At 38.7% G+C, this 57,671-nt stretch carries 55 protein-coding genes and 2 pseudogenes (1 of these 57 running past the window's edge); 22 read left to right on the top strand and 35 right to left on the bottom strand.

Features of this window, described 5'->3' with window-relative positions:
* The 3 genes from FY048_RS18085 to FY048_RS18075 form a co-directional block, all read left to right on the top strand.
* Nucleotides 1–271: the 3' portion of a DUF4951 domain-containing protein gene (locus FY048_RS18085; protein WP_446092048.1), read on the top strand. Its footprint begins 104 nt before the window's first position; only the last 271 of its 375 coding nucleotides appear in the window; the start codon falls outside the window, past its left edge; the stop codon is at nt 269–271.
* A 165-nt stretch (nt 272–436) separates the two neighbouring features.
* Nucleotides 437–874, top strand: a complete 438-nt coding sequence (locus FY048_RS18080) for a MarR family winged helix-turn-helix transcriptional regulator (RefSeq protein WP_446092047.1) — start codon at nt 437–439, stop codon at nt 872–874.
* 88 nt (nt 875–962) lie between these two features.
* Complete coding sequence (locus tag FY048_RS18075; protein WP_104074951.1) at nt 963–1,394, top strand: organic hydroperoxide resistance protein; 432 nt, start codon at nt 963–965, stop codon at nt 1,392–1,394.
* Nucleotides 1,395–1,451: 57 nt separating this feature from the next.
* On the opposite strand, the gene gspE is transcribed toward FY048_RS18075, so the two are convergent.
* Nucleotides 1,452–2,942, bottom strand: coding sequence for a type II secretion system ATPase GspE (gene gspE / locus FY048_RS18070; RefSeq protein WP_446092046.1), 1,491 nt, complete (start codon nt 2,940–2,942; stop codon nt 1,452–1,454).
* Nucleotides 2,943–3,038: 96 nt separating this feature from the next.
* On the opposite strand from gspE, the gene FY048_RS18065 reads away from it, so the two are divergent.
* Entirely contained in the window at nt 3,039–3,860 is an 822-nt protein-coding gene (locus tag FY048_RS18065) for a hypothetical protein (RefSeq protein ID WP_016139202.1), read from the top strand.
* A gap of 9 nt (nt 3,861–3,869) precedes the next feature.
* Entirely contained in the window at nt 3,870–4,787 is a 918-nt protein-coding gene (locus FY048_RS18060; RefSeq protein ID WP_174743639.1) for a mechanosensitive ion channel family protein, read from the top strand.
* Here the strand turns inward: FY048_RS18060 and FY048_RS18055 are convergent.
* Complete coding sequence (locus FY048_RS18055; protein WP_446092045.1) at nt 4,777–7,581, bottom strand: DUF2339 domain-containing protein; 2,805 nt, start codon at nt 7,579–7,581, stop codon at nt 4,777–4,779. The two genes, FY048_RS18060 and FY048_RS18055, sit on opposite strands and share 11 nt — an antisense overlap.
* 154 nt (nt 7,582–7,735) lie before the next feature.
* Here FY048_RS18055 and polA point away from each other — a divergent pair, with 154 nt between their 5' ends.
* Nucleotides 7,736–10,507 carry a DNA polymerase I gene (gene polA / locus FY048_RS18050; RefSeq protein WP_446092044.1) on the top strand — a complete coding sequence of 924 codons (2,772 nt, stop codon included), beginning with the start codon at nt 7,736–7,738 and terminating at the stop codon, nt 10,505–10,507.
* A gap of 54 nt (nt 10,508–10,561) precedes the next feature.
* Here polA and FY048_RS18045 read toward each other — a convergent pair whose 3' ends face one another.
* The 5 genes from FY048_RS18045 to ppx are packed head-to-tail and all read right to left on the bottom strand — an operon-like array spanning nt 10,562 to nt 15,661.
* The gene (locus FY048_RS18045; RefSeq protein WP_003655065.1) at nt 10,562–11,131 is read right to left on the bottom strand and encodes a YggT family protein; all 570 of its coding nucleotides are present in this window, start codon (nt 11,129–11,131) and stop codon (nt 10,562–10,564) included.
* Between the two features lie 21 nt (nt 11,132–11,152).
* The gene (gene proC, locus FY048_RS18040; RefSeq protein WP_446092053.1) at nt 11,153–11,989 is read right to left on the bottom strand and encodes a pyrroline-5-carboxylate reductase; all 837 of its coding nucleotides are present in this window, start codon (nt 11,987–11,989) and stop codon (nt 11,153–11,155) included.
* Nucleotides 11,961–13,364: a tRNA lysidine(34) synthetase TilS gene (gene tilS / locus FY048_RS18035; RefSeq protein ID WP_446092043.1), complete on the bottom strand. Its 1,404-nt coding sequence runs from the start codon at nt 13,362–13,364 to the stop codon at nt 11,961–11,963. Before tilS ends, proC begins: the two co-directional genes overlap by 29 nt.
* Nucleotides 13,301–14,122, bottom strand: coding sequence for an acetyl-CoA carboxylase carboxyltransferase subunit alpha (locus tag FY048_RS18030; protein WP_446092042.1), 822 nt, complete (start codon nt 14,120–14,122; stop codon nt 13,301–13,303). Before FY048_RS18030 ends, tilS begins: the two co-directional genes overlap by 64 nt.
* 18 nt (nt 14,123–14,140) lie before the next feature.
* Nucleotides 14,141–15,661, bottom strand: coding sequence for an exopolyphosphatase (gene ppx / locus FY048_RS18025; RefSeq protein WP_016139208.1), 1,521 nt, complete (start codon nt 15,659–15,661; stop codon nt 14,141–14,143).
* A 277-nt stretch (nt 15,662–15,938) separates the two neighbouring features.
* On the opposite strand from ppx, the gene trxA reads away from it, so the two are divergent.
* Together trxA and rho are read left to right on the top strand one after the other, a co-directional pair.
* Nucleotides 15,939–16,265, top strand: coding sequence for a thioredoxin (trxA, locus tag FY048_RS18020; RefSeq protein ID WP_003655060.1), 327 nt, complete (start codon nt 15,939–15,941; stop codon nt 16,263–16,265).
* Between the two features lie 322 nt (nt 16,266–16,587).
* The gene (gene rho, locus FY048_RS18015) at nt 16,588–17,856 is read left to right on the top strand and encodes a transcription termination factor Rho (RefSeq protein WP_016139209.1); all 1,269 of its coding nucleotides are present in this window, start codon (nt 16,588–16,590) and stop codon (nt 17,854–17,856) included.
* A gap of 193 nt (nt 17,857–18,049) precedes the next feature.
* On the opposite strand, the pseudogene FY048_RS18010 reads toward rho, so the two are convergent.
* A pseudogene (locus tag FY048_RS18010) lies at nt 18,050–18,172 on the bottom strand (hypothetical protein); the annotation flags it as partial.
* A gap of 94 nt (nt 18,173–18,266) precedes the next feature.
* On the opposite strand from FY048_RS18010, the pseudogene FY048_RS18005 reads away from it, so the two are divergent.
* Nucleotides 18,267–18,461, top strand: a pseudogene (locus FY048_RS18005) (hypothetical protein); the annotation flags it as partial.
* 215 nt (nt 18,462–18,676) lie between these two features.
* On the opposite strand, the gene FY048_RS18000 reads toward FY048_RS18005, so the two are convergent.
* The 3 genes from FY048_RS18000 to pheS are packed head-to-tail and all read right to left on the bottom strand — an operon-like array spanning nt 18,677 to nt 22,364.
* On the bottom strand, nt 18,677–18,973 hold the full coding sequence (locus FY048_RS18000; RefSeq protein WP_000126166.1) for an integration host factor subunit alpha: 297 nt from the start codon (nt 18,971–18,973) through the stop codon (nt 18,677–18,679).
* Nucleotides 18,970–21,351, bottom strand: a complete 2,382-nt coding sequence (pheT, locus tag FY048_RS17995) for a phenylalanine--tRNA ligase subunit beta (protein WP_446092041.1) — start codon at nt 21,349–21,351, stop codon at nt 18,970–18,972. Before pheT ends, FY048_RS18000 begins: the two co-directional genes overlap by 4 nt.
* A gap of 32 nt (nt 21,352–21,383) precedes the next feature.
* Complete coding sequence (pheS, locus tag FY048_RS17990) at nt 21,384–22,364, bottom strand: phenylalanine--tRNA ligase subunit alpha (protein ID WP_016139213.1); 981 nt, start codon at nt 22,362–22,364, stop codon at nt 21,384–21,386.
* 158 nt (nt 22,365–22,522) lie between these two features.
* On the opposite strand from pheS, the gene FY048_RS17985 reads away from it, so the two are divergent.
* A complete protein-coding gene (locus FY048_RS17985) occupies nt 22,523–23,515 on the top strand; it encodes a hypothetical protein (RefSeq protein ID WP_446092040.1) in 993 nt (330 codons plus the stop codon).
* A 6-nt stretch (nt 23,516–23,521) separates the two neighbouring features.
* Here FY048_RS17985 and FY048_RS17980 read toward each other — a convergent pair whose 3' ends face one another.
* From FY048_RS17980 to rpmI, 4 genes are all read right to left on the bottom strand, one after another.
* Nucleotides 23,522–24,025 (bottom strand): N-acetyltransferase family protein, encoded by a 504-nt coding sequence (locus FY048_RS17980; protein ID WP_446092039.1) that lies wholly within the window; start codon nt 24,023–24,025, stop codon nt 23,522–23,524.
* A 57-nt stretch (nt 24,026–24,082) separates the two neighbouring features.
* On the bottom strand, nt 24,083–24,640 hold the full coding sequence (locus FY048_RS17975) for an NADAR family protein (RefSeq protein WP_446092052.1): 558 nt from the start codon (nt 24,638–24,640) through the stop codon (nt 24,083–24,085).
* A gap of 91 nt (nt 24,641–24,731) precedes the next feature.
* Nucleotides 24,732–25,091 carry a 50S ribosomal protein L20 gene (rplT, locus tag FY048_RS17970; RefSeq protein ID WP_000124858.1) on the bottom strand — a complete coding sequence of 120 codons (360 nt, stop codon included), beginning with the start codon at nt 25,089–25,091 and terminating at the stop codon, nt 24,732–24,734.
* Nucleotides 25,092–25,102: 11 nt separating this feature from the next.
* Nucleotides 25,103–25,297 carry a 50S ribosomal protein L35 gene (gene rpmI / locus FY048_RS17965; protein ID WP_003655048.1) on the bottom strand — a complete coding sequence of 65 codons (195 nt, stop codon included), beginning with the start codon at nt 25,295–25,297 and terminating at the stop codon, nt 25,103–25,105.
* A gap of 236 nt (nt 25,298–25,533) precedes the next feature.
* Between rpmI and nreB the strand changes: the two genes are divergently transcribed.
* On the top strand, nt 25,534–26,787 hold the full coding sequence (gene nreB, locus FY048_RS17960) for a nickel resistance MFS transporter NreB (protein WP_446092038.1): 1,254 nt from the start codon (nt 25,534–25,536) through the stop codon (nt 26,785–26,787).
* Nucleotides 26,788–26,831: 44 nt separating this feature from the next.
* On the opposite strand, the gene FY048_RS17955 is transcribed toward nreB, so the two are convergent.
* From FY048_RS17955 to thrS, 4 genes are all read right to left on the bottom strand, one after another.
* Nucleotides 26,832–27,260 (bottom strand): YqaA family protein, encoded by a 429-nt coding sequence (locus tag FY048_RS17955; RefSeq protein ID WP_446092037.1) that lies wholly within the window; start codon nt 27,258–27,260, stop codon nt 26,832–26,834.
* A 57-nt stretch (nt 27,261–27,317) separates the two neighbouring features.
* Complete coding sequence (locus tag FY048_RS17950; RefSeq protein WP_446092036.1) at nt 27,318–27,938, bottom strand: glutathione S-transferase N-terminal domain-containing protein; 621 nt, start codon at nt 27,936–27,938, stop codon at nt 27,318–27,320.
* A 227-nt stretch (nt 27,939–28,165) separates the two neighbouring features.
* Nucleotides 28,166–28,717, bottom strand: a complete 552-nt coding sequence (infC, locus tag FY048_RS17945; RefSeq protein ID WP_080592984.1) for a translation initiation factor IF-3 — start codon at nt 28,715–28,717, stop codon at nt 28,166–28,168.
* A gap of 5 nt (nt 28,718–28,722) precedes the next feature.
* Nucleotides 28,723–30,645 carry a threonine--tRNA ligase gene (gene thrS / locus FY048_RS17940; protein ID WP_446092035.1) on the bottom strand — a complete coding sequence of 641 codons (1,923 nt, stop codon included), beginning with the start codon at nt 30,643–30,645 and terminating at the stop codon, nt 28,723–28,725.
* Between the two features lie 394 nt (nt 30,646–31,039).
* On the opposite strand from thrS, the gene FY048_RS17935 reads away from it, so the two are divergent.
* Nucleotides 31,040–32,677: an acyl-CoA synthetase gene (locus FY048_RS17935; protein WP_446092034.1), complete on the top strand. Its 1,638-nt coding sequence runs from the start codon at nt 31,040–31,042 to the stop codon at nt 32,675–32,677.
* A gap of 48 nt (nt 32,678–32,725) precedes the next feature.
* Here the strand turns inward: FY048_RS17935 and yjgA are convergent, their stop codons facing one another.
* From yjgA to mazG, 9 genes are all read right to left on the bottom strand, one after another.
* On the bottom strand, nt 32,726–33,262 hold the full coding sequence (yjgA, locus tag FY048_RS17930) for a ribosome biogenesis factor YjgA (protein ID WP_016139223.1): 537 nt from the start codon (nt 33,260–33,262) through the stop codon (nt 32,726–32,728).
* 2 nt (nt 33,263–33,264) lie between these two features.
* Nucleotides 33,265–33,534 carry an HPr family phosphocarrier protein gene (locus FY048_RS17925; RefSeq protein ID WP_013198928.1) on the bottom strand — a complete coding sequence of 90 codons (270 nt, stop codon included), beginning with the start codon at nt 33,532–33,534 and terminating at the stop codon, nt 33,265–33,267.
* The gene (gene rapZ, locus FY048_RS17920; RefSeq protein ID WP_004794551.1) at nt 33,531–34,382 is read right to left on the bottom strand and encodes an RNase adapter RapZ; all 852 of its coding nucleotides are present in this window, start codon (nt 34,380–34,382) and stop codon (nt 33,531–33,533) included. Before rapZ ends, FY048_RS17925 begins: the two co-directional genes overlap by 4 nt.
* A gap of 24 nt (nt 34,383–34,406) precedes the next feature.
* Entirely contained in the window at nt 34,407–35,255 is an 849-nt protein-coding gene (gene panC, locus FY048_RS17915) for a pantoate--beta-alanine ligase (protein ID WP_446092033.1), read from the bottom strand.
* A gap of 3 nt (nt 35,256–35,258) precedes the next feature.
* Nucleotides 35,259–36,068: a 3-methyl-2-oxobutanoate hydroxymethyltransferase gene (panB, locus tag FY048_RS17910; protein WP_151744297.1), complete on the bottom strand. Its 810-nt coding sequence runs from the start codon at nt 36,066–36,068 to the stop codon at nt 35,259–35,261.
* A gap of 46 nt (nt 36,069–36,114) precedes the next feature.
* On the bottom strand, nt 36,115–36,597 hold the full coding sequence (folK, locus tag FY048_RS17905) for a 2-amino-4-hydroxy-6-hydroxymethyldihydropteridine diphosphokinase (RefSeq protein ID WP_446092032.1): 483 nt from the start codon (nt 36,595–36,597) through the stop codon (nt 36,115–36,117).
* The gene (gene pcnB / locus FY048_RS17900) at nt 36,594–38,057 is read right to left on the bottom strand and encodes a polynucleotide adenylyltransferase PcnB (RefSeq protein ID WP_446092031.1); all 1,464 of its coding nucleotides are present in this window, start codon (nt 38,055–38,057) and stop codon (nt 36,594–36,596) included. The genes folK and pcnB overlap by 4 nt, the downstream gene beginning before the upstream one ends.
* 125 nt (nt 38,058–38,182) lie before the next feature.
* Complete coding sequence (locus FY048_RS17895) at nt 38,183–38,587, bottom strand: ComEA family DNA-binding protein (protein ID WP_446092030.1); 405 nt, start codon at nt 38,585–38,587, stop codon at nt 38,183–38,185.
* Nucleotides 38,556–39,362 carry a nucleoside triphosphate pyrophosphohydrolase gene (mazG, locus tag FY048_RS17890; RefSeq protein WP_446092029.1) on the bottom strand — a complete coding sequence of 269 codons (807 nt, stop codon included), beginning with the start codon at nt 39,360–39,362 and terminating at the stop codon, nt 38,556–38,558. The genes FY048_RS17895 and mazG overlap by 32 nt, the downstream gene beginning before the upstream one ends.
* Nucleotides 39,363–39,474: 112 nt before the next feature.
* Here mazG and FY048_RS17885 point away from each other — a divergent pair, with 112 nt between their 5' ends.
* The 5 genes from FY048_RS17885 to FY048_RS17865 all read left to right on the top strand — a co-directional run bounded on the left by FY048_RS17885 (nt 39,475) and on the right by FY048_RS17865 (nt 44,257).
* Complete coding sequence (locus FY048_RS17885; protein ID WP_446092028.1) at nt 39,475–40,248, top strand: SDR family oxidoreductase; 774 nt, start codon at nt 39,475–39,477, stop codon at nt 40,246–40,248.
* A gap of 530 nt (nt 40,249–40,778) precedes the next feature.
* Nucleotides 40,779–42,086 (top strand): COG3014 family protein, encoded by a 1,308-nt coding sequence (locus FY048_RS17880; protein WP_446092051.1) that lies wholly within the window; start codon nt 40,779–40,781, stop codon nt 42,084–42,086.
* 19 nt (nt 42,087–42,105) lie between these two features.
* Nucleotides 42,106–42,516: a YcfL family protein gene (locus FY048_RS17875; RefSeq protein ID WP_016139232.1), complete on the top strand. Its 411-nt coding sequence runs from the start codon at nt 42,106–42,108 to the stop codon at nt 42,514–42,516.
* A 62-nt stretch (nt 42,517–42,578) separates the two neighbouring features.
* Nucleotides 42,579–43,181, top strand: coding sequence for a penicillin-binding protein activator LpoB (gene lpoB, locus FY048_RS17870; RefSeq protein WP_446092027.1), 603 nt, complete (start codon nt 42,579–42,581; stop codon nt 43,179–43,181).
* A gap of 71 nt (nt 43,182–43,252) precedes the next feature.
* Nucleotides 43,253–44,257 (top strand): CsgG/HfaB family protein, encoded by a 1,005-nt coding sequence (locus FY048_RS17865; protein ID WP_446092026.1) that lies wholly within the window; start codon nt 43,253–43,255, stop codon nt 44,255–44,257.
* A 41-nt stretch (nt 44,258–44,298) separates the two neighbouring features.
* Here FY048_RS17865 and FY048_RS17860 read toward each other — a convergent pair whose 3' ends face one another.
* Genes FY048_RS17860 through cysM form a run of 4 tightly spaced genes read right to left on the bottom strand, consistent with a single transcriptional unit; the run spans nt 44,299 to nt 49,800 of the window.
* Nucleotides 44,299–46,605: a RelA/SpoT family protein gene (locus FY048_RS17860; RefSeq protein WP_016139235.1), complete on the bottom strand. Its 2,307-nt coding sequence runs from the start codon at nt 46,603–46,605 to the stop codon at nt 44,299–44,301.
* 30 nt (nt 46,606–46,635) lie between these two features.
* Nucleotides 46,636–48,027 carry a 23S rRNA (uracil(1939)-C(5))-methyltransferase RlmD gene (gene rlmD, locus FY048_RS17855; protein WP_446092025.1) on the bottom strand — a complete coding sequence of 464 codons (1,392 nt, stop codon included), beginning with the start codon at nt 48,025–48,027 and terminating at the stop codon, nt 46,636–46,638.
* Between the two features lie 9 nt (nt 48,028–48,036).
* Complete coding sequence (locus FY048_RS17850) at nt 48,037–48,855, bottom strand: 3'-5' exonuclease (protein WP_042894953.1); 819 nt, start codon at nt 48,853–48,855, stop codon at nt 48,037–48,039.
* 12 nt (nt 48,856–48,867) lie between these two features.
* The gene (gene cysM, locus FY048_RS17845; RefSeq protein ID WP_004641224.1) at nt 48,868–49,800 is read right to left on the bottom strand and encodes a cysteine synthase CysM; all 933 of its coding nucleotides are present in this window, start codon (nt 49,798–49,800) and stop codon (nt 48,868–48,870) included.
* A 172-nt stretch (nt 49,801–49,972) separates the two neighbouring features.
* Between cysM and FY048_RS17840 the strand changes: the two genes are divergently transcribed.
* The 5 genes from FY048_RS17840 to rsfS all read left to right on the top strand — a co-directional run bounded on the left by FY048_RS17840 (nt 49,973) and on the right by rsfS (nt 55,835).
* Nucleotides 49,973–52,780, top strand: coding sequence for a GacS-like sensor histidine kinase (locus FY048_RS17840; RefSeq protein ID WP_446092024.1), 2,808 nt, complete (start codon nt 49,973–49,975; stop codon nt 52,778–52,780).
* A 94-nt stretch (nt 52,781–52,874) separates the two neighbouring features.
* Nucleotides 52,875–53,663 carry a crotonase/enoyl-CoA hydratase family protein gene (locus FY048_RS17835; RefSeq protein ID WP_446092023.1) on the top strand — a complete coding sequence of 263 codons (789 nt, stop codon included), beginning with the start codon at nt 52,875–52,877 and terminating at the stop codon, nt 53,661–53,663.
* Nucleotides 53,664–53,674: 11 nt separating this feature from the next.
* A complete protein-coding gene (locus tag FY048_RS17830) occupies nt 53,675–54,544 on the top strand; it encodes an NAD(P)-dependent oxidoreductase (RefSeq protein ID WP_446092050.1) in 870 nt (289 codons plus the stop codon).
* A gap of 13 nt (nt 54,545–54,557) precedes the next feature.
* Nucleotides 54,558–55,352 carry a hydroxypyruvate isomerase family protein gene (locus tag FY048_RS17825; RefSeq protein ID WP_446092022.1) on the top strand — a complete coding sequence of 265 codons (795 nt, stop codon included), beginning with the start codon at nt 54,558–54,560 and terminating at the stop codon, nt 55,350–55,352.
* A gap of 81 nt (nt 55,353–55,433) precedes the next feature.
* Complete coding sequence (gene rsfS, locus FY048_RS17820; protein ID WP_016139242.1) at nt 55,434–55,835, top strand: ribosome silencing factor; 402 nt, start codon at nt 55,434–55,436, stop codon at nt 55,833–55,835.
* A gap of 134 nt (nt 55,836–55,969) precedes the next feature.
* Here the strand turns inward: rsfS and FY048_RS17815 are convergent, their stop codons facing one another.
* The 3 genes from FY048_RS17815 to FY048_RS17805 all read right to left on the bottom strand — a co-directional run.
* Entirely contained in the window at nt 55,970–56,374 is a 405-nt protein-coding gene (locus FY048_RS17815) for a hypothetical protein (RefSeq protein WP_446092021.1), read from the bottom strand.
* Nucleotides 56,375–56,650: 276 nt separating this feature from the next.
* Entirely contained in the window at nt 56,651–57,127 is a 477-nt protein-coding gene (locus tag FY048_RS17810) for a hypothetical protein (RefSeq protein ID WP_446092020.1), read from the bottom strand.
* A gap of 333 nt (nt 57,128–57,460) precedes the next feature.
* Nucleotides 57,461–57,671, bottom strand: a 211-nt coding sequence (locus FY048_RS17805) for an NAD(P)(+) transhydrogenase (Re/Si-specific) subunit beta (protein ID WP_446092019.1), incomplete at its 5' end; no start/stop codon positions are given.

Here is a 57,671-nt window from a genome sequence, read left to right as displayed (position 1 = left end):
ATCTGATATTCTTCCCTCCACTCCTAAAGATATTCCTTTGCCTGCATTTGGCCAGAGAATAATTGGATGGGGCACTGGCGCAGAAGGCGCAAGACAACGTTTAGAAAATATTCAGCCAGCAGATGTTTCTATGATTAAAAAACAAGGAACAACGCTTGAAATGATTACTGCATGGCAAGATTTTTATGAACAAGAGCAACAACGCAATGCAAATAATCCTACTGCCAAATATCGTGCGCGTTTAATGAAAAAAATTGCAGATCTGTGGTAGATAATTTTATCTAAAATATTTTTATCTTATGGAATAATTGGATTAATTATTCCATTTTTTATGTCTCTTAATTTACTTTCTTCATAACCTATTCTTATGAACATTTAAGAAACTGAATAGAACGCGATATACTACAAAAGCAATATGAGTTTCTCTGAGGAATATATGGACCAAGACTGTCAAAACTTAAAGCTTGAGAATCAATTGTGTTTCCTCATTTATTCAACAAATTTAGCGCTTAATCAACTCTACAGAAAACTTCTCTCGCCTTTGGGGCTTACCTACCCCCAATATTTAGTGATGTTAGTTTTATGGGAACAGGATGAAGTGACTGTTTCAGAAATTGGAGCTAAACTTTTTTTAGAATCATCCACCCTCACTCCTATCTTGAAAAAGTTAGAAGCGCTGCATTTGCTTCATCGTACCCGCTCAACTCAAGACGAGAGACAAGTGATTATTACACTTAGTGATGAAGGAAAAAAATTAAAAGATCAAGCATTGGATATTCCAGCAGGCGTACTAGAAGCAAGTTCATGTGATATGACAACGCTACTGGGCCTGAAAGATCAACTTACTAAACTCCGCACAAACCTAGTCAAATAAACAGCAATTTTTTCAAAAAATTTACTTGTCAAAAGAATTAAGTCGTGTACGATATATTTGTATTCAATTTATTTTAGGAATAAAAACGATGTCATTAGAAAAAGTTGTTTATCGTGCAAAAGCTAAAGCAACCGGTGGTCGTGATGGCCGTGCAACTTCATCTGACGGTGTATTAGATGTACAACTTGGTGTACCTAAAGAAATGGGTGGCGCTGGTGGTGCCGTAACAAACCCTGAGCAATTATTTGCAGCTGGCTATTCAGCATGCTTTTTAGGAGCTTTAAAATTTGTTGCAAACCGCGATAAATTTAATATTAGCAAAGATGCTTATGTAGAAGGCGAAGTAGGTATTGGTCCAATTCCTACAGGTTTTAGTATCGAAGTAACTTTAAATGTTTACTTGGTTGGCATGGACCGTGAAGAAGCTGAAAAATTAGTTGCAGCAGCTCATATTGTTTGTCCATATTCAAATGCAACTCGCAACAATATTGATGTAACTCTTAATATTGTGACTGAGTAATTTTTTTAAGTTTAAAAAATGCCCGAATCTTATCGGGCATTTTTTACATCTTACAAATTATACTTCACTTGCTTCATTGGTTACTCGAAGCACTTCTTCAAGTGTAGTTCTACCTGAAAGCACCTTACGTAAACCATCATCGCGAATAGAACCAGAGTACTGACGAGCATGATTTTCTAATTCAAATTCAGCTGCATTGCCGTGAATTAGACGGCGCATAGGCTCATCAACAGGCACGATTTCATAAATGGCTGTACGTCCATTGAAACCTAAATGTGAGCAATGATCGCATCCTTTGGCTTCAGGTAACTGCAATAACGGTTCATTATGAATATGCTGAAATACCTGTCTTTCGAAAGTATCAGCTTCACGCCATGTCATACAATGCTGACATAAGGTACGAACCAAACGTTGAGCCACAACCCCAATTAAAGAGCTCGATAGTAAGAAAGGCTCAATTCCCATATCTTTAAGTCGAGTAACCGCACCAATAGCAGTATTAGTATGTAGTGTTGATAAAACCAAATGACCCGTTAACGATGCTTGAACCGCAATTTCAGCCGTTTCCAAATCACGAATCTCACCAACCATCACCACATCTGGATCTTGACGCAACATTGCCTTTAAAGCACGAGCGAATGTCATATCCACTTTAGTATTGACTTGTGTCTGCCCAATGCCTTCAAGTTGATATTCAATCGGATCTTCGGCTGTCAAGATGTTACGCGTATTATCATTTAGATCAGATAAGGCTGCATACAAGGTCGTCGTTTTCCCCGAACCTGTAGGACCTGTGACTAAAATAATGCCATGGGGGCGATGTACTAACTGAGTTAAACGCTCATAGTCATTTGCCATTAGACCCAAATGGATCATATTAAGACGACCAGCTTGTTTGTCGAGCAAACGCATTACAACCCTTTCACCATGTGAAGATGGTAAAGTCGAAACACGGACATCTACTTCACGACCAGCAAGACGTAAAGAAATACGCCCATCTTGCGGCACACGCTTTTCTGCAATATCGAGTTTTGCCATAACTTTAATACGTGAAACAAGTAAAGGTGCCAACTCACGGCGCGGCTGTACAACTTCACGTAATTGACCATCTACACGTAATCGTACAGATAACTTCTTTTCGAAAGATTCAATATGAATATCAGAAGCTCCTACTCGGATTGCTTCTGAAAGTAGCGCATTAATAAGACGAACAATAGGTGCATCGTCTTCTTGGTCCATCAAATCTTCTGTCTCAGGAACCTGATCGGCCAAACTCAATAAATCAGGATGATCTTCTAAACCTGCTGCAACTTGTTGTGATTCCCCTGTATCGCCAGCATAGCTCGTACTTAAGAGCGTATTAAATTCTTGTTCAGTACATAATTGGTAGTGAGCTGGCTTACATAGAATTCGTCTTGCTTCCTGCAATGCAATTTTTTCAGTATTTTGACGTCTAATAATAAATACTTGATCACCGTCATAACGAAATAAAACACCATGACGCTTGGCAAAACTATATGGAACTTGTATTTGTTTCAATATTTGCATCACAATTTATAATGATGAGTAAGATGATTTTGAGTGTACTCTAAGCAGATTACAGCGTGAAGTCTGTTTAACAACTCGGTAGAGGAATTTTACGTCTTGTTTGAAAATAATGAATATCAGCCTCGCCCCCAGAATTCCTTAAAATGGTGGGGAGAACAGCGCTTTGAAATTAATCAGTCTAAAGCATGGCAATTTGGTTCAATGCTTTTTCGTCTAACGCGCGGTATAAAAGAATGGCGTATCGAATATTATCGCCCATCTCTTCAAGACGATAATGAGCAAGATTGGCACCCAATCGCAGATCCGAATTTTGCCTTTCCGCATACTGTTCAAGTAGAACGCTACATGTTTCGGAAAACTAATCCGGAATTTCTACTTATGCCACGTCTGGCAGACCGCTCCGTAGTAATTAAACCTGTTGACCCGATCTACATTCCTGCGGGCCAACGCGGAACTCTTTATATTAGTACACCATTATGGATTGCCGGTTTAGTCGAAAGTCAGCATGAACCTTTGTTTGAGATTCCTCTAATTCAACCAAAAGACACATGGTTTGGCCCAAATGCTCAGCAAGGCGAAATTTGTTATGCCACTTCAGTAGATGGGCGTACCGATTTGAACTTGTTAACACCACGTGCTTTTCGTGCTGTAACTCCAATTGATTTTCACAACACCAGTAATCATCAATTGCGCTTTGACCGCATGAACGTGCCCGTTACCGCTTTGCCTCTTTTTTATAGTGAAAGTACTGGTCGTTTATGGACTTCTCAAATTAAAGTTTATTATGAAGGCTCTGATCGTCCCGCACGCATTCGTATTGAAAATCGTACTCCACCACTTGCTGGTGAAGTGACTTATGTTCACCCACCACGTTCACCCGGTGGGGCATTATTCAATATGTTTGATTCATTCTTTTAAGAGGTTTATATGGCTGATACAAGTATTCCTAAGGATATCGCTGATAGCCTCACAAGCATATTTACAAATATCAATACCGAACGTATTAGTGAAATTTTAGTCGGTGTTGTGCTGTGTTTTATTGGTTTTGTTCTTGCCCGTATTATTTCGAATACGTTTATTAGAACCATTGGCTCACGTTTTAATGCTCATCAACGTCTAGTATGGCGCCGCGGTATTTTTTACTTTATTTTCTTACTCTTCATTATGACGAGTTTAAAAGAAGCTGGCTTTAAACTCAGTGTATTTCTTGGCGCGGCAGGAATTTTAACCGTAGCGCTGGGTTTCGCCTCACAAACATCTGCCAGTAACTTGATTAGTGGTTTATTTTTGATTGGCGAAGGTTCATTTGAAGTCGGTGATACCATTCAAATCACCCTGATTCGTGGCAATACCATCGAAGGTGAAGTGATCTCGATTGATTTACTTTCGGTTAAGCTGCTTACATTAGACAATGTCTATATTCGTTTGCCAAACGAACAACTCATTCGTGCCCCCGTACACAACTTATCTAAATACCCAATACGGCGTATTCCAATTACACTTGCAATTAACTTCCATGAAGACATCATTAAAGTTCGCGAGGTTCTACTTAACGTAGCAGCTCATTATCCTCTTGTATTAGATGACCCAAAGCCTGCTGTTACAGTGACCGCATTCAGAGAATCATCAATTGAGCTTTTATTTACAATGTGGTGTCGACAAGAGAACTCTTTAAAAGTTCGAGATGAAATGCAAGAAAGAATTCGAAATGGATTTTTAGATAACCGAATTGAAATTCCTGTTCCTAAAATGGGATTGATTGATCGACCATCTAATGTTTTTGCTGAAGATGATATCGATCAATACAGTAATCAAAAAGAATTAAATCGAGAGCCTAAAGCTTAGGCTCTTCATTTTTCTGTACAGCGGATGATGGTGGTAATGGCGCAAGATAAGCAATAATCAACATTACCCCACCCGCTCCAATAAATGAAATGACTCGAGTTAAAGTCGCACTTTGTGATAGATCGAGCAAAATCAGCTTTAATACAACAATTCCTAAGAGTGCAGCACCTACAAACCACAATTGACGAATCATTTTTCGGCTAGAGAACGTGGTTAAAATGAATGCCAAGATTACCCAAAGCAATGTCAAACTTAACTGCACCAAGCCATTTGTCCAAATTGCAGTACTCCAGAGTGGTGTCGCCCAGTAATGGTGTAAGCCTCTGACCACCACACTACTGAATACCAACAACCCCACTAGAATTGTTGTAATTTTAAAAGTCCACTCCAGTGATTTATCTTGATCAAAAGCATGCTGATAAATAATAAAGAGTAGGCCGGCAAATACCACAATTGAAAGGAAATCAGTTAAATTAATCAAAGGAACAAAGTAAAGGTACTCTGCAGAATGCCGATCAACGCTCACTACTAGCAACCAAAGTAAGCTTAAACACCACACTGGAATTTGATGTAACAATGTCGTTTTATGAGCTTTATACGCCCAAAGCGAATAAACCACAGGAACGAAAGCCAGACCAACAAGTGGCATTTGTGGAAATATTGCTAAACCAACCGTTGCTAATGCAAGCCAACTTAAACCAGCCCAGACCTTTAAAGACCCAAACTGACCTGACTGCGGTTGAGCCATAATGAATAAAACACTAAGGAGCGTTGCTGCAATGAGGAAAGTACCCTGCTGCAACATACTCGGCCATTTAAATATGCTGAATACTTGACTGGTAAAGGCCTCACCCAAAATTAACAACAATAACAGGCCAATTAAACCTAACTGTAGGCTCTGCCATTGGACCCTTAGTTTGTAGTGAACCACTACACTAAATATTGATAATAATAGTATCGCAATCATCAAATATGGGCTTAAGCCGTGATGTTGCCATGTCAAAATTTCTATACCAGCTATAGCGCCTGCATACATCCCTAAACACAAGAAAATACCGCTAAACATGCTGGCGCTAAAATAGTGTTGCTCTTTACTGTTGTATTGCAATAAATAAAAGGCCGAAATGAATTGGGCAATTGCATAAATGCTTGTGCTTAGGGTTGGAAACTCTGCATTCGCCCAAAATTGATAAAACAATGCAACTGAACTGAGCAAAACTAAAATTACACCAATATATCGGCTTAAACGGTAGCGCTCAGTTACTCCCCATACAATGAGGGCCGTACCTTGAGCAACCCAACCAATCGCAGTCCAATGCGCCCCTTTCGCGAGTGGAAAAATTAACGCAAAAAATGCAACGGCGAGGATGAAAAAGCTTTTGGCCAGAACTGAAAGTTGAGGATGTGTCTTTTTGATCCAGAAAGTTAATACCGCATAAGTACCAGCCAAAACAGCAGCACCAATCGTCAACGCTTGAGTAGACTCATGGACTAAATAGGCATGTAGCGTAAAGCCTAATACAGGCACACTAAAAATAAGACCAACATCTAAGAGCGGAGGTAAACGAATGCCTTCTTGTTGTTCACGTGCTGAAACTCGCGATATATTTTGGCTATAACGCACACTAAGCCAAATAAACAGGGCTATATGTAGCCATAGAATCCAGTCTAATGTATCAAATTTTGCTGGTTCTGCATAAAAACCTATCGCGCTACCGCCAATAAACATCGTGGCAAAGAAGGCAATCTGATTTAAGATTTTCCATGGTTGAATAAAATTAACAGCAGCAACTGCTAAATTAATTACCAAATAGTAGCTAAATAGGAAGACTACATCTGGACGATATTGCGGAATCACTAGTGGTGCTGCATAGGCCATGCCAAGTGCTAAAATCGCTAAATAAATTGCCTGTTGTTTTAAACTTAAAAATACGGTGATTGCTAATAAAACAGTAAACAGAATACTTGCTGTCGTGAGGTTGGCAATTACACCAAAATGATGCGAGAACACCAATGTTAGGAATACAACAGCTAGTCCGACACCTTGCAATGCCACAGCAAAAAGTTGATTTTTCTTTTGCAAGCTATAACCAAATGCTATTAATACACCTCCGGCAATCGCAATGAAACCAAGTTTTACACCTAAACTAAGTTGCCAGTGCTCACTTGCGAAACGCAATAACAACACCACCCCAACCATCAGCACAGCGACAGCAACTCTTAAAATTGGATTGCCATGAACCATCCAGTCGACTGCTGGTTGCCACCATGTACTCTGTACATGGGCTGGTTGTTCTTCTTGATTTAAAACTGATGTTTCAACAGGAATTAGCTTGTCCGTATTATTGGAGTCAACTTGCTCTACCGCTGGAATTATAACTTCTGTTTGTATAGTCTCATTTACATGAACAGTTTGTTTTACTGACTCGAGATACGACAATCGAGTATGGAACGCACTAATCGTTTGGACTAAACATAGTAATAAAACCAGTAATGCACCGCCAGCAATCCACATCCAGTGATTCATATAAGCAACTAATGCAACCAAGGCGGCTGCATAAATCACTATTGTTTGCATATGAATAGAATAAAGTGGCTTTTTCTGCTGAGAAAACTGTTGTTCTAAATGAGTCAGACGCTGATGCAGATTTGATAATAACTGAACCAGTACTACCACGAGTGCAATAGATAAAGCAGCAACAGCACTCTGGAATTTAAAACCAATCGAAATGGCTAAAAACAAAGTCAAAGCGATCAAAACAATGATCATTCCCTGTTTGTCTTTTTTATACATGGGCTTAGCAATATGACACCTTCATTACATGTCATCTTACTTTAAGCCAATACAAGCGTATATTTATACATACAAAATACTGCAAAAATCATAAACCTGCATTCATCGCCGTTTTCACGTAAAATACCCGTAATTCAAATTAAGGAATTGTTCAATGCCACCATTTGTCTTGGTTGATGGGTCGTATTTTTTATTTCGTGCATATCATGCATTACCACCATTGACGACCTCTACAGGGTTACATACCAATGCAATACGTGGAGCAATTTCTGCGATTCAAAAACTTATGCGTCGTATGCAACCGACGCATATGGCAGTCATTTTTGACACTCCCGAACCAACCTTCCGTCATAAGCTTTCACCAATCTATAAAGGTGACCGCCCAAGTATGCCAGAAGAGTTAGCTCAACAAATTCCATATTTACATGCATTGATTAAAGCTCAAGGGATTCCTTTATATAGTCTTCCGGGTGCAGAAGCAGATGACATTATCGGTACACTTGCTAAACGTGCTGTGCTTGAAGGCCATCATGTGCTTATCTCAACTGGAGATAAAGACATGGCTCAGCTTGTCAATGATCATGTCAAACTTGAAGATAGCTTTAAAGATCGCGTAATGGACACCGACGGTGTATTTGAAAAATTTGGCGTTTGGCCAAATCAGATTATCGACTATTTAACGCTAATGGGTGATGCATCCGACGGTATTATGGGTGTCCCAGGCGTAGGTGCAAAAACAGCAGCTAAGTTACTGGCTGAATATGGAACTTTAGAAAATATCATTGCCAATGCAGACCAGCTTAAAGGCAAAATTAGTCAAAATATTAAAGATAATTTAGACAATATTAAGCTTGATCATCAGTTAGCTAGCATTGTGTGTGATCTTCCTTTAGAGCTCGACTGGCACGAATTAAAGCTTATCGATCCAAATGTTGACGCTTTACGCAACTTATATACTGAGCTTGAGTTTAGAAATCAGTTACAGTCGCTTGATCATCCAAATAATCCAAACAGCTCTACTTATAAACAGCAAGTTTCACAAGTAGTCGTTCAAGATGAAGTTAAACCAGCTGACTTGATAGAAACCGAAGATCAGGCAAGCCTAACCAGTCAAGATGACCAGCTTGGAACTGCAAATTATCATACTGTTTTAACTCAAGAAGCATGGGATCAACTCTTGCAACGCATGCAAAATGCTGATCATTTTGCCATTGATACAGAAACTACAAGTCTTGATTACCGTATTGCCGAGATGGTTGGTTTCTCAATCGCCTTTGATGCACAAGACGCTTATTATGTGCCTTTAGCGCATAATTATGAAAATGCACCGCAGCAGCTGGACCGTGAACAAATTCTGGCTCAAATTAAGCCTGTATTAGAAAATGAAGCGGTTAAAAAAATCGGTCATCATCTTAAATATGATGCACATATTTTTGCAAACCACGGAATTGAGTTAAAAGGCTGGTATTTCGATAGTATGCTGGCATCGTATGTACTAAATGCAGCAGCAACTCGTCATGGCATGGATGATGTAGCTCGTGTCTACCTAAGCCATTTAACAACGACTTTTGAACAAATTGCTGGCAAAGGTGTAAAGCAGAAAACTTTTAATCAAATTGAAATTGAAGTTGCTGCTCACTATGCAGCAGAAGATGCGCATGTGACCTATCGTTTGTATGAAGTACTTTCAAACAAACTTAAGCCATTTCCTGAATTAGAAAATATTTTATATAACATCGAAATGCCAGTTGCCCGAATTTTGTCAGGCATGGAAGAAGATGGTATTCGTTTAGATCATGCATTCTTAGATAAATTAAGTGTTGAATTTGCAAAAACCATGGAAGGTCTTGAAAACAAGGCCATGGAAATTGCAGATGAAACTTTTAATATTGCTTCACCTAAACAAGTAGGCGAAATTCTATTTGATAAATTAGGAATCAAAGGCGGTAAAAAAACTGCAACTGGACAATACAGCACCAGTGAAAGTGTTTTAGAAAAAATTGAACATCCTTTAGCGGAAATTATTCTAGAGCATCGTGGTTTAGCAAAACTAAAAAGTACCTATACGGACCGTCTAGTTGAGCAATCTCATAACGACACCCATCGTGTACATACGAGCTATCACCAAGCACTCACAGCGACAGGTCGCCTTTCCTCTTCTGATCCTAACTTACAAAATATTCCAATTCGTAGACAAATTGGCCGTCAGATTCGTAAAGCATTTATTGCGCCGGAAGGCCGAGTTCTATTGGCTGCCGATTACTCGCAAATTGAACTTCGTTTAATGGCTCATTTTTCTCAAGATGATGCTTTAGTACATGCATTCCAGCACGGACAAGACGTTCACCGCCGTACTGCTGCAGAAGTATTGGGTATTGCAATTGAAGATGTAACCAATGATCAACGTCGTCAAGCTAAGGCCGTAAACTTTGGTCTACTGTATGGTATGTCTGAGTTTGGTTTGATTCGTCAGTTAGGTTTCACACGTCAAGAGTCACAAAACTATATTAAGCAATATTTCCAACGCTATCCTGGCATCTATGAATATATGCAACGCACACGTCAAGTTGCATCAGAGCAAGGCTTTGTTGAAACTATTTTAGGCCGTCGTCTATATACACCTGATATTGATGCACGAAATGTGATGGTGCGTAAGGCTGCCGAACGTGCCGCCATCAATGCACCTTTACAAGGTAGTGCGGCTGATATTATTAAAATTGCCATGATTGAAGTCGATAAAATGCTGCCAAAAAATCAAGCAAAGTTACTTCTTCAAGTACACGATGAATTAGTTTTTGAAGCAGATCAAAACATTGCTGATGAGCTTTCTAAGCAAATTGCAAATGTCATGGAATCAGTAGTAGAAATTTCCGTGCCTTTAGTGGTTGAGGTAGGACAAGGGCTAAACTGGGATGATGCCCATTAATTAACAGAAATAAAAAAAGGGCTGTTAAATACAGCCCTTTTTTATTGAGTCAGCTTAAAGTCCTGTTAATAGAACTTTTGCTACTTCATTCATTAAAATTTCGGCAATATAGAGTGCCAAAAATGCCAAAATTGGCGATAAGTCAATCATTCCCATATTAGGCAATAAACGACGGAATGGCGCGAGTAATGGTTCAGCCAAATCTTGAATCACCTCAATATAAGGTGAACGCGATTGAGTGAACATAACAACCCAACTCAAAATGATTGTTGCGAAAATTAAATAACGGCAGAAACGAATCAAATCCTGAATCATGGTTACAAATGTCAGAATCAGTAAATGAATCGGACTATTTGGCATAGAGCCAGAAAGATACATCACACCAAAAATTTTCAGTAAATACAAAGTAATTAAAAGAACCAACGCAGCCAAATTAAATCGGCCTTTTGCGACCGTCGGAAAAATTCGGCCAAAAATATCAACAATCTTAGTCGCTTTTACGGTCGATAAAACCACAGGATTATAAGGACTTACTGCCGCTAATTGCATTAAAAAACGGAAAAAGACCAATAAAATCGCGACATTAATTAAAATTCCAAAAATTAGCGCAGAATTTGCACCCATAGTTGTCTTATCCTATTTAAGCTATTTCGCACTGTCACTCAATTCTTGAGCCAATTCTTGGCTACGCTTCTGTGCAGCAGCCAATGCAGATTGAATATTTTGGGAGATTTGTGCACGGTCAAAAACTTCAAGTGCAGCTTGTGTTGTACCATTCGGTGATGTCACATTCTTACGAAGTTCAGATGGAGTATTTGAACTAGTAATTGCCATTTGAGCCGCACCTAACGCCGTTTGAAGAGTCAATGCGGTTGCAACTTTTTCATCCAGTCCTAAATTCTTACCCGCACGGATCATACTTTCCATCAGATAGAAAAAATATGCAGGGCCTGAACCAGAAACTGCTGTTACCGCATCAATTTGAGCTTCGGAGTTTACCCAAATTGTTAAGCCTGTGGCTGCTAAAATCTGACTTGTTAATTCACGGTCCGAAGCACCTACTACATCATTTGCATAGATACCATGCGCACCTGTTTGAACCAGAGCTGGTGTATTAGGCATAACTCGAACAACTCGATCGCTATCAATTAAATTTGATATCGTTTGAATTTCAGCACCAGCAATAATTGAAATGACCAATTTATCTGATAACAGACCTTTCAACGGACGTAAAACAGTCGCCAAAACTTGCGGTTTTACCGCCAGTACGACAACATCAGCATTTTTAATTGCAGCCACGTTATCTTGTGTTACGTGGACTTCTTTCTCTTGTAATAATTGACGGATCTGTTCAACAGGATCTGAAACAGTAATACGTGTCGGTGGTAAACCTCTTGAAACCAGCCCGCCAATTAAAGCTTGGGCCATATTACCGCCACCAATAAAACAGATATTACAATTTACTGCACTTGCCATAACCATATTCGCCATTTACCAGATTACAAGAATGAGAAATTAAATCTGGTTGCCATCCTCCTTGCTCACAATACGGAGACTGAGCCAACCAAAATCCTTTCGGTGTAAAAACCCCAAGCATAACATTATCTATGACTAATATTTGAATTGTATGACGAAGCCAAGGCAAAATATGTGCTTCTTGAATTGCTTTTTTTAATGGCCACTGGCCAATACGATCATATAAATGGACTTTTTCCCCACCTTGACGTCGAATTATTCTCAATTTTTCATTTAATAAAGATGGAGCCAAACCAATATTTTTTTGTTTAATCTGAAAATTTCCTGAAGCGTAATGCACTATTTCCCCCATTTGGAAATGATGCTCTGATTCAGCTTCAATTGGACTTAATGTTTCGGCAAGAAAAGTTTGCTTACTCAATCTATAAAGATGACGTTGATAACGGGCATAGTAAAACTGGTTCCAGTGTAACGCTGCTTGTGCATCAGACTTTGAATCAATCACTTCATTTTTTAAGCGCTCGACCATTTCAAATGCAGGTCGATATTGCCCATCACCTTTCATCCAAACTGAAAGCAATTGACGCTGACGGGCAGCTGACAAATCTAAGAGTTTAGTTAAGTCTAAACACTCAGCAGTACCACAATGCTTTAAATCGACTTTTAAAACTTCTTCTAAAATTTCAGAAGCATCTTGCATCAAATAGCTGGTTCGGCTCAGTGCTTGCTGCATTTTAGGAAATCGGTTTTGTAAAAATGGCCAAAGTTCCTCACGTGACCAGGCCCTATCATAATGAATATCGTAATTTGTAGGATCATCTACATACTCAATCTCAAGCTGAGTCGCCCACTGAGTAATTTGTTCACGTGATAAATCCAAAAAAGGACGCCAAATCGTCATATCTACACGATAATCAATAGACTGCATAGCAGCTAATCCATCAACGCCTGCACCCGACAATAAACGTAGTATTACCGTTTCAGCCTGATCTTGTTGATGATGAGCAAGCATTAAAGTTTCATTTGGTTGCAAATGCTGTCGATAAGCTTGATAACGTGCCTGACGTGCTTGAGCTTCCAAATTACCATCGGTAACTTGAACTTTTTGAATAATAAAAGGAATATCTAAACAAGTAGCTTGTTTAGCCACTAGTTCCCCCCATACTGCACTTTGTGATTGCAGTTGATGATCGATATAAATTGTTCGGATCTTTTGAGGGAAAATTTGAGACATTAAATGTAGCAGCAGCATTGAATCCATGCCGCCACTACATCCAATAAGAAAAGAACTATTTTCTGAAAATAGTTGAGCCTGCTTTAAGACATTATGCCTAAATTTGCGCTGCCAAACTTCATTAAACGTTGATAACGTGCTTCGCATCGTTCATTTGCATCCATTGGTAGCAATTCATCCAAAGCTTGCTTCAAAACTACTTTTAGATTTTGCATTACTTGCTCAGGGTCTAAATGTGCCCCTTCGCCTTCATCTACTACATATTCAACAATACCTAGAGATTGTAATTTGTCTGCTGTCAAACCTAAAGCTTCACTCGCTTGAGCCGCTTTTTCAGCAGTTTTCCATAAAATAGATGCGCAGCCTTCTGGTGAAATCACAGAATAAATACTGTGCGATAACATAATTACTCTGTCAGCAACACCAATACCTAAAGCACCACCAGAACCACCTTCACCCAGTACTGTTGCAACAACAGGAACTTTCAAACTTGAAAGTTGAGCAAGACTCGTTGCAATTGCTTCAGCTTGTCCACGTTCTTCAGCACCAACACCAGGGTAAGCACCCATAGTATCAATAAACGTGAAAACCGGAAGATTAAAACGCTCAGCCATATCTAATAGGCGTTGAGATTTACGGTAACCTTCAGGGTTAGCCATACCAAAATTATGCTTTAATTTTTCACGGGTACTACGACCACGGTGTTGTCCAATGACCATCACAGGTTGACCGTCAAAACGAGCAAGACCACCTACCATCGCACCATCGTCACCAAACAAACGATCACCATGCAAGGCGTCAAACTCTGTAAAGATTTCACCGACATAATCTAGAAATTGCGGACGTTCAGGATGACGTGCAATTTGAACCGTTGTCCAAGCTTTGGACTGAGTAGATTTTTTCATAGGTCGAATATTATCCCTTTAATCGATAAATTTTTCCGACTGAATATTCAATTCAATGTCCCAATGCTTAAACTGCTCTTGCTCATCGTGCAAGTCGGCAACTAACAATGGCCATTGTTTGGCATCACCAGAAACACTAAGCTGCCATTGTTGATCATTTATGATGGTCAGTTCAATGGCAGGAAGCATCTGATCACTTCGACTATGGTTGAGTAAAACTGCTAGGCGAAGCAATAAACTTAAGTAAAGTAATTTATGACCACCAGCCTTCAAAATTTCGTTTTTTACATCATTTCGCAATTTACGACGATGGTGAGCAACTAAATGTGAAAGATGATTTTGATCAATTTGCGAGAACCCCGGAATATCAGAATGCTGTAATAAATAAGCACCGTGGCGATGATAACCGCCGTGACTAATTGCTAAACCGATTTCATGCAAATAAGCTGATCGACGCAGTAAGTCACTGTCTTCACTCGTTAAATTAAGAGATTTCGCGACACCATCAAATAATTGTTGTGCTGTATTGACAACACGTTCTGCTTGTTTAGGGTCAGCATTATAACGCCCCATTAGAGCTTGCACACTACGGTCGCGGATATCTTCATGTTTGAATCGACCTAATAGGTCATACATGACACCTTCGCGTAATGCACCATCAGAATATGCCAAACGATCAATTTCTAGAACTTCAAAAACTGCGTACAAAATTGCCAATCCGGCTGGCAAAACTGCTCGTCGATCTTCTCTTAATCCTTCAAAATCAATTTCAGAAACATTTTTAAACTTAAGTAATTTATCTTTAAGTTTATATAGCCCTTCTCGAGTGAGATTTTCTTGTTCATCACTTAAGCCCATATTGACCATAATTTGGCGACAGGCTTTAATCGTTCCACTTGAACCAACGACTGTATCCCACCCTTCCATTTTATAAGTTGTTGCAATAGCGGAAAGTTCTTTACGGGCAGCAACTACTGCTTTATCAAATGATTTCTGGGTAATTTCCCCATCAGAAAAGTAGGCCGTTGTATAAGCCACACAACCCATTTGCAATGACTCGGTGTAAATAGGTTCAAACTCTTCACCAATAATGAACTCGGTAGAACCACCACCAATATCAACAACTAAGCGACGCCCACCATTAGCCATGGTATGCGATACGCCCAAATAGATCAGACGGGCTTCTTCTCGTCCCGCAATAATTTCAATAGGTTTAGGTAAAATTTCTGCAGCTTTTTGAATAAATTCATGACCATTTTTTGCCTGACGCAAGGCATTAGTAGCTACAATTCGTAAACGATTAGCTTGAACAGAACTCAATCTTCCAACAAAACGGGCTAGACATGCCAAACCACGTTGCTGAGCAGCTTCCGTTAAATTTTTATTTTCATCTAAACCAGCTGCAAGCTGTACTTTTTCTGACATCGAAGCAACTTTTTTAACTTCGCCATGATCTACCCGTGCAATTGCAAGGTGAAAGCTGTTCGACCCCATATCTATGGCGGCAAGTAATTCTTCATCAATCAAAAAGTCAGACATTATTGAACTAAACCCATAACAATTCACGCCTAGAGTAATTCACACGAATGCAATTGAAAAGCCATTTTCATCAACAATTAACTGTCATTTATATTTTTCTATTTATGAGTTGATTGTACAAGTCGATGATGAATATCGTGAGCATCCATTAGACAAATTTAGTGAAGCCTTGAATAATAGCATCAAACCCTTACATTGAACTAAGTAGCTATGTAATACTGATAGAGATAATTTCTCCTGTAGTAATAGCACTTTTTCTAAAAATTGGAGCCGTACCATGTCTGCGACTATTGTAAATACAACTGATGATAACTTCCAAGCAGATGTTCTAGACGCTGAAACACCTGTACTTGTTGACTTCTGGGCAGGTTGGTGTGCGCCTTGTAAAGCAATTGCACCTGTTCTTGAAGACTTATCAAGTGAATATGCTGGTAAAGTAAAAATTGTTAAAGTTGATGTGACTTCTTGCGAAGATATTGCAGTGAAATACAATATCCGTAATATTCCTGCTTTATTACTTTTCAAAAATGGTGAAGTCGTAGCTCAACAAATTGGTGCTGTGCCTCGCTCTAAACTTGTTAGCTTTATTGATGAAAATGTTTAAGTCAAAATGCTAAGAATGAAAATACGCTATACTTTTTTATAGCGTATTTTTTTCGGCTATAAATTGACAAATTGACTAAGCTAGCTTATATTGCATGCTCAAGAGGCACTGAAGGGAATCATCTTCGTCCGGCTTCTTACAAGACACAAACATAAAGATCGCCACTCGGCAACAGAAATTGTTTTTTCACATTTTTCTTCGAAACAATCAATCAGACTTCTGAATTGTTATTGTGTAAATACAATTGCGATAATCTTTTTTGTATGCGAGCGATTTTTCTTCTTTTTAAACCACACTCTACTCTTTCCTAATTCTGACCCTTATGAATTTAACTGAACTCAAGAAAAAACCAATTGGTGAATTAATTAAAATTGCTGAATTTATGGGCCTGGAAGGTATGGCTCGTAACCGAAAGCAAGATATTATCTTTGCCATTTTGAAACGCCATGCAATGAATGGCGAAGAAATTTTTGGTGATGGCGTTCTTGAAATTCTCTCTGATGGTTTTGGTTTTTTGCGCTCTGCCGCAGGTTCGTATTTAGCAGGTCCGGATGATATTTATGTGAGTCCCTCACAAATCCGACGCTTTAACTTGCGTACAGGCGATACCATCACAGGTACTATTCGCCCTCCAAAAGAAGGTGAGCGTTATTTTGCGTTGCTCAAAGTTAACCAGATTAACTACGACACGCCAGAAAATTCTCGAAATAAAATTTTATTTGAAAACTTAACCCCCCTTTTCCCAACCGAACAATTGGTTATGGAACTCGGTAATGGTACGACAGAAGACTTAACTGCTCGTGTTGTTGACTTAGTTGCGCCAATTGGTAAAGGTCAACGCTCTATTATTGTTGCACCGCCAAAAGCGGGTAAAACAATGTTACTTCAAAATATTGCTCAATCTATTGTTAGAAATAATCCTGAAGTATTCCTGATGGTTTTATTAATTGACGAGCGTCCAGAAGAAGTAACCGAAATGGAACGTACTGTTCGCGGTGAAGTCATTGCCTCAACCTTCGATGAAGCCCCTGCTCGCCACGTGCAAGTTGCAGAAATGGTTATTGAAAAAGCAAAACGTCTTGTTGAACATAAAAAAGACGTTGTGATTCTGCTTGACTCAATTACCCGGTTAGCGCGTGCATATAACACCGTCATTCCTTCATCAGGTAAAGTATTAACTGGTGGTATAGATGCTCATGCATTAGAGCGCCCTAAACGCTTCTTCGGTGCTGCACGTAATATTGAAGAAGGCGGATCTCTTACGATCATCTCAACTGCTTTGATTGAAACAGGCAGTAAAATGGATGACGTAATTTATGAAGAATTCAAAGGTACAGGTAACCAAGAGATCACTCTTGATCGCCGTATTGCTGAAAAACGCGTCTTCCCTGCCATGAATATTAAGAAATCTGGCACCCGTCGTGAAGAGCGTTTAATGGATGATGATAACTTACGTAAAGTATGGATCCTCCGTAAGCTTCTTCATCCTATGGATGAGTTAGCGGCAATGGAATTCTTACTTGATCGCATGAAAGAAACCAAAACAAATGATGATTTCTTCGATCAAATGAAGCGTAAAGCTTCAACTTAATCGATTAATCTTCAATAAAAAGCCACTCTTTTGAGTGGTTTTTTATTTGGTTGACAAGCTTTACACAAAAATACATTTTGCAGTTTTTTATGTAAAATTATTTATAAGCTTTTGATAATAATTATTTTTGAATTAAAAAAAATAAGTTTTTTAATAGCTTACTTCTACCTTTCCAATACATTCGAGCCAATTGATTGTTTTTTTCTGTTAAAAAACAGACTGTTTTTCTCGTTTTCATACGTTTTTTTGACAAACGGCAGTAGTATTTCAGCATTTGCAGTGATAGCATAGCGGCAGACCAGTTAGACTGCTCCATGCGTTGTTACCTAGCTACGTTTTAGGAATAATAAAAGCAAAACAGTCCAACTTAGGTTTTTTTAATCTCAAATCTTTTTTGTGAGAGTGATGCCATGTTATTCAAAAAATTTGCTGCTGTTGCTGCTGTAGCTGCTACTTTAGCTTTCGTTGGTTGTTCTAAGAAAGAAGAAGCTCCTGCTGCTGCTTCTGAAGCTGTAGCTGCTGCTTCTGAAGCTACTACTGCTGCTTCTGAAGCTGCTACTGCTGCTTCTTCAGCTGTTGATGCTGCTTCTGAAGCTTCTGCTGCTTCTGCACCTGCTGCTTCTGCACCTGCTGCTTCTGCACCTGCTGCTTCTGCTGCACACTAATCTATATATTAGATTAGAAAAAAAGAGGACATTTTGTCCTCTTTTTTTATGCCTAAATTTTATATCCTAAAATTACTTTGCTTAATCTATCTAGATAAATTGACATCACATCATAGTTGAATAAAGCTATCTAATTATAAATAAAAAAAAGCAGATCAATCGATCTGCTCATTTCCAACGCGTTGTCTAAACTTTTGACCTGCTCTAAAGGTTACTACCCTACGTGCTGAAATTGGAATTTCTTCACCTGTTTTAGGATTACGTCCTGGGCGTTCGCGTTTATCTCTTAACTCAAAATTACCGAAACCAGAGAGCTTAACCTGCTCCCCCGCAATAAGTGCTTGGCTAATTTCGTCGAAGAACAACTCGACCATTTGTTTTGCTTCACGGCGATTTAAGCTGGTTAACTCACTTAAATGATCAGCCATGTCTGCTTTAGTTAATGCTGTCATGAGGCCCTCAATGTCGCTTGATAAGTGTTTTCTAACACTTGGATTATATTGTCCATACCAGATTTAATTTCAGCATCTTCAAGCGTACGTGAAGGATGTTGCCACAAAAGTGCAAACGCTAATGAGCGTTTACCTTCTTCGACACCCTGCCCCGTATACACATCGAATAACCATGTAGAGTCTAAAAGCTCTCCACCAGTTTTTTCGATTAACTGCTGAATATCTCTAACATTTATATTATCAGAGATTAAAAGCGCAATATCACGTCTAATCGAAGGAAAACGTGATAATTCTGTAAAATTAGATACATAAGATTGCAAAACAGCTGTTTGATCGAGTTCAGCAACCCAAGTCATGCTTAAATCAAGCTCATTTTCTAGAGACGGATGCAAACGCCCCAAATAGCCAATTGACTTACCTTCCACCAAGATTTCAGCCGATTGTCCTGGGTGCAACCACGCACGTTCTGAACGAACATATTCAACGCTTACACGTCCAGCAGCCAATATCTCTTCAATCTCACCTTTGAAATCAAAGAAATCCATTGGTTGAGGCTTAGCATGCCATGATTCTGTTTTTTGCGAACCGACTGCAACCAAAGCTAAGGTAGGAGTCTGTTGTAAGTCTTCAATATTCTTAGCATTTTGATAATCAAAACGCAGCCCAAATTCGAAGAAACGAACACGACTTTGCTGACGATTAAGATTATATTGTACGCAAGGAATTAAACTAGAAAGTAAAGTACTACGCATTGCAGCTAAATCACTTGAAATTGGATTTGCTAGCATCAATGGTTTAACTTCGGGATTTAATTGCTTTTCAAGTTTCGCATCAGCAAAGCTAAAGCTAATAGCTTCTTGATAACCCAACGTCACGATTGTTTGACGCAGCTCAGTGAGTTCAAAACGATCTTGGTATTTAGCAAATTTAACATCCATGCTTGGTAAGCTAATCTGGATATTGTCATAGCCATCAATACGCGCAACTTCTTCAATTAAGTCTTGATAAATAGCCATATCGTAACGATGTGATGGTGGTATTACGCTCCATTCACCTTCAGCCTTAACTGTTACCTTACAGCCTAGTCGAGTTAAAGCATCCGCAATAAACTCTCCCGCAACTTGATATCCCAATAATTGGTCTACCTGAGCTTGTTTCAGTTCAATTGCTTCACGCTTAGGAAGTAGATCAGTTTTTTCAGCTACAGTAATTGGACCAAACTCGCCGCCTGCTAACTCTTGAATAAGCTGAGAAGCACGATTCATTGCAATTAAAGGTAATTCGAAATCTACACCGCGTTCATAACGCTGCGAAGAGTCAGTATGTAAACCAAAACGACGAGCACGACCAGCAATCGCGAGTGGCGCGAAGAAAGCACTTTCTAGGAAGATATCAGTTGTATCATCGGTTACACTTGATGCTAAACCACCCATAATTCCAGCAATTGCTAGAGCTTTTTGGTCATCAGCAATCACCATGATATCTTCTTGCAACTCAACTTCTTGATCATTTAAAAGTTGTAGCTTTTCTTGCTGTGTTGCTTGACGAACATGTACAGTCCCTTCGATTTTAGACAAATCGAATGCATGCATTGGTTGACCCAATTCCATTAAGACATAGTTGGTCACATCAACCAAAATACTATGAGTACGGATTCCTGAACGTGATAAAGCCTGTGCCATCCACTCAGGAGTAGCAGCTTTTATATTAACATTTTTAACGACACGCCCTAAATAACGCGGAGCGCCTTCAGTACTGATAACTACTTTTTTCTCATCAGCAATGGCGGCATCAACCGTGTTAATTACGGGCTCATTCATTTGTAGCTTATTAATAACTGCAATTTCACGAGCAATACCACGAATACTAAAACAGTCACCACGGTTTGGCGTAATACTGATATCAATGACATTGTCGTCAAGTTTGAGGTATTCACGGATATTTACTCCGACTGGAGCATCAGCTGGCAGTTCGAGTAAACCATCGATTTTATCTTCAAGATCAATCTCAGAAGCACCACAAAGCATTCCTTGTGATTCAATTCCACGAAGTTTACCTTTTTTGATTTTAAAATCACCAGGTAATACCGCCCCAATGGTTGCAACTGGAGCTTTCATTCCAGCACGAACGTTCGGTGCACCACATACAATTTGTAAAGGCTCACCTAAACCAATATTCACTGTTGTAACACGTAGACGATCTGCATCAGGGTGCTGCTCAACAGTGAACACTTCACCTATTACAACACCAGTAAATGGTTTAGCAACAGGTGCCAATTCATCAACTTCAAGACCAAGCATCGTTAACTGATCAGACAATGTATCACTATCAATTGCCGGATTAACCCATGTACGTAGCCAATTTTCGCTAATCTTCATCTTTATAAACCTTTTTTAATCCTGAAAAACTGTTAGGCAAATTGGCGTAAGAAACGCACATCATTTTGATAGAACATACGCAAGTCATTAATGCCATAACGCAACATCGCAAAGCGCTCTACCCCTAAACCAAAAGCAAAGCCTTTGTATTTATCAGGATCAATACCCGCAGCACTTAATACATTTGGATGCACCATGCCACAGCCTAAAACTTCTAACCAACGGCCACGTTCATCCATAATATCTACTTCTGCGCTTGGTTCAGTAAACGGGAAATATGATGGACGGAAACGTACCTTTAAATCTTTTTCAAAAAATTCATTCAACAGGTTAATTAGTAAACCTTTTAACTCAGCAAAGCTGGTGTTCTCAGCAACGTATAAACCTTCGATCTGATGGAACATTGGCGAATGCGTTTGATCTGAGTCACAACGATAAACACGCCCAGGACATACGATACGAATTGGTGGCTCACTTGTTTCCATTGTACGAATCTGTACACCAGACGTGTGCGTACGCAGTAAATGAGTGGCATCAAAATAGAAAGTATCGTGCATAGCACGCGCTGGATGGTGACCAGGAATATTTAATGCTTCAAAATTATGATAGTCATCTTCAACTTCTGGACCAGTCGCAACTGTAAAACCAGCTTTAGTGAAGAACTGACAAATTCTTTCTTGTACTTGAGTAACAGGGTGAACTGTACCAACGCGTTGACCGCGGCCCGGCAAAGTAACATCAATCGTTTCACTTGCTAGCTTTTGCTCAAGTGCTGCCTGTTGTAATCCCGCTTGACGTTCTGTTAAAGCAGTATTAATTGTTTCTCGAACAGCATGAATCGCAGCACCTTGTACTTTGCGTTCTTCAGGGTCCATTTTCCCTAATGCTTTCGATTGTTCTGCAAGCTGGCTTTTTTTCCCTGTAAATTGCACACGCACCTGATCAAGTGCAACAAGGTCTTGAGCTGCTGCAATGGCAGCAAGCGCTTCTGTGGTCAGGGCTTCCAGTGACATATTAACTCTCAAAGCAACAAATTAAAAAAATATAATAAAACACTGCATTCTAACAGTTTTTCATCAGATTGATGAAGTTTATCCATCATGAAAAATGTATTAGGCAACAAAAAGATAAAACGTATAAGATAATAGCATCGTCAATGAGATCAACTATTATGGCGCTCAATCAAATTTGGAAACAACAACTTACGCTTGTAACGTATGGTAATGAATACCTCCGCCAAAACTTAAGCTTTACCCAATGGCGACAACATCATATTTTTGACCACCATAGTTTTCAATTTCGTGACTTAGCTTCTCAGCATTTACTCGCTCAACACTTTCAAGTTTGGCTAGAAGCGCTAAAAAAACAAGGTACCACTCAACTCAGTTTACATTTATCAAGCCTTCTAAATGAAGAGCAAAATCCAAACAACAATGTTGAGCTTTTACCTTATACCCATTTTATCGTTAGCCATCAAAATGATAAGAAATTTGCATGGATTTTTGGCCATGAACTTGCTGAATGGTATAACAGTGATAATGAGTTTGAAGCCCCTGCTTCACAAACCTGCGAGCTTCATTTAGAAACTTTCTGGCGCTTTGAACTCAATGAAAAATTATCAAAAAAAATTGAAGCTGATTTAAAAAATCCGCCATGGCAAGAAATAGCTGACTTTATGGATAGCGAATTATTTCGTAGTAAATATGCAGCAGGTTTTGAGGAACCAGAATTTCAAAAAGCTCATTTTGATGGTACAAGCATTACGAGCCAAGAACCAAGACTTGCTTTAATGCCAGAGAATTATCCTGCTGATTATGCTCATCAACTTTTATCTCGCACTCAAGCATTAGCCAATTATTTAAAGCAAAAAAAACGCCTTGCAAATGATCCGTTAGGAGAAGAGCTAGACCAAGAACAACTTATTAATTTAAGAAATTTTACACAAAAAACTGATGATTTGTTTGCCAAACTTATTGTTAAAGCTGCTAATCACTACCAAACAGCTCAGATCGTACCTGTAGTTAAAGCCTCCCCATTCGAGCAATCAAATGAAAACCCACAACATTTGAAATCTCACCACCATAAAGGCACTGGTTCAGGCGTTATTAAGCTGATTATCCTAACGATTATTATTTGTGCTCTGGCTTATTATTTTGGGCTTTAATCAAAATTACAGTTCCCATTGATAAAGTAACTCTGTTATTTCGAAGCCGAACTCAGGTAGTTCGGTTTCGCCAATTATTTTGGCTCCCATTTTTTCATAGAAGAGCCGACTTGGATTTTTATTAAAAACCTCTAAACGAATAAAAGCATAACCTTGATTTAAAGCACATTGATGAAACTTTTGAAACAACTCTTGTCCTATACCTTGCCTTTGGATTTCTTCCAAAAGATAAAAAGCAAAAATTTCAGCAATATTATTCTCTGGATTTAAGTAACCATCGAGAAAGCCTTTCACTATTCCATTTTCAATATAGATAAATAACTTATGATCAGGGCTTTTGGCGATTTCTTTCCATAACTGTTCTTTATCTAGTACTTTAAGCTCATCCAATATTTCCTGCTTAAGCATACCTGTATAGGTTTCTTTCCAACACTGCACATGTACTTCTGCAATAAATAATGCATCCTTAAAAGTAGCAATACGAATTTCTCTTTCATTTAGTGATTGCAATTCGTTTCCCTCATGTCACTACTTTTAAAGTAAAGCACCAATTTGTTGCATACAAACTTATTCAGCTAAAAGCCGCTCTCGAACATGCATTAAAGCAAAACCCAACAAATTTAAGCCTTGCCATTGAGATGGATCCTGAATATGTGGATGGTCTTGTGCCATACCAATTCCCCAAATTTTATCGACTGGAGATGCTTCAACCAAAATACGGTCTTTCGTTGCTAATAAGAATTCTTTCAATTTATGATGCTGAGAGAATTTAGCAAAGTTCGCCTGTACGACAATGTCAAACCGATTTTCTTGCCATACCTTTTCATCATAATTACGCACTTTACGACCTAGCTGTTTGGCTTCATTCGGATGTTTAACCTGCAAGATCTGTGCAAAGATCTCTTCATCATTAAATAATTTTGCTTTTTGCGCCATCATATAGTGCTCAGCAGTAAAGTATTCATCACCTTCCACTTTAAATTGCGCAGGAAACCACTGGCTAAAACAGCTTTTATCAACAAGATCAGCTTGTTTAGGAGTATGCCCCCAGAAACATAAGTATTTAAACTGGTGGCCTTGCTGTACTTTTTGAATTAAGTCATTTAGAAATTTTTCGTCTTTCATCATTTATCTCTGATTATTATCTCTTTTTAAAATAGAACCACTAAAAATAAAAAAGACCGCTAAAAAGCGGCCTCTTTTTGAATCTCTAAGCTTATGCAGCTAATGCGCCTTTAGCTTTTTCAGCTAAAGCAGCAAATGCTACTGCATCATGCATAGCGATGTCAGCTAATACGCGACGGTCGATGATCACTTGAGCTTTTTTCAAGCCATCGATCATACGGCTGTAAGACAAACCGTTTTGACGAGCACCAGCATTGATACGCGCAATCCATAGAGCACGGAATTGACGTTTCTTTTGACGGCGGTCACGATAAGCGTATTGACCAGCTTTGATTACCGCTTGGAACGCTACGCGGTAAACGCGTGAACGAGCACCATAGTAACCTTTAGCGCGAGCAAGAATTTTTTTGTGACGACGATGAGCCACTACACCACGTTTTACACGAGCCATTTATAATCTCCTTAGATGTATGGGCACATACGACGAACTGAGTTCACGTCAGAAACATGAACCATTACACAGCCGCGTAATTGACGGATACGTTTAGCAGATTTTTTGGTCAGAATGTGGCGCTTAAATGCTTGTTTGCGCTTGAAACCGTGTGCAGTCGCTTTGAAGCGTTTAGCAGCACCGCGGCGAGTTTTCATCTTAGGCATAACAACCTCTTTTGAACACCTGTTCGGAACGCTTGCACCATTGCAAAAACGACCTGCAGGTAAGGGAGCCGATATTCTAAAGCATCGCAACTTAAAACAAAAGTAAAATGCTCATTTTTTGATAGTAAATTGTCTATTTTATATAAACGTTATTTTCTATAATCAATTATCAAATTACGAGAAAATCCACAAAATCATCACCTATAATAAGTGCAATCTCTTAAATTCAAAAGAATATGAATATACAAAATGATGCTTTCGCTGCATTGCGATATCGAGATTTCTCTATCGTTACGATCAATCAGTTTTGCTTAACACTCGCAATTTTGATTCAAGAAATTATTGTTGCCTATTCATTATATCAAATCACCAAAGACCCACTGACTTTAGGTTTAATCGGACTCGCAGAAGCGATTCCTTTTATTGCCCTTTCTCTTTGGGGAGGCTATTTTGCAGATAGGTTTAATAAACAGATTATTATGAAAATCTGTTTATTTTTCTCAGTTCCTCTTCCCTTGGTTTTATGGTTACTTTTCCACTTACATGGTTTAGGGCATATCAGTGTTAGCTTCCTTTCTTGGGGTATTTATGCTGTTATTTTTGGTTTAGGAACAATCCGCGGTTTCTACAATCCTTCAGCAACTTCGTTAAAACCATTTTTAATTCCGCGTGAACTCTATGCAAATGGTGCGACATGGACAACCATCGGTTGGCAAAGTGGTGTAATTATTGGACCAATGCTGGGTGGTTTTATGCTTGCTTATTTAGGCAGGGAAACCAGTCTATTTAGTGTTGCTGCTTTACTCGCTATTTGCTTTATTTTAATTAATTTATTGCATAAACGTAGTTTCCCTAAAATTGAAACTAACAATATTTTAGAAAGCTTAGGAGAAGGTTTCCGTTTTATCTGGAAAACCAAAATTGTTCTTTGGGCAATTTCTCTTGATTTAGCTTCTGTTTTATTTGGCGGTGTTATCGCTTTATTACCAATTTTCGCAGAAGATATATTAAAAGTCGGCCCAGAAGGGCTTGGATATTTACGAGCAGCCCCATCTATTGGTGCACTAATCACTATGATTGCTTTGACTCGCTTTCCGCCAACTCAGCATGCATGGCGTAATATGTTGCTTGCTGTAGCAGGTTTTGGAATATTTACTATTCTATTCGCCTTCTCAAACAATATGTGGTTATCTCTTTTTGCTCTTGCTATGACAGGAGCATGTGACAGTATTTCTGTTGTTGTAAGACAAACCATTTTGCAAATTTTCCCACCAGAAAATATGCGAGGCCGCGTTGCTGCCGTAAACGGTATGTTTGTATCTTCGAGCAATGAGTTAGGAGCCTTTGAATCAGGTTTAGTGGCTAAATATTTAGGCACAATTACCGCTACAATTTTTGGAGGCTGTATGACTCTGGTAGTTGTGACTTTCTGTTGGCTCAAAACGAGCGATCTATTTAAAGTAGACATTACCAAAAGCTCAGAAGATTAATTTAAATATTTATAAATCAAAGCATCTTCGGATGCTTTTTCATTTTAAATAAAACCCATCATCACCCAGTAAATAAACAAATAGCGCCCTGCTTTGGCAATAATAACGATACCAAGGAAGCGCCAAAAATTTTCTTTGAAGAGTCCAGCAACCAAAGTAATTGGATCGCCAATGATAGGTGCCCAACTCAAAAGTAAGGAGTAAAAGCCATATTTATGATAAAAGTTTTGTGCTTGTTGTAAACGCTTTTCAGAAACTGGAAACCACTTTCGATGTTTGAATTGCTCTATCTTTAAGCCTAACCACCAATTGACACAAGAACCTAAGACATTACCTAAAGTAGCTATGCTAATTAAAAGCAAAGCTGAATGTTGACCCTTCAACAATAAGGTTACCAATACCGCTTCAGACTGTAGAGGTAATAAAGTGGCAGCGCCAAAAGCACTAATAAAAAGCAAAAAGTAACTCAGCATAATTAATTACACCAGACTACTTTTTGCTTTAAGGATTTATTAAATTCAGGCAAGAAATTAAGCCACTTTAATTGATAGTGCTTTTTGAACTGCTGGACGTGCTGTTAAGCGGACAATATATTCTTGTACGTATGGATAATCTTCAAGCTGAATACCTTGCCATTCATAACGTAAAATCCACGGCAAGATTGCCATATCAGCAATCGAGTATTCCCCAGCAACAAACTTCTGACCAATCAGTTGTTTATTGAGCACCCCATATAAGCGTTTAGTTTCATTTAAATAGCGCTCTATGGCATAAGGAATTTTTTCAGGAGCAAATTTATTAAAATGATGATTTTGTCCAAGCATCGGTCCTAAACCACCCATTTGCCACATGAGCCACTGCTCAACCTCAACTCGCTCTTGTTCATCATCTGGATAAAATAATCCAGTTTTTCTACCCAAATATTGCAAGATAGCGCCCGATTCAAATATAGAAATTGGCTCACCATGAGGTCCATTTTGATCAACAATCGCAGGAATTTTATTATTTGGGGAAATTCTCAGGAAATCTGGTTGAAATTGATCATTTTCTAAAATATTAATTGGGTAGAGGGTGTAATCCAGTCCCATTTCTTCTAAGGCAATTGTGATTTTATGTCCATTGGGAGTTCCCCAATAATATAGATCAATCATTCTATTTTCCTATTCATCATTATCATGACTGCGTCTTGCGTTATATCATGTTTTAAGAGGAACTATGATATTTCCCACACCAAAAAACACATAAAATTCGTGAATTGAATTTCTTAAAAAATATAGCAATTGTCTTAAATAAAACTGAATAAAAAAAGTTAAATGATGTTTTTTATTAATATAAGGATAAAAAAAAGCACTGCTTTTGCAGTGCTTTTTTTTGAGTATTACTTTTTCTTTTTCGGTCCAAGTAACATACCCATTTGACGGCCTTCCATTTTTGGTGCTTGTTCCACAACCCCAAACTCAGCCACATCTGCTTCAATTTTTTGCAATTGAGCTAAGCCAAGTTGTTGATGAGCCATTTCACGACCACGGAAACGTAAAGTGATCTTCACTTTGTTTCCTTCTTCAAGGAATTTCAAAATAGCACGAAGCTTAACTTGATAATCACCAACATCAGTTGCAGGGCGCAGTTTGATTTCCTTCACTTGCACTTGATGCTGTTTTTTCTTCGCATCTTTTTGCTTCTGCTTAAGGTCAAACAAGTGCTTGTTGTAATCCATAATTTTACAAACAGGCGGCTCGGCGTTTGCAACGATCTCAACAAGATCAAGTTCAACCTCTTCAGCAGCACGCAGTGCTTCACTTAATGAAACAATTCCTTTTTGCTCACCTTCAGCACCGACGAGGCGTACTTCTTTTGCACGGATCTCATCGTTAATTGCTGGACGGTTGCTTTTTGCACCTTGTTGTTGGTTACGGTCAGGCTGTTTAATCTTTCTTACTCCACAATATACCGGCCGCGATCGGCGACGGCAGACTTCACTAAGTCAATGAATGCATCTACTGACATAGTACCTAAATTTTTTCCTGAGCGTGTACGTACATTCACAGTACCTTCTTCAACTTCTCGGTCACCAAGAACTAACAAGTAAGGAATACGCTCTAGAGTACGCTCACGAATCTTAAATCCGATTTTTTCGTTTCTCAAGTCAGAAATAGCACGAAGACCATTTTCTTTGAGTTTTGCTACGACTTTCTCACAAGCTTCAGCTTGAGAGTCAGTAATATTCATAACACATGCTTGTAACGGCGACAACCAAGGTGGCATGAAACCAGCGTAGTGTTCAATTAGTATACCAATAAAACGTTCAAAACTGCCAAGAATTGCACGATGCAACATAACAGGTTGATCACGATCATTGTCTTCAGTCACGTAAGACGCATCTAAACGTTCTGGTAAATTGAAGTCACACTGAATAGTACCACATTGCCATACACGTCCGAGACAGTCTTTCAATGAGAATTCAATTTTCGGACCGTAGAACGCGCCTTCACCTGGTTGTAATTCCCACTCAAGACCCGCTGCATCTAAAGCATCTGCTAAAGATTTCTCAGCCATATCCCAAAGTGCGTCATCACCCACACGTTTTTCTGGACGTGTAGAAAGTTTCATTTGCACTTCTTCAAAGCCAAAATCTTTATAAACATCTAAAGTGAGTTTAATAAAATCTGCAACTTCTTGACCAATTTGTTCTTTAGTACAGAAGATATGAGCATCATCTTGTGTAAAACCACGTACACGCATAATACCGTGTAAAGAACCAGATGGTTCGTTACGATGGCAAGAACCAAACTCGGCTAAACGAATTGGCAAATCACGGTACGATTTCAAACCTTGGTTGAAAACTTGCACGTGACATGGGCAGTTCATTGGCTTCACCGCATAATTACGACTTTCAGAATGAGTCGTAAACATGTTGTCCGCGTAGTTCGCCGCATGACCAGATTTTTCCCAAAGCGTAAAGTCTACGATTTGTGGTGTTTTAATCTCGAGGTAACCATTGTCTTGCTGAACTTTACGCATGTATTGTTCAAGAACTTGGTAAATCGTCCAACCGTTTGGATGCCAGAACACCATACCCGGTGCTTCTTCTTGCATATGGAACAAGTCTAAGGCTTTACCAATTTTACGGTGGTCGCGCTTTTCAGCTTCTTCAATACGCTTAATGTATGCAGCAAGCTGTTTCTTATCAGCCCATGCTGTACCATAAATACGTTGAAGCTGTTCATTCTTCGCATCACCACGCCAGTAAGCGCCAGAGATTTTTGTTAATTTAAACGATTTTAAGAATTTGGTGTTTGGTACGTGTGGACCACGACACATGTCCAAATAATCTTGATGGTAGTACAAGCCCATTTGTGTTTCTTCAGGCATGTCTGCGATCAAACGTAATTTGTATTCTTCACCACGTGCAGTAAATTCAGCAATTACTTCATCACGCGGTGTCATTTTTTTAACGACATCGTAATCTTGATCGATGAGCTTTTTCATGCGCTCTTCGACAGCTGCCATATCGTCTAATGTAAAAGGACGAGGCATCCAGATGTCGTAGTAAAAACCTTCTTCAATGACTGGACCAATCACCATCTTAGCTTCAGGGAATAGCTGTTTAACAGCATGCCCTACAAGGTGCGCACAAGAATGGCGAATGATTTCAAGACCTTCTTCATCTTTTGGAGTGATGATTTGTAAAGTCGAATCTTCGGTAATTAAGTCACATGCATCAACTAAGCGATCATTTACTCGTCCGGCAACAGTATTCTTTGCTAGACCGGGCCCAATACTTTGGGCAACTTCCATAACAGATACAGCTTGATCAAAACTCTTTTGATCGCCATTTGGCAATGTGATAATTGGCATAAAAAAATCCTTAAGGAGTGATGCCCTATACGAAGGAGCATTTCACCGCGAGATTATGATCGAGGCGAACCTCAAAATATAAAAACGGTGTAAAGCAAAATTAAAAATCCTGAAAGATTTTACACTTGTTCAAGCAAAGTGAAAACCTTTGAAGCCATAAAATCATAAATACATTTTGCTTATCAGGTAAACAGCAATAAATGACTTAAAAAATATATGCTGAAGATTTTTTAAACACGCTCAGCCCAAGTAGTTTAAGATGAAGAAAATAGCATTTTTGCTCATTTTCTGACTGAAGGGTATTTCTGTTTAAGACTAAAGCATAGATGCGTTGATGAGTATTAAGTCATATTTTCAAAGAATGAATTAAAAATAGAACACGGAGTTGTTTACCATGGTTAGTGCTTATGATGAATTACCACGCACACCCGCAAACTTTGTTGCATTATCACCTTTACGTTACTTAGAGCGTGCAGCCTATATTTATCCAAATCAAGCTTCGATTATTCATGGTAAGCGCCAAATTTCATGGAAAGAAACTTACCAACGTTGTTGCCAATTTGCTTCTCAGCTCAAACAAGTGGGAATTAAAAAAAATGATACGGTATCAGTTTTATTGCCAAATATTCCAGCCATGGTTGAAGCACATTTCGCAGTTCCAATGGCTGGCGCTGTACTCAATGCGCTTAATACACGTTTAGATGCAAAAACCATAGCTTTCATGTTGGAACATGCTGAAAGCAAAGTGCTTTTGGTTGACCCTGAGTTTGTTAATTTGGCAAGAGAGGCCCTCTCTCTTATTCCTGACCAACACATTATTGTGATTGATGTAGCTGATGATGAATATGAAGGTAAAAATCAGTTTATCGGCTCTTTTGAATATGAAGAATGGATAGCCCAAGGCGATATTAACTTTGTATGGCATTTACCAGAAGATGAGTGGGATGCAATTAGCTTAAGTTACACATCTGGAACGACGGGCAATCCTAAAGGTGTTGTTTATCATCATCGTGGTGCTTATCTCAATGCTGCAAGTAATATCTTAGCTTGCGGAATGAAACCCCGTGCTGTGTATTTATGGACATTACCCCTTTTCCATTGTAATGGTTGGTGTTTTGCATGGAGTATCGCAGCTAGCGGTGGAACGAATATTTGTTTGCGCAAAGTCGATCCAGAATTAGTCATGAAACTCATTGCAGAACATAAAGTTGATTATTTCTGTGGTGCACCGATTGTTCTTTCAATGATTATTAACTTACCTAAAGAAAAACAAACTAACTTTGATCACCATGTTGAAGTAATGGTTGCTGGAGCAGCTCCTCCAGTTGCTATTATTGAAGGTATGCGAAATATGGGGATTAACGTAAACCATGTGTATGGCTTAACAGAAACGTACGGTCCTTCCGCTCTATGTGCATCGCAATCAGGATGGAATGAGCTATCAATTGCTGAACAAGCTCAGCTTCATTCTCGTCAAGGTGTTCCCTATCCATTACAGGACAGTATGCGTGTGTTAGATCCCGAAACAATGCAGCCTGTCCCGAATGATGGACAAACTATGGGAGAAATTATGTTTCGTGGCAATATTGTCATGAAAGGTTATTTAAAGAATCCCCAAGCAACCCAAGAAGCTTTTGCTGGTGGATGGTTCCATACGGGAGACTTAGCAGTTTGCCATCCAGATGGTTATGCAAAAATTACTGATCGCTCAAAAGACATTATTATTTCAGGTGGAGAAAATATTTCATCTCTAGAGGTAGAAGATGTGTTGTATAGACACCCAGCTGTTTTAACTGCTGCGGTCGTCGCTAAACCCGATGCTCGTTGGCAAGAAGTACCCTGCGCATTTATTGAGTTAAAAATGGGCGCTACAGCAACGCCTGAAGAAATTATTGAACATTGCCAAAAAGAATTAGCACGCTTTAAAGTTCCTAAAGATGTGGTCATTACAGAAATTCCAAAAACATCGACCGGCAAATTACAGAAGTTTATTTTGCGCGAATGGGCAAAAGAACGTGCTGAGAATATATAAATAAAAAAAAGCGACGCTCAAGGCGTCGCTTTTTTTATTTAAGCGCATTTAGCCTTGATCAGACAATAATGCGATTTGCTGTACATAGTTAACAAATTTAACTTTTGATGCCTCGATTTCTGCTTCACTCAACTGTTGAGTTTTATCACGATTGATTCTCAACACATGTTGACGCAAGGTATGACGTTCCGATGCATTATAAATTTTACTAAATTCATTAATTGCAGGATCACCCTGTTCAATCATGCGGTCAACCCAACGCATTAATTGAGCCTGTCTTTTTGCGCCTTGCTGCGGAGTTAAATAAGACAAAATAACGGTCTCATCTTCATTGCGCAACAATTTACCAATACGTTGAAATTGGCGACGACGTGCTTCAAAAGAACTAATGTTCTGCACTTCCATTAAAGCATCAATTAAACGCTCATCAACTGGAAGTTTCTGAATTTGTTTAATAGAAAGTTGTGCGAGTTGCTCACCTAAAGCAGCCATGCGTTGCACTGCTTTTTTCTGTTCGGTTTTACTTGCACGTCCTTCTAAAGAACCAAAATCTTCTTCACTATAACGTTGGGAACCACGTGCCACGATTAATCTGCCTCATAAAATTTTGCTGCGAATAACGCCAGTACTTCATTTAATGCCTGTTCTTCGTCGGTACCATCAATGACCAATCGCAAAGTGGTCCCTTTACCTGCACCTAACATCAGCAAAGACATAATATTTTTTGCATCTACTAAATGATCGCCTTTTCCAATCTGGATCGACGAACGAAACTTTGTAGTGACCTCTATCAGTTTCCCTGATGCACGAGCATGTAAACCGAGTTTATTAATTACATCAACAGTTGTGTCTATCATGACCAGTGCTTCATTTCTCTGTGTAAGACCTGAACAGACCATTCTGCCTCAAGTGCTTGTTTTAGTCTATCTACGATATAAACCGAACGATGTTGCCCCCCAGTGCAACCAATAGAAATCGTCATATAGTGACGGTGTCCTTCAGCAAATGCGGGAAGCCATTTTTTTAAGAAGTGAAGAATATCATCAAACATTTCGTTTGCTTGAGGACTCGCTTCTAAAAATAGTCTTACTGGCTCATCCAAACCAGAAAAACGTCTTAATTCTAAATCCCAATGCGGATTTGGTAAATGCCGTACATCAAAAACATAATCGGCATCTAAAGGAATGCCATGTTTATATCCAAAGGACTGCAATATGACAATAAGCTTATCTGACTGCCCCAGTTTAGACAGTAAAATATGCTTTAAATCATGAACGCTTTTATCCGTTGTATCAATATGAACCGTAGCTCGAAACTGAATTGGAAGCAGTAACTGCTTTTCTTCATGAATACATTGCAACAGACTTTTGAAACGGTTAGCTAATGGATGTGGGCGACGAGATGCACTAAAACGCGCAATCAAATCCTGATCTTGCGTCGTCAGGTAAATAACATCAACAGTTCCATGCCTTTGTAATTGCTCAAAAACATGATCGAACTCTTGCATATCTGCCCGAGTACTTCTTACATCCACACCTAAAGCTAATTGCTCCAGATTATTTTCATGATCTAGCTTTGCCACAATTTCAGGCAGCAATGCCAAAGGCAAATTATCAATACAGTAATAGCCCAAATCTTCTAATACTTGAAGGGCTGAAGATTTTCCTGAACCAGACTGTCCTGTCACGATAAGTATACGCTTCATGGCATGGCTGTCCTTTGATCTCTTTTATTGGGGTGTAAAGGCAACTTCTAAATTGTCAATCAAACGGGTTGCACCCAGTTTTGCCGCGACAAATAACACAATATCACGATCAAATTGAGTAGTAGGTAACAGATTTGTCTGACGAGCTTCGACATAATCAACAACAAAGCCATTATCTGTCAACTGAGTTTTGATATCTTCTACAACTTGTTGCAAATCTTTGCCTTGATGTAACTGTTGCTCAGCCTGCTTCAAACTTTGATAAATAACCGGAGCAATCTGACGGTGTTCAGCGCTTAAATAACCATTTCTTGAGCTAAGCGCCAAACCATCTGCTGCACGAACAATTGGCACACCAATCACTTCTAAAGGAATATTTAAATCTTGTACAAACTGGCGAATCACTGCTAACTGTTGGTAATCCTTTTGTCCAAAGAAAGCGTAGTTCGGTTGCACAATATTAAAGAGCTTCGTTACAACCAAAGCGACACCATCAAAGTGTCCTGGACGTGAACTACCGCATAAAGCATCTGTAATCTGATTTACACTGATGTTCGTTAAACGCGGTTGTGTACCGTACATTTGCTCAACTGATGGCGCAAAAATAATGTCACAGCCTACATCGGCAAGTAAGCGACTATCTTGCTCTAAAGTACGCGGGTAGTTATCAAAATCTTCGCCCGGACCAAATTGAGTTGGATTTACGAAGATGCTTACAACCACAACATCACATAATTTTTTCGCTTCACGGACAAGTGTGAGATGTCCTTCATGTAGATTTCCCATTGTTGGGACAAAACCAATAATTTTACGTGCAGCTCTAGCAGGATTTAAAGAAGCTGCAAGACCTTGTATGGTGGTTTCTGTTTTCATGAATTACAGCTCAACGTGAAAAGTATGTTCTTTGGCAGGGAATGACTGATCCTGCACAGCCGCATGAAATGCTTTAAAAGCATCTAAAATGGCAGTTTCACCTGATTGCTCTTTCATAAAGTTACGTACAAAACGAGCAACTCGACCAAAAGTTAAACCTAACATATCTTGCACAACCAATACTTGACCATCAGTTGCATTACCTGCACCAATACCAATTACAGGTGTATTAGGGAATAATTCAGCAATTTCTTGCCCCAACTGAGCAGGAACACATTCAAGTAATAATACTGACGCGCCCGCTTCAACCACTGCTGTACAATCAGCAATGAGCTGATCTGCCGCTTCACGCGTTCTAGCTTGTAATTTATAGCCACCAAATACATGTACAGATTGAGGCGTTAAGCCTAAATGTACACAAACAGGCACACCATTACGGGTCAAAACTTGCACGATTTCACTTAACCATGCGCCGCCTTCGATTTTCACCATTTGAGCGCCAGCTTGCATGACTGTTCTTGCATTTTGCAAAGCATCATTCAAGGTTGCATAACTCATAAATGGCAAGTCTGTCATAATCAAGGCATGCTGGTTACCACGACGAACCGCTGCCGTATGATAAGCCATATCTTCAACGGTTACTGGCAAAGTTGAATCTCGCCCTTGAATTGCCATTCCAAGAGAATCACCAATTAAGATTGTATCAATTTCAGCAAGTTCCATTGCTTTTGCCATGCTTGCATCGTAACAAGTTAGACAAGAGAACTTACGTCCTTCGGCTTTAAATTTTCTTAAGTCACTTAGACTAATCATGATGATATCCTCTACAGGAGTTTGCAGAACATAATGAATCGAGAGCTTAAGCCCAAGACTCATCCGCAAGTACAGTCAGTGTCGGCTGCTGTATCAGTTCTAAATTTTTAAGTGGTTGATCATTAATCTGTAAATCAGCATCTAAATCTAATAAAGGAATCACAACGAAATCTCGCTCTAGAATTCCTATGTGCGGCACAGTTAAGCGCTCATTGTGAATTTTTTCATTGCCATATATAAGCAAATCTAGATCTAAGGTTCGCTCACCCCAACGACGAAGTCGTACACGACCAGCTTCTTGCTCAAACCGTTGTAAATGATCCAGCAAATCTAAAGGCTCAAGATCCGTATTTAATTCTGCAACTGCATTTAAATAATTTGGCTGATCTTGAGGGCCCATAGGTGGACTTTGATAAAGTCTAGAAACTTTAACCATTCCTAACGTCTTAAGCTTAGCAATGGCTTCAGATAAAATTTGACGTGAATCGCCTAAATTACTTCCTAAACCAATATAAGTGGTTATTGTCATTGCGTTGGCCCAAAAACAACTTGGCTTAAATCGCGTTGTACCCGCTTACGTTTTAAAATTGGATGATCGCCCGTCACGCCTGCTTGTGAGGCAGTCGCTTTTTCAACAAACTGGCCTACAGCCTGATCTTGTCTGGTACGTTCTTTTTTCCCACGACGAGTGCGTGGTTCCGGAATATCAACCAAAGGTTCAATTTCCGTGTCAACTTTATTATTTTCGATAGGCTCAGCAGCAGCTTTACGACGGTTTCTAGCTTTCTGACGATTATATTGGCTAATAGCAGCTTCTTTTTCGTCATTTGACATTTCTTGGTAAGTTTCCCACCAGCTTCCCATTCCTTGTGTTGCGTCATCACCTGACTTTTCACGAAGTAATAAGAAGTCAAAACCAGCACGGAAGCGAGCATGCCCTGCCAATGCTTCTATTTGCTGTGGTTTTGGATTAAGCAAACGAGTCTGCATTTCCCAAACTTCACGAATAAAAGTTTCTGCAAAACGAGGAATAACAGTGCGTGTTGCTTGACGTTTTAAAACATCTAAACCAGCCTGCGCACGGGCTTCAGCCGGCACAATGCCTTTAGATAAATAAAATTCACAACGCTCTAAAAACGGTTGCCACAATAACACTGCATAGAAAAATGCAGGATTAATGGTTTTACCCACTTGTATACGTTGATCTGTATTCTTCGCTGCTCTTAAAATAAATGGGGTGAGATTAGGTTGAACATCGGCAAAAAGTTGCTTCCAGACACCAAACTCAATCAACATTGGCAAAACACGCGCCAAATGTCCCATTGTGAACAGCTTCTGAGATTCATCATATAAACGATGCGGAGAAACATCACGCAATAATTGCGTCATTTCAGCATTAAAGATATCGAGAATATTTGAATCAATTTTGAAATTTAACTTGGCTGCAAAACGTAAAGTTCGCAGCATACGCACTGGGTCTTCTTCAAAACGCTGTGCTGGATCGCCTAATAAACGTAGAGTTTTATTTTTAACATCGTCCATCGCTTTGCAGAAGTCGAGCACAATACTCTTACGCGGTTGGTAATATAGCGTATTGATTGAAAAGTCACGGCGAGCAAAGTCTTGTTCGATGGTACCCCAGTTATTGTCACGTAAAATCATGCCAGAGGCACTGGTAACTGCTTTTTTAGGAGGGGCACGGAATGTTGCAACTTCAATAAGCTCACGCCCTGAATAGACATGTGCCAATTCAAATCGACGACCAATGATTCGGCAACGTCTGCCAAAAACTTCTTTAATTTGAGAAGGTGTCGCATTGGTGACTGCATCGAAATCTTTAGGATTAAACCCTAGCATTAAATCACGGACACCACCCCCAACAATATAAGCTTCATAGCCAGCTTTATTCAGGCTATCGATCACATCTAAAATCGAAGAAGGAAGTTGGGCTGTGGACAAACCACATTTTGACGCTCGCAAGGTTTGCAAAAGACGCTGTCTCCTACGTCAGTACGTAAATAACAAGTTGTCGCTAATCATAGCTCTAACGCACACAAAGGGCAATTTGATTCTCTGTAGTTTGCGCATGAAATGACAATTGACAAACACATGATTTATAAACTCAACCGCGTTTTATTCTTTTCAAAAATGGCTGGACCTATGCCTTTTACGTTTTTAAATTCATCAATATTTTTAAAGCCACCATTCTTTTGACGGTATTCTACAATCGCCTGAGCTTTTTTTTCACCAATTCCTTTTAGCTTTTGAAGCTCTTCAATATTGGCTTGATTCAAGTGAACTTGTCCTGAAGAATCAGTCATGGCTGAGCTTTTTGGAACTTTAGAATGAGAGGCATGCTGCATGCTCAACTTCTGATCATACATCTGCTGTTTAGCCTTCCACTCCTTAAAATTTTGATCGAAAGATTGAGCCTGAATGAAGGTTGATGAAATCAGGCTCCAAAATAAAATAATAAAAATATAAGACTTACTCTTCCAAAGACTCATGTTGAGCTGCATGTGTTTTTTCCCCTAACCGTAACTGCCGCTTTGCCTGATTCCACAATTCATCCATTTCAGACAAGGTCATGTCCTCTAATGTTCTTTGCTGTTTTTGAGCTTGATCTTCAATAAAAGCAAAACGGCTTCTAAATTTATGTATTGTTGATAAAAGTGATGTTTCACTTGAAATTGCAAGTTTACGTCCAACATTGACTAATGAAAACAGACAATCTCCAAATTCATCTTGAATTTCATCAATATTTTGATTTTTTAGCGCTTGCTTGAACTCATCTAGCTCTTCTTCTAGTTTTCCATAAGCATCTTCTACGGTTTCAAAGTCAAACCCAACTTTTGCGACATTTTCTTGAATTTCTTGTGCCTGTAATAGTACTGGCCCATGCTTTATTTCATCTAATCTTGATTGCGGCTTGCCTTGTTTTTCTTGTTGTTTAATTTGTTTCCATAACTCACTTACTTGTTCTGGCGTTAAGTTATTAAATTGATCTGCCTGAAAAACATGTGGATGACGGCGAATTAACTTTTCACTTATTGCCTCAACAACATCTTGAAAATTAAAAGCACCTTGCTCACTAAACATTTGTGATTGAAACACAACTTGTAATAACAAATCGCCTAGCTCATTTTTGATTTCATCGATATTACCCTGACGAACAGCAGCCTCAACTTCATATGCTTCTTCAATCGCATATTTAGTCAGTGACATTGGGGTTTGCTCTTGATCCCACGGACATTTCTCTCGTAACTCTTGCATGATTTTAAGCAATTTATCCATGATAACCCTCAAGTTTAAAAAGTCGGTCAGTAAAACTAAGATTTTAATTTGTTATGATCAAAATCAAAGCGATTAAATCAGTCGCACTATTGTACTGACAAAGAGAAAAAAGATGAGACACAGTATTCTGATTAGTGGCGCCGCTCAAGGTATTGGGGCAGAAATTGCACGTGTATTTTACCAACAGGGATATAAAGTAGGCATTTATGATATTAATGAATCGCTTGCTCAAGAGTTGGCAAATGACTTAGGGCCAAATGCCCGTGCCGGCTATCTGGATGTAAGTGATTACAATCAGTGGCAACGTATATTAAAAGAATTTACGGAATGGGCTGGCGAACTCAACATCTTAGTAAATAATGCCGGTATTTTATATTCTGGTACATTTGAAACAACTGATATTACAGCTCACCAAAGAACAATAAATATTAATGTAAACGGTGTCATCAATGGCTGTCATGCTGCCCTACCTTATTTAAAGCAACCGTCTTTTGCACGCGTTATCAACCTATCTTCAGCTTCTGCAATTTATGGGCAAGCTGATTTAATTTCTTATTCAGCCAGTAAATTTGCTGTTCGCGGAATTACCGAAGGTTTAGATGTGGAATGGAAGAAATATGGTATTCGTGTTTTAGATGTGATGCCGCTATTTGTACAAACTGCAATGGTTAAGGGTATGGATGCAGGCACAATTCAAAATATGGGGGTAGATTTAACTCCAAATGATATTGCTCAACAGGTACTTACGCTTGTAGAGAAAAAGGCTCATTTTTGGACGCCTACTCACACTCCAGTTGGCATAAAAACCAAACTGCTTTATCAGCTCTCAACTTTAAGTCCTCAGTTTTTAAACCGGCTGACTAATATTTATTTATCGAGAAAATAATCCAATATAAAAAAAGGCTGTCATTTGACAGCCTTTTTATTAAAATAACTTAAAATATATTTATAATATAACAATCAAAAAGTTCTAAAAATTAAGTTAATCTAAATTAAAAACTTCAATAAAATAACTTTAAACACTTTTTAATGAAAAAAACTTTAAATACAAATAAAATAAATTAAGAAAAACTAAATAGTTCAATTATTTAAACTTATAAACCTATTTAATTCTCAACAAAACTATAAATGCACTTTAAAAGCTAAGATACAAGTTATTATAAAACTTTAATTAGATTATTTATCCAACAAACAAACACTTAAAATATAAAACCTCAAAAACATTCAACGCTATATTAGATAAGCCTTTGCGTTTATTTCTCTACAGAATAAACAAAGCCGATAATAAATAAAATTATTGAAATACTCACTTTATAAAATTATAGTTCGTTTTTTTTTGTAAACTTATGAGCATTTTTTGTGACAAACTTTCCAATAATTAAGCACTCACAACGACACAAAAAAACTCTTCTAGCTATTCTATTTGGCAGTGTTTTACATACTGCTCATGCTGGCTTTTTTGATGACTACAATCAAACAGCTCAGAGCTTCCGTGCCAACATCACGCAACCAATTCCAGAAGAAACTCATAAATTTTTAGATAAAAAAGTTAAGGGAAGCGATGCTGCACTCTATCTACTTGAAAAAGGTCGTTTGCAACAAGCTAATCATCAATATGAAGAAAGTAAGAAATCCTTTGAAGCTGCGTTTGTACTGTTAGAGCAAAGAAATAATAAAGCAAAAATCAGTGCATCAGAACTCGGATTTAAAGCTCTCTCACTTGTAAGTAATGACAGCATTATTCCTTACAAAATCCCAGAATATGAACAAGTTTTAGCACATGTCTATCAAGCCCTGAATTTTATAGCTCTAAACAATGTAGAAAGTGCTGGTGTAGAAATGCGTATCGCCCAACGCATTCAGCGCGAAATTGAAGTTGCACATACAAAGGAAGCCGAAAAAGCTAAGGAAAAAGCTGGCTCCGATAATAATCAGAACTTCGATGAAGCTTTTGCTGGCCTAGATACAATCGCAGGAAAGGTTAAAAATACATATCAAAATGCTTATGCATTTTACATGGCAGCCACCCTTTGGGAAGCATTAGGAGAAGAAAACGATGCCCTCGTTGACTTCAAAAAAGCTTATGAATTGCAGCCTAATGACTTCATTAAAAATGATGTTAAACGCTTAGACATGTCTTCGGGTAAAAAGTCTCAACAATATCCAGTTGTAATTTTTTTAGAGCAAGGCCTAGTACCTCAAAAAATACCGAATACATTTGCTTTGCCTACTCCAAATGGCTTAATTAATGTTTCATTTGCTAGCTACAATCCCTCTACCTACAAAAGCCCTACCAGTCTTCAAGTGCTTGTAAATGGCAGGTCTGTGACAAACACTTCAACCTTAACTGATATAGGTGCATTAGCTGTAAAAACATTAAAAGAAAATGTAGCTGCCAATATAACATCACAAATTGCACGCACAACAGCAAAATATATGGTCCAAAAAGAACTCGGGAATCATCTTGGGGCTATTGGTCAAATTGCTGGGAATATTTACAACACAGCTTCTGAAAAAGCCGATGTTCGTGCGTGGAATACTTTACCAAGTAATGCTCAAGTTGCTCGTCTTACTTTGCCAACAGGCACTCATACTATCCAACTGAAAAATGGCTATATGACTCAAGAAATTAATATTGATGTGAAACCAAATCAAACTGTGTTTATTCATGGCATAGAAGCAAATCAAGAAATTTTAACCGATAGTTTTGCTATTACTCATTAATGATTAAAGGATATTCAAAATGAAAAAGGCCGTAATTTATTTGAGCCTACTCTCAATTGCATCTGCATTTTTCACAGGTTGTACAGCTCCCAATGCTATGCAAACAAAAACAGATAGTGTAACTGGTAAAAGTACTGTTCGTACTCAGACCAGTAACCCTATTTTAGCTACCCGTATTGGCGTTAGTCGAATCAATATGACAAGTTTAGGTGATATCAAACGCGCTTCTCTTGCATTAAAAAACGGTTGGTTCTATGCCCAAGACTTCCAATACAAAGTTGTATGGTTTGATGCAGAGGGAACTGAAATTAATCCTGAAGGTGCAATTTGGAAACCTATTAGCTTACAAGGTCGTGAAGTTAAAACTGTTCAGTCTGTTGCACCTAACCCTAGTGCAGTCGATGTATTGATTTACATGAAAAAAGATTAAATTTTTAAGTTTTCTTAACCTAATTTCACAACATTATTTAAAGATAGATACAGGACATTTTAATGAAAATTAAATCACTATTCATGATTACAGCAATGAGTAGCGCTGCACTTTTTTCTGGCTGTGCTTCACAAAACGTTAGCTATGGTGATGCGCAATCTGTCGAAACTTTAACAAAAGATTTTGGTTCGACTGACTTACAGCAAATTGCAACAAAAATGGTGGATGACATGCTCGCCTTCCCACCAATTATTGATATGACAAAAAATCGTCGTCCTGTTTTATTTGTTGACAAAATTAAGAACAAATCTCAAGAGCATATTGATACAGAGTCTATTACCGATACGATTCAAAACCGTTTAATCAATTCAGGAAAATTCCGCTTTGTAGATATGACTTCTGTGGGTGCGGTAGCAGACCAAATGGCTTATCAACAACGTAGCGGAATGGTAGATAAACGTACTGCCGTACAATCTGGCTCACAGATTGGTGCTGAGTATATGTTAAATGGTAATTTATCTAGCATCGTTAAAAACTCAGGCGGTAAGAGTGATGTTTATTATAAATTCACTTTAAAACTACTGAATTTAAAAACTGGAATTGTTGAGTGGACCAGTGAAAAAGAAATCCGCAAATCTGCAAAAAAATCTACATTCGGCTTATAAGCTTTTCTAGTTAATTCCTTTATAGCATGGCAGTTATTAATTGCTATGCTCTATAAATAAAAAGAGCCTTTATGAGAAAAATATTTTGCGCAGTACTATTAAGTCTTACTGCCACCTCAAGTTTTGCCGCGTTACAAGAAGTTATGAAAGAAGCTTCAGGTAGTGGACCAACTCAGCAACAAGCTATTGCAGAAGCTTTACTGACAGCAGCTCAATCTGTGAATGGAACAAAAGTAAGTTCACAAATGGGGATAGCTGAAGAAGTTAATATGGTTATGACAGATCACCACTGGTCATATCAAGGCAAAAGCTCACCTGTGTTTAGTGTCCAAACAGAATCTTCGGGTGCAATTAATCGTTTTCAAGTTCTTAGTGTTTCTGGTTCAGGCAAGCATTATAAAGCTCGAGTTCGAGCTTATATTAGTAAATATCAATCAAATGTAGCTGATCAACACTTACGAAGAATGGCGGTTTTTCCTTTTCAAGTAGTTGAGTCAAAATTTAACTTAGCATCGGGTGAAGACCCATATGAGTTTGTACAGGAAGTAGCGGACCTCATTGGTACGCAAATGGCGAATTCACGACAACTAAGTTTAGTAAGTAGAGATTATATTGAAGAAATGGCAAGCGAAAATGCTTTCCTCGCATGGGATGGTGCGCCATCCGAAATGGCAAGAATTGCCCAAAAAGTAGGTGCGGACTATATTCTTGTTGGTAGAATTAATGAAGCTCGTACGGTTCAAGGTCAATCTTTTTACGGTGCAGTTCCAGCTGAACGTGATGCAATTAAACTGAACTGGCGTGTGATCGAAGTAAATACAGGCAAAATTGCAGCAGCTGGTTCTATTAAGCAACCACCACAAGCAAGTGTTGGTAATTTAGTCACACAAGATACCCCACCTTCTAGTACAGAAATTTTCGCAGATCAAGTCGTTAATGAGGTATTGCGTGGTTTATCTTTGAAATCAAATCATGATTCTCAAAACCAAGATAGTTTTGAGAATCAGGTAAGTTCTTCACCATTATCAGATGCAGATCTTCCTTCGGGTTCTAGCGAAAAACCAATTCGCTGGTAAATAAAAAGGCTGTCATTTGACAGCCTTTTTACTCAATTTACTTAAACACCTTGAATCATGCGTCGCGCACTAATAATTCCAGGCTGTTGCTCTAAGCGAGCCAATAAACGAGATAGCTGCGCCAATCCTTTCACTTCAATTAACAACTTCATATTGGCAATACCATCTGCCTCAGAAATTGTATTAACCTGACGAATATTGATTTGGTCAGAGAAAATCACTTGAGTTAAGTCTTTAAGCAGACCACGACGATCATATGCTTCAACCACAATCTGAACGCTTTGACCACGTGTTGGCTGCATTTCCCAATCGGCTTCAACAGCACGCTCTGGTTCTTGCTTAATCATACGCTGATAGTCTGAACAAATGACTTTGTGGATACTAACACCACGGTTCAAAGTAATATATCCAGCGATTGACTCACCATGTACGGGCTGACAGCACTGCGCGATATGCAGCTCTACATTGTCTAAACCATCAATTAAAATTCCATGAGCAGACAACGTATGACTAGCACGTGGATTTAATGCTGGTTTAAGCACTAGTTCAGGTTCATCCTGATCTAGATGCATTTGACGATTCACCTGATTAATCAAGGCATGTAAGCTAATATCACCGCTTACTAGACTCACCAAAATGTCATCACCCGTTTTCACGTTAAAATGTGATGAGTAATCATTTAGGTCGATACTTTTTGGGTGAATCGCTAGACGAGCTAACTCTTTATTAAGAAGTTCACGGCCCACTTCAAGATTTTTACTACGATCTTGCTGTCTAAACCAATGGCGCAGCTTGTCACGGGCACGAGAGGTTTTAATATAACCTAAAGAGTTCACCAACCAATCTCGGTTTGGATCACGATCTTTTTTAGTTAAAATTTCAACCTGCTCACCCGTTTTTAAAGTGTAGGTTAATGGCACATAGCGCTGGTTAACTCGCGCTGCGTAACATTTATTCCCTACTTCCGTATGCACATGATAAGCAAAATCTAAAACTGTTGAGCCGCGTGGCAATTCTTTAATGTCACCATCACGACTGAAAACATAAATCTTCTCAAAACCTTCAAAATCTTGTAGTTGATCAAAGCCTTCTGTTTCATCTTCGTTTTGATGTACTGTCGTGTCATTGCGTTCTTGGTAGTGTTCTAGAACAGCACGCAATGAATGCAAACGATGATTAAAGGAATGGTCAGTATTCTTTGAACCTTCTTTATAGTTAAAGTGCGAACATACGCCTAATTCTGCTTCGTCATGCATCTCATGAGTACGAATTTGTACTTCAAGCGATTTATTCTCAGCAATTACAGCCGTATGCAAAGAGCGATAACCATTTGCTTTCGGGTTGGTAATATAGTCATCAAACTGATGCGGAATATGACGCCAGATTTGATGTACGATACCCAAAGAGTGGTAACACTCAGGGACACTATTAACCAATACACGTAAAGCACGAATATCATAGAGCTGATCAAAACTCAGGTTTTTGCTTTTCATTTTTCGATAAATCGAATAAATGTGCTTTGCTCGACCTGTAATTTCCGACTCGATTCCGTAAGACGCTAACTCATTTTTTAAACGGTCGATCACGAACTGAATATAGTGTTCACGCTCTAAACGTTTTTCATTCAGTAATGACGCAATTTCTTTATAACGATCTGGAGCCAAATAGCGAAAAGCGAGATCTTCAAGTTCCCATTTAAGCTGAGCAATACCGAGTCGATGTGCCAATGGCGAATAAATAGTAAGAATTTCACGTGCTACGCGTTCTTGACGTTCACGAGATGAATTTGCAAGCTCTCGTAAAGAATAGGTACGTTCAGCAAGTTTAATTAAAACAACACGAACATCTTCGGTAACCGAAATCAGCATTTTATAAATGCCACTTAAATGTTCTCGTTGATTGTTATTAAAGTGGTCTTCTAACCGCTTATTTTTTTCAATGAGTTCCGAGAGCTTACCCATTGCCAAAGCGCCTTTGACAAGGTTATAGACCTGATCTCCAAATTTCTTTTTTACTTCTTCTATATCAGTAATGTCTTCACGCACACTACGATAGAGCATGGCTGCCGATAGAGTATCTTCGTCTACATGGAGATGTGCCAAAATATCGGCCATTCCAACGCCAGTAGCGAAAGTATTGGACCGATGATTAACCGTTGAGTCTAACTCTTTTTGCAGGGTTAAATGAGCAACCTGCTCAAGCTGTTCAAGCTTCGCCCCATCTAATATTTCACGCACCCGATCCAACCATGAGGCTAAACCGATTTGCGTTTCGGCGGCATGCTCTACAGTCGTTTCCTCGGACAACTCTGTTAGTTGTTCAGGTAACTGTTCACGTACTGTGACCATACCATTCTCCTCAATATGTAACTCATGTTTTTAATCGTTTATCTCTTGAATTTTTTCAAATAGTGCAATGGATTCAACATGTTCTGTGTGCGTAAACATGTCCATCACAGCTGCTTTTTTTAACTGGTAACCATGTTGGACCAAAACACCCGCATCCCTTGCCAATGTAGCTGGATTACATGATACATAAACGATTCTTTTTGCTCCAAAATTTGGTACATACTGCATAATTTCATATGCACCAGCACGAGGAGGATCAATCAATAATGCATCAAATCCTTGATTTGCCCAAGAATGATGCGAAAAATCTTTTGTTAAATCTTGTGAAAAGAAGGTTGCCTGCACCAAACTATTGCTTTTTGCATTAGCTGTTGCGCGTTGAACCATTTCTTCACTCCCTTCCACACCAACAACCTGACCACTCTCTCCAACACATCGTGCTAAGGGGAGCGAAAAGTTGCCTAAACCACTAAATAGATCAAGTACTTTTTCACCTGGTTGCAATTGAAGCAATTCACATGCCAATTGAACCATTTGTTCATTTACTGTGGCATTGACCTGAGTAAAATCCAATGGCGAAAAAGCAAAATTTACATCAAACCGCTCTAAGGCATAGTGTAAACGTAAAGCACCTTTTTCATCATCAATACGACGAATACTTTCAGGTCCCTTAGGCTGTAAATACAACTGCCACCCTTTGTCTAACGCAAATTGCTTTAATTGGTTGACATCAGAATTGTTTAATTTTTCTACATGACGAACCAATAAAGAAATTTCTTGATCACCTTTTGCTAATTCTACATGACCTATATGCGCTTTGCCTTTTAGACTTTGGAGTAAAATACGCAGCTCAGGCAAGCTATCTGATAGTTTTTTATCCAAAACACTACAACTGTGGATAGAAGTGAGTCGATTACTATGATGTTCACGAAACCCCATAATTAAGCGATCTGGCTTCGGCAGATAGCGCACACCTATTCGAGCACGACGACGATAATCGCTTTGTAAAGATCGAATCGGCTCAAGCCACTGTTCAGGTTGGATGCCTGCAAAATGTTGTAAATGCGATTGGAGCACACTTTGCTTTAAGCGGATTTGTTCATCAGGATCGATATGCTGCATGCTACAGCCACCGCAAATTCCATAATGAGGGCAAATTGCATCTATACGATGAGTTGACGGTTCTCCTAACAACTGCACCATCTCTGCTTCTTCAAGACGCTTCGCTTGATGAGTAATTTGAGCCTTTACAGTTTCTCCAGGCAAGGCATAGCGAATAAAAACTTTTTTGCCATGCTTATCTGCTGGGTGATCAGGATGAGAACCATAATGCGCAATTCCCCGCCCCTCATGAGAAAGTGTTTCAACTTGAAAAATATATTCAGGTTGTTGGGACTTGCGAGATTTGGCTTGTTGTTTCAAAGGATGAACCTAAAAATCTAAAGGATTAAAGTAATGTGAAGTAAATTCAGTATGTTTCGAGGTACGTTCCCATACTTCAAGAAAATCGGCTTGCTGAGGAATATTTTTCAAATAATCAATACTAGAGTTTACCCAATCATTATGCTCATCGACAGTTAATTGTCCTTTTAATAACAACCAACGTACATAGACGAACCATGTATTAAGTACATCTCCTTCACAATAGCTGGTCAGTTTTAACCACTGCTGCGTACGGACATATTCTGGTACATGATAACCCGACTCACCGCGCTTACCCGGCAAACCTAAAATACAGGCAATATCATCAAGCTTTTGAAAATTACGCCCGTTAAACATTGCCATCACATCCATTAAATCAATATGGCGATGGTGATAACGATTTTGGTAATTATTAAAACGTTTCTGGCTATCAATCTCACCTTGGTCAAACAAGCCCGGTGCAGAAAGCCCATGATACATCGCACGAAATAGAATGACGGGTAAATCAAATTGCGAACCATTCCAACTCACTAAAGTCGGATGACGTTTATCAAAAATTGACAAGAACTTCTGCAAAATCTCAGCTTCAGAATATTGTTCTCGACTAAAAGAAAACAATCTAAAACCTGACTCATCAATCCATAAGCCAGAAATACAAACAATTTCATGCAAAGGTAAGCGTTGAAAATCCACACCTGATTCTTGACGGCGCAGTTTAGTCAATGCTTGCTCTACATCAGCCTCTGGTAAATCAAGATGATATAAATGCGCTCCCGCTTTTAAATCAGTTAAAGTTTCAATATCAAAAACTAAGGTAGGGAAACGCATTATTTCTCTCAATTATGAGTTATCGTCCTGTACTGAAAACAAACCTGTAGACAAGTAGCGGTCGCCACGGTCACAGATAATGCAAACAATAACAGCATCTGGATTTTCTTCTGCAATCTTGATGGATGCCCATACTGCACCACCTGAGGATGTACCCGCACTGATACCTTCCATACGTGCTAATTTACGCATAGTTTTTTCAGCATCAATTTGTGGAATATCAATAGTACGATCCACACGGCTACTATCAAAAATAGTAGGTAAATATTCTTTTGGCCAACGGCGAATACCAGCAATACTTGATCCGTCGGCTGGTTGTAAACCAACAATCTGAATATCTGGGTTTTGTTCTTTTAAATATTTAGAAACACCCATAATGGTACCTGTTGTACCCATTGAGCTTACAAAATGGGTGATTTTCCCACCCGTTTGTTTCCAAATTTCAGGACCAGTCGTTAAGTAATGAGCTTCAACATTATCAGGATTACCAAACTGATTTAAAACGTGCCCTTTACCGTCTTTTTCCATTTGCAAGGCTAAATCACGCGCACCTTCCATCCCTTGCTGTGGTGTTACTTCAATCAGCTCTGCACCATAAGCCAGCATCGCATCTTTACGCTCCTGACTCATATTGTTCGGCATAATAAGTTTCATTTTATAGCCGCGCATTGCAGCAACCATTGCCAAAGCAATACCCGTGTTCCCACTGGTTGCCTCAATCAAAGTGTCACCTGGCTTAATTTGACCACGTTTTTCTGCCTGCATAATCATGTTATATGCAGGACGGTCTTTTACAGAACCTGCCGGATTATTACCTTCCAATTTTGCTAAAACCGTCGCTTGCGTATGAGAAGCCAATCGCTGCAAACGAACTAGAGGTGTCTTACCTACATAGTGATCTAACAAAAATTCGTCGGCTAAAAAGTCAGGTTGTGTATTACTCATGATCAACACCTATATCGAGGTGGGCCTATTGTATGAAAAAATGCTCGGTACTGCACCCATTTCAATATGCTTTTTCATGAAAGCGATTAAAGCTCGGTCATTTATAAAATGCCGTCTGTTTTAAAATAAAGCGTGATAAGATGCCGTACAGAGAGATAAATCTGATGTAGCCATGTCTAATTTCAATAAAACCATATCGAAACGCTTACGTCTGAATCATGCATATGGGCAATTGATTGCTCTAATTTTTGTGCCGATTATGATTTTAACAGGAGTCGGTGCTTTTCTGGTTTTAACTGAAACGTCACATTCGGTAAAACAACAACAGCTACATCACGCCTCAGCAATTTTAGCTCGCTACAATCAAATTGCGAAAGATTTATATACGCTGGTCGAACTACAGCCAGATGAATACGATCATGCCCAGCACATCATGCAAAGCATGTTTAGCGAAAAAAATCTTAAACGCGCAGTACTCATCGATAACAATGGACAGACTTATTTAAGTATTGGTTATCGTGATAATCGTTATTGGCCTAGCTTTCCCAGTAGTAATAATTTTTTTGGTCCAATCTCTTATAACCACAACAATATTTATGGACTACAGATTAGTAATAAAGCTGGAAAAGCGCCAGTCTGGTTAGTGATTGAAATGGATAACCAGCCCCTAGAGTTGGCACGTTATCGCATTATGATTGCTCTCGTCATTACTGGATTAATGACCTTACTGTTACTTTTACTTTGCTTGAATTTTTATTCTCGTCGCTGGATTGCGCCGATGTATGAAATTCGCATGCAGTTACAACGCCTAAATGCAGATACTTTAGACCAGCATCTAGTCATTAATAGTACTGGGGAGCTACGCTTACTACAGCGCGATATTGCAAACGTTGTTAAGCGATTACACTTTAGCTTTTTAGAATTAAAAGAACACACTGAACAAACAGAAGAAGACTTACGCAGAACATTAGATACCTTAGAAGTCCAAAACATTACCTATCGTCAAGCACGTGACCAAGCGATTTCATCAAATCAGGCAAAGTCAGTTTTCCTTGCCAATATTAGCCATGAGCTTCGAACGCCTCTCAACAGTATTGATGGTTTTATTCATTTATTGCTTCGTCAGCAAAATTTAAATAATGAACAAAATCTTTATTTACAAACCATTCGCAAGTCATCTGCCCATTTATTGGCATTAATTAACGATGTATTAGATTTCTCGAAAATTGATGCGGGTAAGTTAGAGCTTGAAACGGCGCCATTTGACTTAGAAGAAGCCATTTTTGATGTTATGGATATGCTGTCTCCTTTGGCTGCTCAAAAACATATCGCCATGGCTTTTTACTATGCGGACAATATTCCACAACAGGTTATTGGAGATGCGTTACGCTTCAAGCAAATTCTGACCAACTTGATTTCTAATGCAATCAAGTTCACTCCAGATGGTGAGATTATTGTTCGTGTTCGTATGGAACATGATGATATTGGACAATGTTTGCTTCATTTTAGTGTTCAAGATAGTGGTATTGGCTTAAGTGGCACAGACCGTAAAAAATTATTTGAATCATTCTCGCAAGGTGATGCATCAGTTACACGTCAATTTGGAGGTACTGGTTTAGGCCTTGCCATCTCTAAACAGCTTGTTCATCTGATGCATGGTCAAATTGGCTTTGAGGACAATCAAGAACGTGCACCAACAGAAAAAGGCTCAACCTTCTGGTTTACCGCACAATTTGTGGTAGATGAAGATTACGAAATCGAACACCCGCACTTTGAGCATTTACAAGTGGTGTCTTACCTTGCTCATCCTGCTACAGCAAGTGTTTTACGTTATTATCTTGAAAACTACCATGTTCCTCACATCGAAACTCAATCGATTTTGGACTTGTTTAGTCGTTTAAAACATCTTGATCAAAAAGATAATACATGGCTCATTGTTGATCATAGCGGTGATACCGAAGCGTTATTAAAAGAAATCCGTAGCCGTTATCAAGGCAATTTAGCCGTCTATGGCTATCAAATGACGCTTGAGCCAAACATGCTCAGTGAATATCGCGCTCGTCCTCTATATCAACCATTAAGCCGTAGTGGACTCATTCAATTATTAAGCAACCAACCTATTTTTGAAGAAGAACAGCAAGATTTTAATGGTCAGGGTTTACACATTCTGGCAGTAGATGACCATTTACCAAACTTAATTGTTTTAGAAGCTTTGTTGGGTGAATTAAACGTTAAAACAACTAAAGCGTTAAGTGGTCAAGAAGCGCTTAACCTTATTCAAGAACGAATTGACCAAAAACTTAAACCATTTGATTTGGTATTTATGGATATCCAAATGCCAGTTATGTCAGGCATTGATACCACACGTGCTATCCGTTCTTTAGAGTCAACATTAGATGGAGAAATGCAGCTTCCAATCATTGCACTAACCGCCCATGCGCTTGCCGATGAAAAACAAAAACTCCTTAAAGTAGGCATGAATGACTATGTCACCAAGCCAATTCAAATGGAGCAAATCATCCAGATCTTAACGCAATGGACTAAAAACAACTTTACAGCAAAAGCCATAGATAAAGACCATCATGTCGTTGCAGAAGCTTTAGACCCGCAAATTTTAAACTGGCAACAAAGTTTGCAACTTGCAGCAAATAAAGAAGACTTAGCGCAAGATCTACTTAAAATGTTAGTTGATAGTTTTCCAACTGAGTTAGACGAAATGCGACAGCTCATTGAGCTTGAAGACTTCCCTCAACTTGAGCATGTTTTACATCGCCTATATGGCGCCACTCGCTATGTAGGTGCCCCGAAACTACAACAAGTTACAGGTGACTTTGAACAATTTATTTCAACGCTACGTAAAGAACGCCGTATAGCAGATGAAGGCTTCATTGAAGAAGTTATACAGCGCTTTGATGAATTAGGTCTTGTCGTTAAAGAGGTAGAAAGTGCTGCTCATCAGATCTTGGTGATACCTGACTAACATATCTACCAAATAGGTATGACTGAGCTGTCATGTTTCCAGATTACAGCCATGTTATGCTCCGTTCATCTATAAAAAAAGAAGCGGGAATCTCATGGCACTCTTACGTATTGAAAAAAATAATGGCATTGCAACGGTATATTTAAACCGTCCAGACAAACGCAATGCGATGAGTTTTGCCTTATTAAAAGAGTTGGTTTCAACTGCAAAAGCAATTAAAAAGGATAGAGATATTCGCTGTGTTATTTTGACAGGCGAAGGGAATGTGTTTAGTGCTGGAATTGATTTATCCGACCTAAACAATCCCAAAAACTCTGCTTTTGCCATTTGGGAACTTGTAAAACCCGGACAAAGCCTCTTTCAAAAAGCATTTCTGACTTGGCAGAATTTACCTGTACCAGTTATTGCTGCATTAGAAGGATATTGTTTTGGCGCGGGTATGCAACTTGCCTTGGCTTCCGATATCCGAATCTCACATCCAGAAACAAAAATGTCGATTATGGAAAGTCGTTGGGGTTTAGTTCCTGATATGGGACTTACTCGCTCATTAAAAGGTTTAATTAGCGTTGACCTTGCAAAAGAACTTACCTTAACTGCCCGTGTTTTTGATGGGAATTATGCAAAAGAAATCGGTCTTGTAACTCATTTAAGTGACTCCCCTCTAGAAAGAGCAAATGAGATTGCATCTGAAATGTTGCAGCGCTCACCTGATGCCCTCACTGCGGCAAAACGTGTACTTGATGCAATGGAGCATCAACCAGAAAAATCATTACGTCTAGAAAAAATCTGGCAACTTAAATTATTACTTGGTAAAAATAGCAAACTTGCTCGTAAAAAAGACAAACATCCGGAAGTTAATTTTTTACCACGCCAATATAAATAAGAGCTTAGATGATGAATTTTGATCGCAACACCCCTATTGCTTTTTTAGGCATAGGGCTTATGGGAAGTCGAATGGCAACCCGCCTTATTCAAGCTGGCTTTCAAGTTGCTGTTTGGAATCGAACCGTCTCTGCATGTGACGAACTTATTGATATCGGTGCACAACCTTTAGAACTTTCAAATATTGGTGAATATCCAATTATTTTAATCTGTCTGGCAGATGACAAAGCAGTACAAGCCTTATTTGAACAAATTCAATCTAACTTAAAAGCTAAACAGGTTATTGTTGATTTTTCGAGCTTATCTGTTGCTGCAACGAAAATGCTTGCTCAAGCAGCTACTACCCATGACGTCACATGGATTGACTCACCTGTATCAGGTGGAACAGCGGGTGCAGAACAAGGCACACTTGTCATTTTTGCAGGCGGTGATGCTCAAACCATTACACAATTAACCCCTATTTATAATGTTCTATCTCAACGCGTGACCCGAATGGGAGATACAGGAACAGGCCAAGCCACCAAAATTTGTAATCAACTGATTGTTGCAGCCAACAGTGCCCTGATTGCAGAGGCTGTCGCGCTTGCAGACCGAGCTGGTGTAGATACAACTTTACTCGCTCCAGCATTAGCAGGTGGATTTGCGGACTCAAAACCCTTTCAAATTCTAACTCCACGTATGGCAACGCATACCTTTGAGCCAATTCAGTGGAAAGTTCAAACATTATCTAAGGATCTTAACAACGCGGTAACATTGGCTCACAATGTTAATTTAGACATCCCAGTTGCACAAAAAGCTCTATTACAGCTACAAACTCACCAAAAAAATGGCTTTGCTGAGAAAGATTTAGCTACTATGATTCAATTAATAGAGCAAAAATAAACGGAGTTTGAGTATGGGTCGTCTTGCAGTCAATTTATCCATGATTTTTACCGAAGTTCCTTTAATGGAACGCTTTGCTCTGGCCCATGCACAGGGCTTTGAATATGTAGAAATTCAATTTCCTTATGAATTGGCTATTTCAGATATTCAAACTCAACTCGAACGCTACAATCTTAGCCTTTGCCTAATTAATGTACCTGCAGGTGATCTTATGCAAGGCGGAAATGGTTTAGCAGGCGTACCCGGCCAAGAAATAGCTTTCCGTGAAGCGTTAGAGTTAGCCATTAGTTATGCCACTGCTTTAAAAGTTCCACGTATCAATATTTTAGCAGGGAAACAGCCTCTAGATGCCGACTTGCTTCCTTGTTTAAAAACATTAGCAGCCAATTTGAAACTTGCCTGTAATGTACTCAGTGAATACGGTATAGAACCTGTTTTTGAAATGATTAACGGTACAGATATGCCCCGCTTTTTGGTACAAAATATTGCGCAGGCACAAGAAATGCTAGAAGCGGTCAATCATCCTTCTTTAAAAATGCAATATGACTGCTATCACATGGCGATGATGGGCGAAGATGTACTTGAGGGTTTGCAAGAAAATATTAATTTAATTGGACACATTCAATTTGCGGATTGTCCAGGCCGTCATGAGCCAGATACAGCCCAAATTCCCTATGAACAAATTTTTTCTTGGCTCAAGCAAAGTTCTTATCAAAACTATATTGCAGCAGAATATAAACCTGAAAATACTTCAAATCAGTCATTTACTTGGAAGAAAAAGTATTTTTCCGATGATGTAAATATATAAACTGTTACGAGTTCTGTTTGAAATTCATTGCGAAAACGACTATATTAGATAGTGAGTAATTGTCAGGAAAATATACCCTATATGAATTTAGAACCATCGCCCAGCGTGTCTAATTCTCACGATTTCGCAATGAATGCCTCAAATAAAGACGTACAAACATGTCTCGAAGTCGTTCATGACGCTTTAGTTGATGTAAAAGCAAAAGATATTCTCCAGTTAGATGTTAGCTCAATTAGCAATGTCTCTGATGCTATCGTAATTGCGAGCGGCACATCTACTCGTCATGTGAAAGCACTCGCAGACAATGTTGCAGAAGAAGCTCGAAAAGCCGGTTTCCGCCCGATTGGCGTTGAAGGTGAACGAGATGCAGAATGGATCTTGATTGATCTCGGCTTTGTTGTAGTACATGTGATGCTACCAACAGCTCGTAAATTCTACGATTTAGAAAGCTTATGGCGTACCGCTCCAGAGTCGGTTGCTTAAAATTTTGCTTTTAAAAAAAGCGGCTCTTTTGAGCCGCTTTTTTGTTTCTATTCTGTCCCAAATTAATTAGATTTGAACGTTTTATATTTATGCTTGGATAGCTCAATCAAAATAGTTTTTGAAGAGTCTATTTTTCAACCTTTTCCATAATTAAAATTTTTATAATCAAATAATCTTAAATAAAAAGCAGATAATTTTTGATTAGCCATCATATACAACTCATCATTTTTTTCAATTAAGCCCTGAATATCCAAATCACTTACCTCAACATTCTTATTTAATATTTTTTCTTTGTATATCAATTGCACATAATCATTCATAGCTTTGGATATAGCTTCATATAATTGAATATCCTCTTTTAACATTAAACTTTTAATTTCTTTAAAAGACTGATCAAAGTTCATCGCAATTTCTATAAATGAATGTTCATACAATTTTAGAGCTATTTCCTCTATTCTACTTAAAAGCAAGCTTGTAGGTCTTTCCTTATATATACTCATATACGTAAGTAAATTACTAATTTCTGAATAAAAACTCACTATTTCTAAACTTATATTCGGTATTGTCGGAATTCTCTCTTTTGCATTTTCACTTAATGATTCTAGTTTTTTTTGTACGACCCACCCCTAAAAAATATAAACTGCCACAAAAGTAGCAAATACCGTACTAGCTACACTCAGAATATCTTTTATTAAACTAATATCTTTTTCATTGAATAATCTTGAAATAGCAAAAAAAACTATCGAAAAAAATATTAAAACACATAATGTTGTGTAAATTTTATCATCCAACTCTTTATACATATCTACATATCTTTATTCTGGCTTAATATTTTCTATTGTTTTTATTAGTTTAAATTTTCCATTTTCAAGTATATAAAACCTTTGAGTAATACTTTCAACTTCATAATCATTATTCATTTTTTCTTCTTGAGTAACTAGCAATCTACTACGAGGGTTTGTTTCAAGAAGATCTTCTTGCCGTTCCTCACCACCGAATCCGTCTTTTAATAACTTCCCTGTTCGCTTGTTGACAAAAGAATAACTACGACAGCTAGCCCCACACCCCCACATTGCTGTTACATATTCACCAGCAAAATCAGGATTCCTTTTCAGAGCTTCAGACAATCTAGTACGAAACAATTTTGCATCAGAATCAGATAAATCCAATTTAGCCGCACCACCCGTATATAGCGACTTAACAGGATAATCCGAGTAGCGAGGAATAGAATCTTTTGCGTATAAATAAGAACCAACTAAACAGAACATTAAACCTATTAAAAATTTTGTCATATATAAAAATCTATATTTTTTATTACCGTTATTTAGTTTAGACAATATCTCTATGTGTGTCTATGAACGATTAAGACATACGAAAATTTTACCAATTTTATGATTGATAGAAATGCTTTTTAGAAAGCATTTAAATAGCCAACCCCAACCCTCCAAACTGAAAGGCTATCAATTATTTTTTAATTCTAATCTCCCTCTAACCTTTACAAAATTATTAATACACCTTTATAAGTACAAAATTCTCTTATATATTTTTTTGTTGAGATATTCATATCTTTATACAAAATAAAAAGCCACCCGAGGGTGGCTTTTGCAATCCTGATTGAGGTCAGATTAGTGACCGCCACCATTGATTGCTTTTGTCATATCTTCCACAACTTTCTTCGCATCACCAAAGATCATCATTGTTTTTTCGTTATAGAACAAATTGTTGTCCAGACCTGCATAACCTGTTGCCATAGAACGCTTAATCACCATGATCGTACGCGCTTTATGTGCTTCAAGAATCGGCATGCCGTAAATCGGTGAAGTTGGATCATCTTTT

The sequence above is a fragment of the Acinetobacter sp. 1124_18A genome, assembly GCF_052824995.1.
Note: the sequence above shows the minus strand (reverse complement) of the source record. Positions and strands in the feature narration are given on the sequence as shown.

What these genes read in the sequence shown, in the direction of transcription:
- FY048_RS18060 (WP_174743639.1), top strand. Translation starts at nt 3,870, where the DNA reads ATGGCTGATACAAGTATTCCTAAGGATATCGCTGATAGCCTCACAAGC.
- rho (WP_016139209.1), top strand. Translation starts at nt 16,588, where the DNA reads ATGAATTTAACTGAACTCAAGAAAAAACCAATTGGTGAATTAATTAAA.
- FY048_RS18000 (WP_000126166.1), bottom strand. Translation starts at nt 18,973, where the DNA reads ATGACAGCATTAACTAAAGCAGACATGGCTGATCATTTAAGTGAGTTA.
- FY048_RS17925 (WP_013198928.1), bottom strand. Translation starts at nt 33,534, where the DNA reads ATGATAGACACAACTGTTGATGTAATTAATAAACTCGGTTTACATGCT.
- FY048_RS17865 (WP_446092026.1), top strand. Translation starts at nt 43,253, where the DNA reads ATGAGAAAAATATTTTGCGCAGTACTATTAAGTCTTACTGCCACCTCA.
- FY048_RS17825 (WP_446092022.1), top strand. Translation starts at nt 54,558, where the DNA reads ATGGGTCGTCTTGCAGTCAATTTATCCATGATTTTTACCGAAGTTCCT.
- lpoB (WP_446092027.1), top strand. Translation starts at nt 42,579, where the DNA reads ATGAAAATTAAATCACTATTCATGATTACAGCAATGAGTAGCGCTGCA.
- rapZ (WP_004794551.1), bottom strand. Translation starts at nt 34,382, where the DNA reads ATGAAGCGTATACTTATCGTGACAGGACAGTCTGGTTCAGGAAAATCT.
- rplT (WP_000124858.1), bottom strand. Translation starts at nt 25,091, where the DNA reads ATGGCTCGTGTAAAACGTGGTGTAGTGGCTCATCGTCGTCACAAAAAA.
- nreB (WP_446092038.1), top strand. Translation starts at nt 25,534, where the DNA reads ATGAATATACAAAATGATGCTTTCGCTGCATTGCGATATCGAGATTTC.
- FY048_RS17875 (WP_016139232.1), top strand. Translation starts at nt 42,106, where the DNA reads ATGAAAAAGGCCGTAATTTATTTGAGCCTACTCTCAATTGCATCTGCA.
- FY048_RS18080 (WP_446092047.1), top strand. Translation starts at nt 437, where the DNA reads ATGGACCAAGACTGTCAAAACTTAAAGCTTGAGAATCAATTGTGTTTC.
- FY048_RS17840 (WP_446092024.1), top strand. Translation starts at nt 49,973, where the DNA reads ATGTCTAATTTCAATAAAACCATATCGAAACGCTTACGTCTGAATCAT.
- gspE (WP_446092046.1), bottom strand. Translation starts at nt 2,942, where the DNA reads ATGCAAATATTGAAACAAATACAAGTTCCATATAGTTTTGCCAAGCGT.
- pheS (WP_016139213.1), bottom strand. Translation starts at nt 22,364, where the DNA reads ATGTCACTGGAAGCCCTGACCACAGAAGCGCTTGCTGCCATTGCAGCA.
- FY048_RS17955 (WP_446092037.1), bottom strand. Translation starts at nt 27,260, where the DNA reads ATGCTGAGTTACTTTTTGCTTTTTATTAGTGCTTTTGGCGCTGCCACT.
- ppx (WP_016139208.1), bottom strand. Translation starts at nt 15,661, where the DNA reads ATGTCTGACTTTTTGATTGATGAAGAATTACTTGCCGCCATAGATATG.
- FY048_RS18075 (WP_104074951.1), top strand. Translation starts at nt 963, where the DNA reads ATGTCATTAGAAAAAGTTGTTTATCGTGCAAAAGCTAAAGCAACCGGT.
- FY048_RS17835 (WP_446092023.1), top strand. Translation starts at nt 52,875, where the DNA reads ATGGCACTCTTACGTATTGAAAAAAATAATGGCATTGCAACGGTATAT.
- FY048_RS18055 (WP_446092045.1), bottom strand. Translation starts at nt 7,581, where the DNA reads ATGTATAAAAAAGACAAACAGGGAATGATCATTGTTTTGATCGCTTTG.
- panC (WP_446092033.1), bottom strand. Translation starts at nt 35,255, where the DNA reads ATGAAAACAGAAACCACCATACAAGGTCTTGCAGCTTCTTTAAATCCT.
- FY048_RS17950 (WP_446092036.1), bottom strand. Translation starts at nt 27,938, where the DNA reads ATGATTGATCTATATTATTGGGGAACTCCCAATGGACATAAAATCACA.
- panB (WP_151744297.1), bottom strand. Translation starts at nt 36,068, where the DNA reads ATGATTAGTCTAAGTGACTTAAGAAAATTTAAAGCCGAAGGACGTAAG.
- FY048_RS17810 (WP_446092020.1), bottom strand. Translation starts at nt 57,127, where the DNA reads ATGACAAAATTTTTAATAGGTTTAATGTTCTGTTTAGTTGGTTCTTAT.
- cysM (WP_004641224.1), bottom strand. Translation starts at nt 49,800, where the DNA reads ATGAGTAATACACAACCTGACTTTTTAGCCGACGAATTTTTGTTAGAT.
- FY048_RS18045 (WP_003655065.1), bottom strand. Translation starts at nt 11,131, where the DNA reads ATGGGTGCAAATTCTGCGCTAATTTTTGGAATTTTAATTAATGTCGCG.
- rpmI (WP_003655048.1), bottom strand. Translation starts at nt 25,297, where the DNA reads ATGCCTAAGATGAAAACTCGCCGCGGTGCTGCTAAACGCTTCAAAGCG.
- FY048_RS17860 (WP_016139235.1), bottom strand. Translation starts at nt 46,605, where the DNA reads ATGGTCACAGTACGTGAACAGTTACCTGAACAACTAACAGAGTTGTCC.
- pheT (WP_446092041.1), bottom strand. Translation starts at nt 21,351, where the DNA reads ATGAAGATTAGCGAAAATTGGCTACGTACATGGGTTAATCCGGCAATT.
- FY048_RS18030 (WP_446092042.1), bottom strand. Translation starts at nt 14,122, where the DNA reads ATGAAAAAATCTACTCAGTCCAAAGCTTGGACAACGGTTCAAATTGCA.
- FY048_RS17935 (WP_446092034.1), top strand. Translation starts at nt 31,040, where the DNA reads ATGGTTAGTGCTTATGATGAATTACCACGCACACCCGCAAACTTTGTT.
- thrS (WP_446092035.1), bottom strand. Translation starts at nt 30,645, where the DNA reads ATGCCAATTATCACATTGCCAAATGGCGATCAAAAGAGTTTTGATCAA.
- polA (WP_446092044.1), top strand. Translation starts at nt 7,736, where the DNA reads ATGCCACCATTTGTCTTGGTTGATGGGTCGTATTTTTTATTTCGTGCA.
- FY048_RS17975 (WP_446092052.1), bottom strand. Translation starts at nt 24,640, where the DNA reads ATGAAAGACGAAAAATTTCTAAATGACTTAATTCAAAAAGTACAGCAA.
- FY048_RS17885 (WP_446092028.1), top strand. Translation starts at nt 39,475, where the DNA reads ATGAGACACAGTATTCTGATTAGTGGCGCCGCTCAAGGTATTGGGGCA.
- mazG (WP_446092029.1), bottom strand. Translation starts at nt 39,362, where the DNA reads ATGGATAAATTGCTTAAAATCATGCAAGAGTTACGAGAGAAATGTCCG.
- tilS (WP_446092043.1), bottom strand. Translation starts at nt 13,364, where the DNA reads ATGCGAAGCACGTTATCAACGTTTAATGAAGTTTGGCAGCGCAAATTT.
- rsfS (WP_016139242.1), top strand. Translation starts at nt 55,434, where the DNA reads ATGAATTTAGAACCATCGCCCAGCGTGTCTAATTCTCACGATTTCGCA.
- FY048_RS17895 (WP_446092030.1), bottom strand. Translation starts at nt 38,587, where the DNA reads ATGCAGCTCAACATGAGTCTTTGGAAGAGTAAGTCTTATATTTTTATT.
- FY048_RS17850 (WP_042894953.1), bottom strand. Translation starts at nt 48,855, where the DNA reads ATGCGTTTCCCTACCTTAGTTTTTGATATTGAAACTTTAACTGATTTA.
- FY048_RS17830 (WP_446092050.1), top strand. Translation starts at nt 53,675, where the DNA reads ATGAATTTTGATCGCAACACCCCTATTGCTTTTTTAGGCATAGGGCTT.
- trxA (WP_003655060.1), top strand. Translation starts at nt 15,939, where the DNA reads ATGTCTGCGACTATTGTAAATACAACTGATGATAACTTCCAAGCAGAT.
- FY048_RS17985 (WP_446092040.1), top strand. Translation starts at nt 22,523, where the DNA reads ATGGCGCTCAATCAAATTTGGAAACAACAACTTACGCTTGTAACGTAT.
- proC (WP_446092053.1), bottom strand. Translation starts at nt 11,989, where the DNA reads ATGGTTATGGCAAGTGCAGTAAATTGTAATATCTGTTTTATTGGTGGC.
- folK (WP_446092032.1), bottom strand. Translation starts at nt 36,597, where the DNA reads ATGACAATAACCACTTATATTGGTTTAGGAAGTAATTTAGGCGATTCA.